At 67.2% G+C, this 56,059-nt stretch carries 58 protein-coding genes (1 of these 58 cut by a window edge); 41 read left to right on the top strand and 17 right to left on the bottom strand.

Annotation, left to right across the window (positions count from 1 at the left end):
- Positions 1-216: 216 nt before the first annotated feature.
- From KGQ91_RS04220 to rdgB, 4 genes are all read right to left on the bottom strand, one after another.
- A complete protein-coding gene (locus KGQ91_RS04220) occupies positions 217-1,068 on the bottom strand; it encodes a 23S rRNA (adenine(2030)-N(6))-methyltransferase RlmJ (RefSeq protein ID WP_163648060.1) in 852 nt (283 codons plus the stop codon).
- Positions 1,069-1,147: 79 nt separating this feature from the next.
- On the bottom strand, positions 1,148-1,819 hold the full coding sequence (locus KGQ91_RS04225) for a YiaD family glycine zipper/OmpA-like lipoprotein (RefSeq protein ID WP_377173429.1): 672 nt from the start codon (positions 1,817-1,819) through the stop codon (positions 1,148-1,150).
- A 55-nt stretch (positions 1,820-1,874) separates the two neighbouring features.
- The gene (gene hemW, locus KGQ91_RS04230) at positions 1,875-3,050 is read right to left on the bottom strand and encodes a radical SAM family heme chaperone HemW (RefSeq protein WP_163648059.1); all 1,176 of its coding nucleotides are present in this window, start codon (positions 3,048-3,050) and stop codon (positions 1,875-1,877) included.
- A complete protein-coding gene (rdgB, locus tag KGQ91_RS04235; protein ID WP_224416146.1) occupies positions 3,047-3,640 on the bottom strand; it encodes an RdgB/HAM1 family non-canonical purine NTP pyrophosphatase in 594 nt (197 codons plus the stop codon). Before rdgB ends, hemW begins: the two co-directional genes overlap by 4 nt.
- Before the next feature lie 433 nt (positions 3,641-4,073).
- On the opposite strand from rdgB, the gene KGQ91_RS04240 reads away from it, so the two are divergent.
- The 9 genes from KGQ91_RS04240 (at position 4,074) to KGQ91_RS04280 (ending at position 11,770) form a co-directional block, all read left to right on the top strand.
- Positions 4,074-4,748: a LuxR C-terminal-related transcriptional regulator gene (locus KGQ91_RS04240; RefSeq protein ID WP_224420339.1), complete on the top strand. Its 675-nt coding sequence runs from the start codon at positions 4,074-4,076 to the stop codon at positions 4,746-4,748.
- 5 nt (positions 4,749-4,753) lie between these two features.
- Positions 4,754-5,245, top strand: coding sequence for a curli production assembly/transport protein CsgE (locus tag KGQ91_RS04245; protein ID WP_224420340.1), 492 nt, complete (start codon positions 4,754-4,756; stop codon positions 5,243-5,245).
- 38 nt (positions 5,246-5,283) lie between these two features.
- On the top strand, positions 5,284-5,691 hold the full coding sequence (locus tag KGQ91_RS04250; protein ID WP_205596213.1) for a curli assembly protein CsgF: 408 nt from the start codon (positions 5,284-5,286) through the stop codon (positions 5,689-5,691).
- 14 nt (positions 5,692-5,705) lie between these two features.
- Positions 5,706-6,542 (top strand): CsgG/HfaB family protein, encoded by an 837-nt coding sequence (locus KGQ91_RS04255; RefSeq protein WP_163648054.1) that lies wholly within the window; start codon positions 5,706-5,708, stop codon positions 6,540-6,542.
- Between the two features lie 423 nt (positions 6,543-6,965).
- Positions 6,966-7,817: a hypothetical protein gene (locus tag KGQ91_RS04260; RefSeq protein ID WP_224420341.1), complete on the top strand. Its 852-nt coding sequence runs from the start codon at positions 6,966-6,968 to the stop codon at positions 7,815-7,817.
- A 19-nt stretch (positions 7,818-7,836) separates the two neighbouring features.
- A protein-coding gene (locus KGQ91_RS04265) for an IS3 family transposase (protein ID WP_231514359.1) occupies positions 7,837-9,353 on the top strand; the annotation gives its coding sequence in 2 pieces (ribosomal slippage) (positions 7,837-8,271 and positions 8,274-9,353; 1,515 coding nt in all).
- A gap of 28 nt (positions 9,354-9,381) precedes the next feature.
- Complete coding sequence (locus KGQ91_RS04270) at positions 9,382-10,104, top strand: hypothetical protein (protein WP_224420342.1); 723 nt, start codon at positions 9,382-9,384, stop codon at positions 10,102-10,104.
- A gap of 238 nt (positions 10,105-10,342) precedes the next feature.
- Entirely contained in the window at positions 10,343-10,813 is a 471-nt protein-coding gene (locus KGQ91_RS04275; protein WP_224416143.1) for a hypothetical protein, read from the top strand.
- A 90-nt stretch (positions 10,814-10,903) separates the two neighbouring features.
- Entirely contained in the window at positions 10,904-11,770 is an 867-nt protein-coding gene (locus KGQ91_RS04280) for a hypothetical protein (RefSeq protein ID WP_224416142.1), read from the top strand.
- A gap of 86 nt (positions 11,771-11,856) precedes the next feature.
- On the opposite strand, the gene KGQ91_RS04285 is transcribed toward KGQ91_RS04280, so the two are convergent.
- From KGQ91_RS04285 to KGQ91_RS04310, 6 genes are all read right to left on the bottom strand, one after another.
- The gene (locus KGQ91_RS04285) at positions 11,857-13,425 is read right to left on the bottom strand and encodes a bifunctional aminoglycoside phosphotransferase/ATP-binding protein (protein ID WP_224420343.1); all 1,569 of its coding nucleotides are present in this window, start codon (positions 13,423-13,425) and stop codon (positions 11,857-11,859) included.
- Positions 13,426-13,449: 24 nt separating this feature from the next.
- Complete coding sequence (hemL, locus tag KGQ91_RS04290) at positions 13,450-14,736, bottom strand: glutamate-1-semialdehyde 2,1-aminomutase (RefSeq protein ID WP_224420344.1); 1,287 nt, start codon at positions 14,734-14,736, stop codon at positions 13,450-13,452.
- A 76-nt stretch (positions 14,737-14,812) separates the two neighbouring features.
- Positions 14,813-15,463: a thiamine phosphate synthase gene (gene thiE / locus KGQ91_RS04295; RefSeq protein WP_224420345.1), complete on the bottom strand. Its 651-nt coding sequence runs from the start codon at positions 15,461-15,463 to the stop codon at positions 14,813-14,815.
- The gene (gene thiD / locus KGQ91_RS04300) at positions 15,450-16,286 is read right to left on the bottom strand and encodes a bifunctional hydroxymethylpyrimidine kinase/phosphomethylpyrimidine kinase (RefSeq protein WP_224420346.1); all 837 of its coding nucleotides are present in this window, start codon (positions 16,284-16,286) and stop codon (positions 15,450-15,452) included. The genes thiE and thiD overlap by 14 nt, the downstream gene beginning before the upstream one ends.
- A complete protein-coding gene (gene hemJ / locus KGQ91_RS04305; RefSeq protein ID WP_224420347.1) occupies positions 16,286-16,717 on the bottom strand; it encodes a protoporphyrinogen oxidase HemJ in 432 nt (143 codons plus the stop codon). Before hemJ ends, thiD begins: the two co-directional genes overlap by 1 nt.
- A gap of 39 nt (positions 16,718-16,756) precedes the next feature.
- Entirely contained in the window at positions 16,757-18,484 is a 1,728-nt protein-coding gene (locus KGQ91_RS04310; RefSeq protein ID WP_224420348.1) for a chloride channel protein, read from the bottom strand.
- A gap of 220 nt (positions 18,485-18,704) precedes the next feature.
- Between KGQ91_RS04310 and erpA the strand changes: the two genes are divergently transcribed.
- From erpA to glmS, 20 genes are all read left to right on the top strand, one after another.
- Positions 18,705-19,058, top strand: coding sequence for an iron-sulfur cluster insertion protein ErpA (erpA, locus tag KGQ91_RS04315; protein WP_163648044.1), 354 nt, complete (start codon positions 18,705-18,707; stop codon positions 19,056-19,058).
- A gap of 169 nt (positions 19,059-19,227) precedes the next feature.
- Positions 19,228-19,995 (top strand): transporter substrate-binding domain-containing protein, encoded by a 768-nt coding sequence (locus tag KGQ91_RS04320; RefSeq protein WP_163648043.1) that lies wholly within the window; start codon positions 19,228-19,230, stop codon positions 19,993-19,995.
- A 113-nt stretch (positions 19,996-20,108) separates the two neighbouring features.
- The gene (locus tag KGQ91_RS04325; protein WP_163648042.1) at positions 20,109-20,780 is read left to right on the top strand and encodes an amino acid ABC transporter permease; all 672 of its coding nucleotides are present in this window, start codon (positions 20,109-20,111) and stop codon (positions 20,778-20,780) included.
- Between the two features lie 10 nt (positions 20,781-20,790).
- Positions 20,791-21,564 (top strand): amino acid ABC transporter ATP-binding protein, encoded by a 774-nt coding sequence (locus tag KGQ91_RS04330; RefSeq protein ID WP_263478941.1) that lies wholly within the window; start codon positions 20,791-20,793, stop codon positions 21,562-21,564.
- 554 nt (positions 21,565-22,118) lie between these two features.
- Complete coding sequence (gene mnmG / locus KGQ91_RS04335; protein WP_224420349.1) at positions 22,119-24,023, top strand: tRNA uridine-5-carboxymethylaminomethyl(34) synthesis enzyme MnmG; 1,905 nt, start codon at positions 22,119-22,121, stop codon at positions 24,021-24,023.
- The gene (gene rsmG / locus KGQ91_RS04340; protein ID WP_224416134.1) at positions 24,020-24,646 is read left to right on the top strand and encodes a 16S rRNA (guanine(527)-N(7))-methyltransferase RsmG; all 627 of its coding nucleotides are present in this window, start codon (positions 24,020-24,022) and stop codon (positions 24,644-24,646) included. Before mnmG ends, rsmG begins: the two co-directional genes overlap by 4 nt.
- Positions 24,647-24,684: 38 nt before the next feature.
- Entirely contained in the window at positions 24,685-25,452 is a 768-nt protein-coding gene (locus tag KGQ91_RS04345) for a ParA family protein (protein WP_224420350.1), read from the top strand.
- 29 nt (positions 25,453-25,481) lie between these two features.
- On the top strand, positions 25,482-26,411 hold the full coding sequence (locus KGQ91_RS04350) for a ParB/RepB/Spo0J family partition protein (RefSeq protein WP_224420351.1): 930 nt from the start codon (positions 25,482-25,484) through the stop codon (positions 26,409-26,411).
- A 182-nt stretch (positions 26,412-26,593) separates the two neighbouring features.
- The gene (locus KGQ91_RS04355) at positions 26,594-27,016 is read left to right on the top strand and encodes an ATP synthase subunit I (protein ID WP_263478942.1); all 423 of its coding nucleotides are present in this window, start codon (positions 26,594-26,596) and stop codon (positions 27,014-27,016) included.
- Between the two features lie 15 nt (positions 27,017-27,031).
- Positions 27,032-27,898, top strand: coding sequence for a F0F1 ATP synthase subunit A (gene atpB / locus KGQ91_RS04360; protein ID WP_224420352.1), 867 nt, complete (start codon positions 27,032-27,034; stop codon positions 27,896-27,898).
- Between the two features lie 51 nt (positions 27,899-27,949).
- Positions 27,950-28,198 (top strand): F0F1 ATP synthase subunit C, encoded by a 249-nt coding sequence (atpE, locus tag KGQ91_RS04365; protein ID WP_011508579.1) that lies wholly within the window; start codon positions 27,950-27,952, stop codon positions 28,196-28,198.
- 65 nt (positions 28,199-28,263) lie between these two features.
- Complete coding sequence (locus KGQ91_RS04370; RefSeq protein WP_163648034.1) at positions 28,264-28,734, top strand: F0F1 ATP synthase subunit B; 471 nt, start codon at positions 28,264-28,266, stop codon at positions 28,732-28,734.
- A gap of 11 nt (positions 28,735-28,745) precedes the next feature.
- Positions 28,746-29,285: a F0F1 ATP synthase subunit delta gene (locus KGQ91_RS04375; RefSeq protein WP_224420353.1), complete on the top strand. Its 540-nt coding sequence runs from the start codon at positions 28,746-28,748 to the stop codon at positions 29,283-29,285.
- A gap of 16 nt (positions 29,286-29,301) precedes the next feature.
- The gene (atpA, locus tag KGQ91_RS04380; protein ID WP_224420354.1) at positions 29,302-30,846 is read left to right on the top strand and encodes a F0F1 ATP synthase subunit alpha; all 1,545 of its coding nucleotides are present in this window, start codon (positions 29,302-29,304) and stop codon (positions 30,844-30,846) included.
- Positions 30,847-30,910: 64 nt separating this feature from the next.
- Complete coding sequence (gene atpG / locus KGQ91_RS04385; protein ID WP_224420355.1) at positions 30,911-31,786, top strand: F0F1 ATP synthase subunit gamma; 876 nt, start codon at positions 30,911-30,913, stop codon at positions 31,784-31,786.
- A 51-nt stretch (positions 31,787-31,837) separates the two neighbouring features.
- Positions 31,838-33,214: a F0F1 ATP synthase subunit beta gene (gene atpD, locus KGQ91_RS04390; protein WP_163648030.1), complete on the top strand. Its 1,377-nt coding sequence runs from the start codon at positions 31,838-31,840 to the stop codon at positions 33,212-33,214.
- A gap of 26 nt (positions 33,215-33,240) precedes the next feature.
- Entirely contained in the window at positions 33,241-33,669 is a 429-nt protein-coding gene (locus KGQ91_RS04395; RefSeq protein WP_224420356.1) for a F0F1 ATP synthase subunit epsilon, read from the top strand.
- 184 nt (positions 33,670-33,853) lie between these two features.
- Positions 33,854-35,215, top strand: coding sequence for a bifunctional UDP-N-acetylglucosamine diphosphorylase/glucosamine-1-phosphate N-acetyltransferase GlmU (gene glmU / locus KGQ91_RS04400; protein ID WP_224420357.1), 1,362 nt, complete (start codon positions 33,854-33,856; stop codon positions 35,213-35,215).
- A gap of 104 nt (positions 35,216-35,319) precedes the next feature.
- Positions 35,320-36,090 (top strand): DeoR/GlpR family DNA-binding transcription regulator, encoded by a 771-nt coding sequence (locus KGQ91_RS04405; RefSeq protein WP_224420358.1) that lies wholly within the window; start codon positions 35,320-35,322, stop codon positions 36,088-36,090.
- Positions 36,091-36,106: 16 nt separating this feature from the next.
- Entirely contained in the window at positions 36,107-37,942 is a 1,836-nt protein-coding gene (glmS, locus tag KGQ91_RS04410) for a glutamine--fructose-6-phosphate transaminase (isomerizing) (protein WP_224420359.1), read from the top strand.
- Positions 37,943-37,951: 9 nt separating this feature from the next.
- On the opposite strand, the gene mltA is transcribed toward glmS, so the two are convergent.
- Positions 37,952-39,079 carry a murein transglycosylase A gene (mltA, locus tag KGQ91_RS04415; RefSeq protein ID WP_163648025.1) on the bottom strand — a complete coding sequence of 376 codons (1,128 nt, stop codon included), beginning with the start codon at positions 39,077-39,079 and terminating at the stop codon, positions 37,952-37,954.
- 176 nt (positions 39,080-39,255) lie between these two features.
- On the opposite strand from mltA, the gene KGQ91_RS04420 reads away from it, so the two are divergent.
- Together KGQ91_RS04420 and KGQ91_RS04425 are read left to right on the top strand one after the other, a co-directional pair.
- On the top strand, positions 39,256-40,131 hold the full coding sequence (locus tag KGQ91_RS04420; RefSeq protein WP_163648024.1) for a DUF72 domain-containing protein: 876 nt from the start codon (positions 39,256-39,258) through the stop codon (positions 40,129-40,131).
- 493 nt (positions 40,132-40,624) lie between these two features.
- On the top strand, positions 40,625-41,986 hold the full coding sequence (locus KGQ91_RS04425) for a sodium-dependent transporter (RefSeq protein ID WP_224420360.1): 1,362 nt from the start codon (positions 40,625-40,627) through the stop codon (positions 41,984-41,986).
- 64 nt (positions 41,987-42,050) lie between these two features.
- Here the strand turns inward: KGQ91_RS04425 and KGQ91_RS04430 are convergent, their stop codons facing one another.
- Complete coding sequence (locus KGQ91_RS04430) at positions 42,051-42,251, bottom strand: PA3496 family putative envelope integrity protein (RefSeq protein WP_163648022.1); 201 nt, start codon at positions 42,249-42,251, stop codon at positions 42,051-42,053.
- A 199-nt stretch (positions 42,252-42,450) separates the two neighbouring features.
- Between KGQ91_RS04430 and hexR the strand changes: the two genes are divergently transcribed.
- The 4 genes from hexR (at position 42,451) to KGQ91_RS04450 (ending at position 47,340) form a co-directional block, all read left to right on the top strand.
- Positions 42,451-43,338 carry a transcriptional regulator HexR gene (gene hexR, locus KGQ91_RS04435; protein ID WP_224416123.1) on the top strand — a complete coding sequence of 296 codons (888 nt, stop codon included), beginning with the start codon at positions 42,451-42,453 and terminating at the stop codon, positions 43,336-43,338.
- 52 nt (positions 43,339-43,390) lie between these two features.
- Positions 43,391-45,640 (top strand): DNA helicase II, encoded by a 2,250-nt coding sequence (uvrD, locus tag KGQ91_RS04440; RefSeq protein WP_224420361.1) that lies wholly within the window; start codon positions 43,391-43,393, stop codon positions 45,638-45,640.
- Positions 45,641-45,661: 21 nt separating this feature from the next.
- Positions 45,662-46,120: a phosphate-starvation-inducible PsiE family protein gene (locus tag KGQ91_RS04445; protein ID WP_224416121.1), complete on the top strand. Its 459-nt coding sequence runs from the start codon at positions 45,662-45,664 to the stop codon at positions 46,118-46,120.
- Between the two features lie 134 nt (positions 46,121-46,254).
- The gene (locus KGQ91_RS04450) at positions 46,255-47,340 is read left to right on the top strand and encodes a TRAP transporter substrate-binding protein (RefSeq protein WP_224420362.1); all 1,086 of its coding nucleotides are present in this window, start codon (positions 46,255-46,257) and stop codon (positions 47,338-47,340) included.
- A gap of 30 nt (positions 47,341-47,370) precedes the next feature.
- On the opposite strand, the gene KGQ91_RS04455 is transcribed toward KGQ91_RS04450, so the two are convergent.
- Positions 47,371-47,787, bottom strand: a complete 417-nt coding sequence (locus KGQ91_RS04455; RefSeq protein ID WP_224416119.1) for an acyl-CoA thioesterase — start codon at positions 47,785-47,787, stop codon at positions 47,371-47,373.
- 330 nt (positions 47,788-48,117) lie between these two features.
- Between KGQ91_RS04455 and phoU the strand changes: the two genes are divergently transcribed.
- Both phoU and cysZ read left to right on the top strand, forming a co-directional pair.
- Positions 48,118-48,846 carry a phosphate signaling complex protein PhoU gene (phoU, locus tag KGQ91_RS04460; protein WP_224416118.1) on the top strand — a complete coding sequence of 243 codons (729 nt, stop codon included), beginning with the start codon at positions 48,118-48,120 and terminating at the stop codon, positions 48,844-48,846.
- Between the two features lie 85 nt (positions 48,847-48,931).
- The gene (gene cysZ / locus KGQ91_RS04465) at positions 48,932-49,675 is read left to right on the top strand and encodes a sulfate transporter CysZ (protein WP_224416117.1); all 744 of its coding nucleotides are present in this window, start codon (positions 48,932-48,934) and stop codon (positions 49,673-49,675) included.
- 79 nt (positions 49,676-49,754) lie between these two features.
- Here cysZ and phoR read toward each other — a convergent pair whose 3' ends face one another.
- The 4 genes from phoR to KGQ91_RS04485 all read right to left on the bottom strand — a co-directional run bounded on the left by phoR (position 49,755) and on the right by KGQ91_RS04485 (position 53,334).
- Positions 49,755-51,104, bottom strand: a complete 1,350-nt coding sequence (phoR, locus tag KGQ91_RS04470; RefSeq protein ID WP_224420363.1) for a phosphate regulon sensor histidine kinase PhoR — start codon at positions 51,102-51,104, stop codon at positions 49,755-49,757.
- Positions 51,105-51,114: 10 nt separating this feature from the next.
- The gene (phoB, locus tag KGQ91_RS04475; RefSeq protein ID WP_163648013.1) at positions 51,115-51,804 is read right to left on the bottom strand and encodes a phosphate regulon transcriptional regulator PhoB; all 690 of its coding nucleotides are present in this window, start codon (positions 51,802-51,804) and stop codon (positions 51,115-51,117) included.
- A 126-nt stretch (positions 51,805-51,930) separates the two neighbouring features.
- Positions 51,931-52,830: a 4-hydroxybenzoate octaprenyltransferase gene (ubiA, locus tag KGQ91_RS04480; RefSeq protein WP_224420364.1), complete on the bottom strand. Its 900-nt coding sequence runs from the start codon at positions 52,828-52,830 to the stop codon at positions 51,931-51,933.
- Positions 52,831-52,860: 30 nt separating this feature from the next.
- Complete coding sequence (locus KGQ91_RS04485; protein WP_163648080.1) at positions 52,861-53,334, bottom strand: chorismate--pyruvate lyase family protein; 474 nt, start codon at positions 53,332-53,334, stop codon at positions 52,861-52,863.
- 165 nt (positions 53,335-53,499) lie between these two features.
- On the opposite strand from KGQ91_RS04485, the gene KGQ91_RS04490 reads away from it, so the two are divergent.
- The 4 genes from KGQ91_RS04490 to yccS all read left to right on the top strand — a co-directional run.
- A complete protein-coding gene (locus KGQ91_RS04490; RefSeq protein WP_224420366.1) occupies positions 53,500-54,672 on the top strand; it encodes an NAD(P)/FAD-dependent oxidoreductase in 1,173 nt (390 codons plus the stop codon).
- A 122-nt stretch (positions 54,673-54,794) separates the two neighbouring features.
- Positions 54,795-55,070, top strand: a complete 276-nt coding sequence (locus tag KGQ91_RS04495; RefSeq protein ID WP_163648010.1) for an HU family DNA-binding protein — start codon at positions 54,795-54,797, stop codon at positions 55,068-55,070.
- Positions 55,071-55,151: 81 nt separating this feature from the next.
- A complete protein-coding gene (locus tag KGQ91_RS04500; RefSeq protein ID WP_163648009.1) occupies positions 55,152-55,508 on the top strand; it encodes a hypothetical protein in 357 nt (118 codons plus the stop codon).
- Positions 55,509-55,615: 107 nt separating this feature from the next.
- A protein-coding gene (gene yccS, locus KGQ91_RS04505; protein ID WP_224420367.1) for a YccS family putative transporter crosses the window boundary here: on the top strand, positions 55,616-56,059 show its beginning. 1,731 nt of this gene lie beyond the right edge of the window; 444 of the gene's 2,175 nt are visible here — the first part of the coding sequence; the start codon lies at positions 55,616-55,618; its stop codon lies off the right edge, out of view.

Raw genomic sequence — 56,059 nt, forward strand, 5'->3', positions numbered from 1 at the left:
GCACTATCTGGGTGAATGGCGATATTCGCTATATTGCCATGCAGTTCAGTAGGTTAGAAGCATTCCTGGGGGCCGGTCTCACGGATTCAGGAGTAGGTTACGTGGTTTCTTGATCATTTTTGATCCCCATTTACTCCCTTAAAACTATAAACTATTGATTTTATGACTTATTTTACATTCTGTATCGGCAAGTGACGCCGGCCGCCACGGGCCGGCTCACTCTGTCGTCCACCATTTCCCGCTGTGCCGCGCCCCTCGGCCCCACAGCGGCGCCAGGCGCTGCATGGCCGCCGACAGCTCGGTATCCAGCCCCCAGGGCGGGTTGCGCACCACCAGGCCGCTGCCGTACATGCCGTGGCGCTCCCCGGCGGCATGGTGAACGAGTTCGCTGCGCCACAGCTTGTCGATGCCCGCCGTGCGCAGCGCCTCCAGCAGGCCGTGATGGTGACCCGCCGGCAGCAGCGGATACCAGATCATCACCACCGCGTGGCGCGCCTTGGCGGCGATCCGCTGCAGCGTCTGTGCCGTCTCGGCGTATTCGGCCTTGCGCTCGTAGCTGGGGTCGATGAGCACGCACAGCCGCGGCGTCGGCACCGGCAGCCGGCGCACCAGCCCCTGCGGGCCATCCTCGTGGAAGCGCCGGGCCTGGGGCGGCAGCGCCTGGCTCTCGAGATGACGATGCTCGCCCGGGTGCAGCTCGAAGAGCGTCAGCCGGTCCTGTTGGCGAATGGCCCGAGACAGCCACCACGGCGAGCCGGGATAGTGGGTCAGCGTGCCACTCCTGGGCTGGGCCTCGGTCAGCGCGGCGAGCCAGTCGGCGAGCAGCGGCGCGTCGTCCCTGACCAGCGCATGCCGGGCCGCCCAGACCGGTTCCACCCCGTCGCGGTATTCCTGGAGCCTGTCGGTCTCCATCGCGGCCAGTGGATACAGGCCGCGACCGGCATGAGTATCAACATACGTAATGGGTGATTCTTTACGTAAAAGATGGCGCGTGACGGCATGCAGCGCCAGATGCTTGTGAACGTCGGCGAAGTTGCCGGCATGATAGGCGTGCTGATAGGCAAGCATGGCGAGATTCCGATGAAGAAAAGGCCCACCGACAGTCGCCGGTGGGCCCGAAGGTCGCGAATCGTGGAACGTCGGGGAGTTACTGCTGCCCGGTCGGCACCACGGTGATCTCGACACGGCGGTTCTGGGCGCGCCCGGCTTCGGTATCATTGCTCGCCACCGGCTGGCTTTCCCCCTGACCGACCATGTTCAGGCGCTGACGCTGCACGCCACCCTGCATGAGGTAGTCGCCCACCGCCTGGGCCCGGCGCTCGGAGAGGCGCTGATTGTAGGCCTTCGAGCCGGTGCTGTCGGTGTAGCCGGCCACGGTGATGCGGGTTTCCGGATACTCGCGCAGCACGGCGGAGACATCGTTGAGCGCCTGCCGCGCCTGGCCGGTGAGTTCGCTGGAGTCGAAGCCGAAGGTGACGCTGTTGGGCATGTTGAGGACGATGTTGTCGCCCTGGCGCTGCACGCCGATGCCGGTACCCTGCAGCCGGTCACGCAGCTGGGCTTCCTGACGGTCCATGTAGTAGCCGATGCCGGCACCGGCGGCGGCGCCCACCGCCGCGCCGATGGCGGCATGATCGCGGCGGCTGGCGGCACTGTCGCCACTGAGCAGGCCGGCCACGGCCCCTGCCGCGGCACCGATGCCCGCACCGGTGGTGGCCTTGGCGGTCTGGGGCTCCCCGGTCTGCGGGTTGGTGGTCGTGCATCCTGTCACGGCCAGTGCGGCCGACAGCGGAATCGCCATCCAGAGCTGCTTGGTGATCATGCGGTTAACGCTCCTCGTTTCCTTGGCTTCCGTGAATAAGGCTTGCCGCCCGTCACGCATCGTCGATCAGGGCCAGCAAGTCGTTCAAGAATAACAGACCCTGCGGGCTCGCCTGCAGCCGGCCGGCATCCTCGACCAGCAGCCCGCGCGCGCGGGCTGCCGCCAGGTGCGGTGTCAGTTCATCCAGCGGCCGGCCGGTATGGGCTTCCCACAGCGACAGCGGCACCCCGTCCACCAGCCGCAGCGCGTTCATGGCGAACTCCAGCGGCAGCGTCTCGAGCGCCACCGGCTCGCGCCCGGCCTCGAAGCCGCGCGGGTCGTCGGCGCGGCGCAAATACGCCTCGGGCTGGCGGGTCTTCCAGCGCCGCTCGACGTGCCAGGTGCCGTCGGGCTCCCGCCGGGTCAGCTTGCCGTGGGCGCCGGCACCGATGCCCAGATAGTCGCCGAAGCGCCAGTAGGTCAGGTTGTGGCGCGAGGCATGGCCGGGCCGGGCATAGGCAGAAATCTCGTAGCGCCCAAGGCCGGCGGCCTCGAGTCGCGCGTGGCCGGCATCCTGGATCGCCCACAGCGTCTCGTCCTCCGGCAGGGGCGGCGGCCGGGAGTGGAATTCGGTATTGGGCTCGATGGTGAGCTGATACCAGGAAAGGTGCGTGGGCGCCAGCGACAGCGCCGTGTCGATATCGGCCAGTGCCAGCTCGGCGTCCTGCCCAGGCAGGCCGTGCATCAGATCGATGTTGAAATTATCGAAGCCGGCCTGCCGGGCGCTGTCGACCGCGCGACGCGCCTCGTCGCCGTCGTGGATGCGTCCGAGCGCCGCCAGCTGGGCCGCCTGAAAGCTCTGTACACCCAGCGACAGGCGATTGATGCCGGCCCGGCGATAGGCCGTGAAGCGCCCCTGCTCCACCGTGCCCGGATTGGCTTCCAGGGTGATCTCGGCATCGGGGGCGAGCACGCCGCGCCGCTCGAGGGTGTCCAGCAGGCGCGCGTAGAAATCCGCCGACATCAGGCTCGGCGTGCCGCCGCCGATGAATACGCTGTGGATCAGTCGCCCGTCGCTGCGCGTGAGCTCCTCGTCCAGATCCATCAGCAGGGCGGCCAGATACGCCGACTCCGGCAGATCGGCGCCGGAACCGGAACCGATGCCATGGGAGTTGAAGTCGCAGTAGGGGCACTTGCGCACGCACCAGGGCACATGCACGTACAGCGCCAGTTCGGGCAACGGCCTCATGAGCCGAGGCTCTCCACCAGGGTGCGCAGGGCGCGGCCGCGATGGCTGAGACGGTTCTTTTCAGCGGGGTCGAGCTCGGCGGCCGTCAGCCCCTGGTCGGCCAGCCAGAACAGCGGATCGTAGCCGAACCCTCCCTCACCACGCGGGTGGGCGAGAATCTCGCCACGCCAGCTGGTCTGCACGATACGCGGCACCGGGTCGTGCTCGTGCTGCAGCCAGACCAGCACGCACCAGTAGCGGGCCGTGCGCTGCCCTTCAGGGACGTCCGCCAGCGCCTCGAGCAGCTTGCGATTGTTGGCCGCATCGCTGCTGGGCTCGCCCGCGTATCGGGCCGAATAGATGCCCGGCGCCCCCTGCAGGGCGTCCACCGCCAGCCCCGAGTCGTCGGCCAGTGCCGGCAGGCCGCTGATGCGACAGGCGTGCCGCGCCTTGAGCAAGGCATTTTCGACGAACGTCAGCCCCGTCTCCTCGACATCGTCGACATCGAACTCGCGCTGGGGATGAACCTGATAATCCAGGGGCGTCAGCAGTGCCTGAAACTCGCGCAGCTTGCCGGGGTTGCCGCTGGCCAGTACCAGTCGTCGTTCCATTTCACGTCACCTTGGTGTTGCAGAGTTTCGCTCATTCTATCGGTTAGCACGGCACATGCGGAACGCCAGACGGACTGACGGCGCCCCGCCCTCCCGGTCTCCGTACCGCTTCCCACCTCCAGGGTTGGCAACCATCAGCCTGCCATCACACAGAAAGGTTACAAAATGTTTTTCTCATGACTGATTTTTCTCCTCTCTCATGACAGGAAACCAGAGGACAAGAAAAAGTTGACAGGTAAGTAAATGATTAGAAATTTGAAAAAATAAAAGTGATTGAAAAAGTTATTTTTAATACCAAAAAACGATAACAAGAAACGAGTAACCAAACTTTACAAACAGGGAGGGACCAACAAAGCTGAATCAGACCGCTGCATGGTACGCAGAGACCACATAACGACTCAAGATCCAACACCATACTTCCGGAGCAGTGACGATGAGCCAAGGGAACTCATTGATTCTTCTGGTCACGGACTGCAATCCCCAGACGCAGCTGTTCATGGACTACATCGCCGAACAGCTGGACTGCCAGATTGCCGCCGTCTCCCCCCATGATTTGCTCGAGGCCTTCACCAGCGATTCGCTGCTGATCCTGCTCGATGCCGATCACGTCGATGAAAGCAGCATGCAGCAGTGGCACAGCCGGGCGGCGGAGACGGCCAACACCACCCTGGCGGCCATCAATCTGCGCGACGAGGACCATGCCGCGGACATGCTCGCCTCGCTGCACCTGCGGGGCGTCTTCTACCGGCGCGACAGCATGGCGCTGATCTGCAAGGGCATCCATGCCCTGCTGGAAGGCGACCTGTGGATGTCGCGCTCGCTGATGACCCGGCTGATCGAGTTCTACCGGCGTCAGCAGCTTAATGCCTATCGCCCGGTATGCGGCCTGACCCACCGCGAGCTGGAGATCATCGGCCTGCTGGGCTCGGGGGCCTCGAACACCGAGATCGCCGACAAGCTGTTCGTCAGCGAGCACACGGTCAAGTCCCACCTCTACAACATCTTCCGCAAGATCAAGGTGCACAACCGCATCCAGGCCATGAACTGGGCGCGCCAGAATCTCGGTGCGCCACCACCCAGCCCGAGCAAGCCCCAGCAGCGGCGGTGACCGTCATGAACACGCCTGCCCTGCGTCTTGCCCTGTGCCTGCTGTGCCTGTCGATCGGGCCGGCGCTCGCCGGTACCGAGCCCGCCACGCCGGCCGCCGGCCCGCAGAGCGATGCCCCCGAGAGCGCGGACGGCCCCGCGACGTCGCGGACGCTCAAGCCCCGCGAGCCGTCACCGCTCAACGGCCTGGTGGTGGATCGCACCATCACCATGATCGGCAAGACATTCTATCAGCAGTTCAGCCAGCGCCGGCTGGACAGCATCGTGCTCAACAACACCAACCTGGTGGTCCACGAACGCCCGTCGGCGCGCTGGGGCAGCATCGTCTGGGTCGCCGAGGGCAATCGCATCCTGTACCAGGCCACCCTGCCGCCCCGCCTGAGTGACGTCGACCAGTATGCGCAGGCCGCCGTCGAGCAGGTCGAGCAGCTGGTACTGCGCCGCAAGGTCATGCAGGCACTGGACCGCAATGGAGACCTGGCCGGCGACGAATGGTGAACCGGCCCCACGACATACGCGAGGGAATCACGATGAGAATGCAGCCGCTCCTGTTGTCACTGGCCCTGGCCACGGGTGCCGCCCAGGCCGGAGAACTGGTCTATCGACCGATCAATCCGTCGTTCGGCGGCGACCCGCTGAACGGCAACTACCTGCTCAACAAGGCCCAGGCCCAGGACGACAACAAGGATCCCAACGCCCCCGACTTCGGCAGCTTCAGCGAGACCGACCTGTTCATCCAGGATCTGCGCAACAGCCTGGTCTCGAACGCCATCGACGACGCCGTGAACGCCACCGACCCCGGCCGCACCAGCACCATCGACAGCGCCGAGCTGAAGATCAAGATCGTCAGCAACGGCAACGGCGGCTTCCAGATGCAGATCACCGACCGTCGCACCGGGGAAGTCACCAACATCAACCTCGGCTCCGCCGCCAACAACTTCTGATGAGGGCGAACACCATGAAAGGATTGACGGCCTGCCTTGTCATCTCCCTGCTGGCTCTGAGCGGCTGCTCGAGCATGGTGACCACCGCGGAAGGCCTCGAGGCGGCCCCCGCCACGCTGATGCCGCGCTCCGGCACCTACGGGGACCTGATCAGCCTGCCCAAGCCGAGTGCCAAGATCTACGCTGCGGTCTATGACTTCCGTGACCAGACGGGGCAGTACAAGCCTCAGCCGGCCAGTACCTTCTCGACCGCCGTCACCCAGGGCGGCGCGGCGATGCTCAGCGGGGCGCTGGCCGACTCCGGCTGGTTCGTGCCCCTCGAGCGGGTCGGGCTACAGAACCTGCTGACCGAGCGCAAGATCATTCGCGCCAACCTGGAGCGCAACGGCCAGACTGATGCCCTGGGCTCGCTGGATGCGGCACGTGTCCTGCTAGAGGGTGGCATCATCGCCTACGACTCCAACCTGCGGACCGGCGGGGCCGGGGCGGAATATTTCGGCATCGGCGCCTCCGGGCAGTACCAGGTGGATCAGGTGACGGTCAACCTGCGGGCCGTGGATATCGCCACCGGGGAAGTGCTGGCCAACGTCACCACCAGCAAGACGATCTTCTCCCACGAGATCCGCGCCGGCGTGTATCGCTTCATCGATTTCAAGCGCTTGCTGGAAGGCGAGATCGGTTACACCAACAACGAACCCGTGCAGATGGCGGTCATGTCGGCCATCGAGTCCTCGGTGATCCACCTGATCGCCCGGGGTATCCAGAATGGCCTGTGGACGCTGGCCAATCCCGCCGAGCGTGACGACCCGATTCTCAGCGCCTACCTGGAGGCGCCCACTCCCATGCTCTGACAGCCCGGCTCGCGCGATAGTGCCTGAGCGCCCTGCGGGGCGCTTTTTTCATGCCTGCAGCCTGACCGCCACCCCGCTGTTTCTCTCGACAGGCCATGCTGAAAGACAAACTTGTGACTTATCTGTGCACTTTAAAAACATCGTCTCTCACATCAGTCCGGCCAGCATGAAAAATGGCATTTACTTCTGATTGCCGTAGTTTTTCGCTTTGTAAAGACTTCGAAAGGCAGCGAAACAAACGATGCCAGCAACAACAGAACGGAATGCCGAGACATCGAGAGGCGTCGCCCAGCAGGATCGCTGATACGCAGCCCATCCCGCCGTCTCGGCATCATGAATCCGCAAGACGGAGTGACGCGTCCGGGCGTGCCGGTGCGCGAATCTCGTCGCTCATCACGAGCAGCCACAGGGTGGGAACAGCACATGAAACTCAAGATCGCGATTCTGTCCGCCTCCATCGCACTGACGTCCCAGGCGATGGCCGCCAGCAACGACATCACGGTCGAACAGGACGGCTATGGCAATCGGCTCAATGCCTACCAGTTCGGCACCGGCGGCACGGCCAGTTACCAGCAGTCGGGCTGGCGCTCCAGCGCCGAGCTGCGCCAGTATGGACAGGGCAACAACGCCTCACTGATGCAGAACGGCTACCGGGGGCAGGCCACTCTGCTGCAGCGCGGCTATCTCAACAGTGCGGCGATTGATCAGGATGGCATGAGGAGCCGTGCCTCGATCACCCAGCGCGGGCAGAACAACGATGCCGCCGTCACCCAGCGCGGCTGGCGCAGCGACGCCACTGTCACGCAGCGGGGCTATGCCAACCAGTCGGCGATCACCCAGTCGGGGTATCGCAACCGCGCGACCACCCTGCAGGCCGGCCAGACCAACGCCTCCACGGTCGCCCAGGAAGGCATGCTCGGCACGGTCGACGTCACCCAGCGCGGCTACGGCAACCAGTCCGACGTCACCCAGGGCGCCGATGGCTACACCAACGCCGTGACCTCGATGCAGCGCGGCACCTACAACGAGTCGACGGTCACTCAGAACGGCTACTTCGGCACGGTCGACGTCACCCAGCGCGGCTACGGCAACCAGTCCGACATCACCCAGGGCGCCGACGGCTACACCAGCAGCGTCACCTCGATGCAGCGCGGCACCTACAACGAGTCGACGGTCACTCAGGACGGCTACTTCGGCACGGTCCCTATGCTTCAACGTAGTTGTCACCTAAACGGATTGAGAGGTGAACAACGTGCGTTACCCCGCAGAACGTAAGGAAGCCATCCTCAAGAAGATGGCACCGCCCATGAGCATGACCATCCCGGAATTGGCCGAGCAGGAAGGCATCACCGCGACAACCCTCTACAATTGGCGGAAACAGGCCAGAGCACGAGGACAGGTTTTGCCATCACGTTCCACCAAGCCCGATCACTGGACCAGCCAGGAGAAATTCCAGATCGTCCTGGAAACGGCCCCGATGAATGAGGCCGAACTCAGCGCCTATTGCCGCGAGCGTGGGCTCTATCCCGAGCAGGTGGAGGCCTGGCGGGATGCCTGCATGAACGCCAACGACGATGCGGCAGCGCAGGCCAAGCAGCTTCGCCAGGCGCGGAAGGCCGAGCAAAAGCGGCTCCGTCAGTTGGAGCGTGAGCTGCGCCGCAAGGACAAGGCCCTGGCCGAGACGGCGGCGCTGCTGGCCCTGTCAAAAAAGGCCGAGGCGATCTGGGGCACGACCAACGACGAGGACGACTGACCAGCCTCCCGGATCGCCAGCGCATCGTGACCCTGGTGCAAGACGCCCAGCGTGACGGTGCTCGGCTGGCCAAGGCCTGTCAGGTGATGGGCATTAACGTGCGGACCTACTATCGCTGGGTCTCCGAAGGCGAGGTGACGGCGGATCGCCGCCCCGACGCCGACCGCCCGGAACCGGCTAATAAGCTATCGCCTGAGGAGCGAGAGGCGGTCTTGGCGCTGTGCAACGCCCCGGAGTACCGGAGCCGCCCTCCGGCCTTCATCGTGGCCGATCAGGCGGACAAGGGCCGCTACCTGGCCTCTGAGTCGACGATGTATCGAGTGCTCCATGAATACGACCAGCAACACCACCGGGGCCGACAGCAGGCCCCGCAGCGCAAGCGCTCTCCGACGACGCACCAAGCCACGGCGCCTAACTACTTGTGGTGTTGGGATATCAGCTGGCTGCCGGGCCCAGCACGCGGTACCTGGTGGTACCTGTACCTGATCATGGACGTCTTCAGCCGCAAGATCGTTGGGCACGAGGTCTACGAGACGGAGACTGGCGAGCTGGCCGCCGAGCTGATCCAGAAGGCCTGCTGGCGAGAGCACCTCACCGATCGTCACAAGCCCCTGATCCTTCACTCAGATAACGGCAGCCCGATGAAGGCAGCAACCTTCTTGGAGAAGCTCTACGACCTGGGCATCACCCCGTCGTACAGCCGTCCACGGGTGAGTAACGACAACGCCTTCGCCGAGTCGGCCTTCAAGACGCTCAAGTACCGGCCGGGCTTCCCCGCCGAGGGGTTCGCTACCCTGACCGAGGCTCAGGACTGGGTTCAGCAATTTACCGAGTGGTACAACCATGAGCACCGGCACAGTGCCCTTCGCTACGTCACGCCGAGTCAGCGCCATAACGGCGAGGCCAAGGGCATCTTGGCGCAGCGCCGGGAAGTCTTCGAGGCGGCTAAGCAGCGCCACCCGGAGCGCTGGTCGGGTGACATCCGGAAACTCAGCCTGCCTGAGATCGTACACCTAAATCCCGAGCGGGACCCGGTGCCACAGGCAGCGGGATTTTAAAGAGCCAGAACCATTTCATGTGCCATCTATGTTGACAGACTCCGCGGTCGACGTCACCCAGCGCGGCTACGGCAACCAGTCCGACATCACCCAGGGCGCCGACGGCTACACCAACAGCGTCACCTCGATGCAGCGCGGCACCTACAACGAGTCGACGGTCACTCAGGACGGCTACTTCGACACGGCCGATATCACCCAGCGTGGCTATGGCAACCAGTCCGACGTTACCCAGGGCGGCTATACCAACAGCGTGACGTCGTTGCAGAAGGGTACCTACAACACCTCCAGTGTCGACCAGAGCGGCTACTTTGGACGTGTCAATGTCAGTCAGTCGGGTTACGAGAATGATGCTTCCGTCACCCAGCAGGGCTACCGCAATCAGGCCGACGTGATGCAGTCGGGTGAGTTCAACACGGCCGAACTCAGCCAGTCCGGCGAATACAATCGCGGCGATATCTCCCAGAGTGGTTACGGCAACGACAGCACCATCACCCAGAGCGGCTGGCGGAACATGGCCACCACCGAACAGGACGGCACCTACAACACGGCGGAAATCACCCAGACCGGCTATCGCGATATCGCGGATATCTACCAGAACGGCTATGGCAACAGCGCGGTGATCTCGCAGGCCGCCGGTGGCTGGGGCTCCTGGGCGACCAACCGGGCCAGCATCGTCCAGTACGGATACGGCAATACCGCCAGCGTGACCCAGAGCGGAGGCGCCAACACCGCCAACGTCTACCAGTACTGATCTTCGTCAGTCTTCATGGATTACCGACCCCGCTTCGGCGGGGTTTTTCCTGCTCTTTTTCGCCCCCCTTTTATCGCTATTTACCTCATCGTTTCCCCACCAGTTACCTGATGAGTTTTTCGTTGCCATCAACCAGATAATTCACCATCAGTTTCATGCGCGCTTCTTATAGCGTGTCTCGCCTTTTGTATAAAAATGTAATCAACCATTAAAGGCGGGATTCACCATGAAATCGTCAGTGATCATCGGGGCCGCAGCCGGCCTTTTCATCACGACCTCCGTGCAGGCACGTGACCTGGCCATCGGCTCGGAACTGGACAGCTACTCCGGGGTTTCTCGTGGCGATCAGGCCGTGACGATCGAGCAGTCAGGCGTCGGCAATCGGGCCGACACTCGCCAATACGGCAGCGGCAACGGCGTCGCCATCGGCCAGTCCGGCCGGGCCAATCATGCCGTGGCGATGCAGGCCGGCAGCGCCAATGAGGCCAGCATTCTTCAGTCGGGCGGTTATCTGAGTGCCGAAATCAACCAGCAGGGGGTCGGACACAGCGCCGACATCGCCCAGTCTGGTTATCACAAGCAGGCCACCATCAATCAGCAGGGGGCCTACGGCAACGCGGAAATCGTCCAGCTGGGCAGGAGCAGTACCCCCGTGAGCATCACGCAGTACGCCCGCGGACGCATGAGCGTTCAGGTCGTGCAGCACTGATGGCGGGGTTCAAGGAGCGGCATCGACAGGACGTCACCGCGTCTCGCATGCCGGACGTTGATTGAAAAACCACACAAGGGAACACGAACCATGAAACTGCAACTCTCCGTACTCGTCGCCGCCATCGCCCTCTCCACCAGCGCCATGGCCTCCGAGGAGGGTAGCCACCATGGTGGCGGTCATCACGGCGGCTTCCACAACGGCAACAATAGCTCGACGATCGATCAGACCGGCTACGGCAACAGCGCCGATACCAACCAGATGGGCTACAGCAACTCAACCACCCAGCTGCAGACGGGCTGGAGAAACGATTCCGAGGTCATGCAGCGCGGCCGGGACAACTCCGCGGATGTGACCCAGAACGGCTGGGCCAACCGCTCCAATGTCTATCAGCGTGGCTATTCCAACTCGACGGACGTGTCCCAGTCCGGCATGCACAACAAGTCGTCGGTGACCCAGAGTGGCCGGGATCATTACGCGCGCGTCAACCAGACCGGCATGGGTCATGCGTCCGACATCACCCAGAGCGGCAGGCACAACGTCGCCCTCGTCGAGCAATCCGGCAGCCTCAATGACTCCGTGATCGTGCAGAAGGACGAGAGCAACTACGCCAAGGTCACCCAGTCGGGCACCAAGCAGTTCTCCGACATCTACCAGAGCGGCAAGGACCAGGTCGCCATCACCACGCAGAGCGGTTACGGCAACGATGCCATCGTGGTCCAGGAAGGCATGGGCGACAACTACTCGTCGATCGGCCAGACCGGCTACAACGATCTCGCCGATGTCTACCAGGGTGGCTACGACAACGTCTCGTCAGTCCGCCAGGGCACGGCCGCCGGCCTGGGCATGATGAATCTGTCCAGCAACACCGCGACCATCGTTCAGCAGGGTTACAGCAACAATTCCAGCGTGACCCAGATGGGCGGTGCCAACACGGCCAACGTCTATCAGTACTGAACGCGTCCCGCGACGTCCCTCCGACGCTCATGACGCATGCATGAAAAAGGCCCCGCTTCGGCGGGGCCTTCCTGTGTCGCCACCGTTCACTGCAGGCGCAGATGCTCCTGGATCAGCCCCACCAGGGTCAGGTTGGCGTTGTCCCGGGTGGTATCGAGATGCACCAGGTGCAGGCGCTCCTCGTCGGTGAACGGCTCGAAGAGGCGCTGCTGACGCTCGAGCACCGCCAGGCCGGCCTCGGAGGGATCGCCGCCCCGCCGGGCGCGTTTCTCGATGCGCGCACGCAGGGTCGCGTCATCGGCCTCGAAACTGACCAGCAGCACCGGCAACCCCCGGGCCTCCGCCTGATGGCGCAGCCGGTCGCGCTGTGCCTGGCGCAGGCAGGTGGCATCGATGCATACCGGCAACCCGCCGTCGAGCACCATGCCGGTCAGCGCGGCGAGGTGGCGATAGGTGCGCTCGGTGGCCTCGGGAGTGTAGATATCCACACCCGCCTGCTCGGTGCGGGCCTGGGGATCGAAGCCGTGCAGGCGCTTGCGCTCCACATCGGAACGCAGCCGGACCCCGCCCAGCCGCCGGATCATCTCGCCGGTGAAACGGCTCTTGCCGCTGCCGGAGACCCCCACGCCGATCACCAGATAGGGAAAATGGAACTCCGCGTAGTGCTCGGCGAGCGCGAGATAGCGACGGAAGTCGGCCATGATCGCCTGGCGGTCGGTAGGATGCAGATCCGGCTGGTGATAGCGCAGCATGGCCACCTTGGCACGCACCAGCGCCCGATAGAGCTTGTAGAAGGGCAGCAGACGCACCAGCTCGTGATCTCCCGAGCACTCCAGGTAGCGATTGAGGGCGTGCCGGGCCAGGGCCTCCTCGTTCCGTGCCTCGAGATCCATCAGCAGGAAGGCCAGATCGCTGCCGACATCGTTCCAGCGCAGCGTCTCGTTGAACTCGATGCCGTCGAACAGCACTACCCGACCGTCGAGGCGCACCGCATTGCCCAGGTGCACGTCGCCGTGGGTCTCGCGCACGAAGCCCTCGCGATGACGGCGATCGAATACCTCTCCGAGCCGGGCCAGGGTCTCGTTCGCCCAGGTCTCGAGGTGTTCCAGTCGCCTACGGTCATGCTCGCCGGTCAGGCGCGCGTCGATCAGCCGGAATTCCCGTTCGACGACCGCCGCGATGGTCTCGCGTGACCCCAGGGCATCGGTGGCCGGCAGCCGCTCGGCCTCGGCATGAAAGCGCACCAGCTGGTCCACCAGGTCATCGATCAGCGGCTGCGACAGCTCGCCGCTGGCCTGCAGATGGCTGAGCAGCTCGCGGTTGCTGAACTGGCGCATCTTGATGGCGTGCTCGATGGGCGTACCCGAAGCGGCGACCCGGGGCGCCTCCGGCGTGCCGACGATCGGCACCACGCCGAGGTAGAGATCCGGCGCCAGGCGGCGGTTGAGCCGCACCTCCTCCTCGCAGCAGCGCCGCCGCCGCTCAAGCGTCGAGAAGTCCAGGAAATTCCCCAGCTCCAGCGGCTTCTTGATCTTGTAGGCATACTCCCCGGTCAGCACGATCCAGGAAATATGCGTCTCGAAGATCTCGATCGCCCCGACCGCGTGGTCGAAGCAGCTAGGGTCCCGGAGGGCGTCGATCATGGCCTGGCTCACGGCAAGCTCCCGTCAGGTGAAGGTTCAGCGCGCCATGGCGGCAAAGACCCGCTCGGCGGCATCCAGGGTGGCGTGAATATCCGCATCGCCGTGGGCGCTCGACATGAAGCCGGCCTCGAACGGCGACGGCGCCAGGTAAACCCCGTGGTCGAGCATCGCGGTGAAGAAGCGACGGAAGCGCTCGACGTCGCAGGCACCGGCCTGGGCGAAGTCATCGACGCGACGCTGCCCGGTGAAGAAGACCCCGAACATGCCGCCGGCGCGCTGCGTGATCAGATCGACCCCGGCCTCCGCGGCGCGCGACTCGAGTCCATCGCACAGCATCTCGACGCGCCGCGCCAGATCGGCGTGGAAGCCGGGCTGGCGGATCTTGTCGAGCAGCGCGATGCCGGCGGCCATGGCCAGCGGGTTGCCCGCCAGGGTACCGGCCTGATAGACCGGCCCCAGCGGCGAGATGTATTCCATGATCTCGCGCTTGCCGCCGAAGGCGCCCACCGGCATGCCGCCACCGACGATCTTGCCCAGGCAGGTCAGGTCCGGGGTGATGGCGTAGTGTGCCTGGGCGCCACCCAGGGCGACCCGGAAGCCGGTCATCACCTCGTCGAAGATCAGCACGCTGGCGTGGGCGTCACAGACCTCGCGCAGCGTCTCGAGAAAGCCCGGACGTGGCGGAATGCAGTTCATGTTGCCGGCCACCGGTTCGACGATGATCCCGGCGATGGCGTCGCCCAGCTCGTCGAAGCAGGCCCTGACCGCCTCGGCGTCGTTGTAGGGCAGGGTGATGGTATGCTCGGCCAGCGAGGCCGGCACCCCCGGCGAACTCGGTTCACCGTGGGTCAGGGCCCCGGAGCCGGCCTTGACCAGCAACGAGTCGGAGTGGCCGTGATAGTTGCCCTCGAACTTGACGATCTTGTCGCGCCCGGTATAGCCGCGTGCCAGGCGGATCGCCGACATGGTGGCCTCGGTGCCGGAGTTGACCATGCGTACCATCTCGATCGACGGCATGATCTCGCAGATCCGGTCGGCCATGGTGGTCTCGATCGCCGTCGGCGTACCAAAGGACAATCCGGCGTCGAGCCGCTCGCGTACCGCGCCGAGCACCTCGGGGTCGGCGTGCCCGGTGATCATTGGCCCCCAGGAACCCACATAATCGATGTAGCGCTTGCCCTCGACGTCGAACAGGTACGCCCCCTGGGCCCGCTCCATGAACAGCGGGGGACGATCCATTCCCTTGAAGGCCCGGACCGGCGAGTTGACGCCACCGGGAATGTGCCGGCAGGCCTGTTCGAAAAGTTCCGCGGAAGTGGGCATGTCGTCCTCTCGTCAGAAGCTGTGGATAACTCTTTGGACAGTTGGAATAACTCGTCGTTGACGGCTTGTGGATAAGCTAGCCGTCTTCCAGCTGTCGTCGCAGATACTGCACGTTGCTTGCCGGTTCGCCCCGGCCGAACACGGCCTGTACGGTCGCCAGCAGTTCGGCCCCGGCGCGGCGTGCCTGCCGGACATTGTCGGCATCGATGCCGCCGATGGCCACCCGGGGCAGGCCGAATCGTGCCGCTTCGGCCAGCAACTCGAGCCGTGCGGGCGGGGCGTCGGGCTTGGTGCGCGAGGTGAAGAAACGCCCGAACGCCAGGTAGCTGGCTCCCGCCTCGCATGCCTGCGCGGCCAGGTCCAGACGCGCGTGGCAGGTGGCGCCGATGATCGCCGCCTCGCCCAGCGCACGCCGGGCTTCGCGCAGCGAACCGTCCTGCTGGCCGAGATGTACGCCGACGCCGCCATGGCCCTCGCGGCGCAGCCGCTCGGCGAGCGCCAGGTCGTCGTTGATGATCAGCGGCACCCCGTGTCGGGCACAGCGGCTCGCCAGGGCAGCGGCCTGGCGGTGGCGCCGCTCGGCATCCCGCGACTTGTCGCGATACTGCAGCAGGGCCAGCCCGCCCGCGAGCGCCGACTCGCAGGCGGCGATCAGGGTGGCGTCATCGGGCAGCAGCCCGGCATCGGTGATGGCATAGACGCCCCGGCGCCAGTCATGAACGGTCATCGAGGGCCTCCGGGTCGAAGGCGGCGGGCAGTTGCCAGAGTCGGCGCGGCAGGTGCTGGCCCGCCGCCGGCCGCCAGCCGTGGCGCAGGCTTTCCCAGGTGAAGCGCTGGGCCTGCTCGCAGGCCGCCACCAGGCGCTCGCCGGCGGCCAGGCGCGCCGCCGCCGCCGCCGCCAGGGTACACCCCGAGCCATGATAGGCCCCGGGCAGCCGCGGCCACTGCCACTGGCGAGTCAGCTCGGGGGTGTGCAGGGTATGCGTCACGCAGGTCGGATCGCTCCCCGCCGCCGGCTGGTCGGTGCCGGTGATCAGTACCGCCTGACAGCCCCGCGAGAGCAGTTCGGTGGCCCGTGCCGTGTCATCGTCGGCCTGCGGTGCCAGCCGCTCCAGCTCCTGTCGGTTGGGCGTCAGCAGATCGACCCCCGGCAGCAGCCGCTCGCGCAGGGCCTCGGGCAATGCCGTGGCGGCCAGCTCGCTGCCGCCGCCGGCGCGCAGCACCGGGTCGCAGACCACCGGCACCCCGGGCAGACGGCGCAGTACCTCCAGGATCACCTCGAGGGTGGCGATATCGGCGATCAGCCCCAGCTTGATCGCCGCGATCTCGAAGTCCTCGACGAGCGCCTGCACGGTCTCGCGCATCATGTCCGGCGACGCGGGCGTCACCCGGCGCACGTCGCGGGTGGTCTGCACCGTGAGGCTGGTGGGCACGGTCAGCGGCCAGCCGCCGCAGGCGGCGATCGCCTCGGCATCCGCCACCAGCCCCGCGCCGCCCGTGGCATCGTGGCCCGCCAGCACCAGCGCGGCAGGAAGATCTCGTGTGGCCATCAGAAGGGCTTGATCACCGCCAGCAGCACGATCAGCACCAGACCGATCACCGGCAGTTCATTGAAGACGCGGAAGTAACGGTGCGACTTGTCGCAGGTGCCCGCCGCCAGCCGCTTCATGTGCGCCAGGCAGACATGGTGATAGCCGATCAGCAGCACCACCAGCAGCAGCTTGGCATGCATCCAGCCCTGGCCGAGGAAGCCGGGCACCAGGTAGAGCATCGCCCCACCGAAGACCAGCACGGCGATCATCGAGGGTGTCATGATGCCGCGGTACAGCTTGCGCTCCATGGTCTCGAAGTAGGCGATCGCCGTCTCGTCGCCGCGATCCCGGGCCATGGCGTGATAGACGAACAGCCGCGGCAGGTAGAACAGGGCCGCGAACCAGGTCACCATGGCCATCAGGTGCAGGGCTTTCATCCACAGGAACATCGGTTCTCCTCGTCGCCGTCGGGGGAAGGATCGCTCGGATCAGCGCTTGTAACGGTAGTAGTTCTCGATGGCATCACGGGTGATGATACCGGAAATCTTCTGGATCATCGGCGCCGTGGTGTGCTGGACGTAGAGCGCGTCCAAGCCGTAGTCGTTGAGGCGGTCGAAGGCCTCGCTGAGCGTCGCCTGCAGGTGGATGGGCGCCAGCTCGAGGCGCTGCCCGGGAATCTCCAGCAGGTCGAGCGTCGCCGTCTCGTCCGTCGCCTCCTCGTCCAGCAGGGCGCGCGCCAGGTCGGCGGCCTTGAGCGCCAGCGGCGTCTTCTCCTCGCTGGAGCGGGTGATCACCAGCCAGGTGGGCTTGTCCTCGAGTAGCCGGCGGGCCTGCTCGCGGGTGATCATCCGCTGGGTGCGCGCCACGCTGCGCTCCATGACGGCGGGTACCGCGACCCGCGACAGGGCCTGCATCAGCGGCTGCTGCAGCGGGTGCAGGCCGTGGTGGGTGCCGGTGACATACAGGCCGTGGCAGCGGCAGATCTGGCGGGCGGTGAGGCCGGCGATCACCACCGCCAGCATGCCCGGCAGGATGATGTTGGGGTTGTGGGTCAGCTCGAGCAGCGCCATCAGCGCCGCCAGCGGTGCCTGCAGCACCGCGCCCATCATCGCCGCCATGCCCAGCATGGCGTAGAAGCCGGGGTCGGAGGCCACCGACGGCCACAGCCAGTCTCCGCTCATCCCGCACAGGGCGCCGGCGGAGGCCCCCACCACCAGCACCGGGCCGATGATGCCGACGGGAATCCCGCAGGCGAAGGTGAAGGCGGTGAGCAGCAGCTTGCCGAGCATCAGCGCCACCAGCACGTCGAGCGCCAGACGCCCGTCGAGCGCCGCGGCCAGGCTGTCGTAGCCGATGCCCTGGACCTGGGGATACCACCAGGCCACCACCGCCACGGCCACGCCCGGCAGCATCAACCGGGCGACGAGCGGCCAGCCGGCGAACAGCGTGCCGCGCTGGGCGATGCGGATGAACAGCCCGGCCAGCAGGCCGATCAGCAGGGCGCTGGTGGCGATCCACGGCAGGTTGAGCAGCGAGCCCAGCTTGACGATCGGGACCTGGAAGGCCGGCTCGGTGCCGTAGGCCAGCTGGGCGACCACCGCGCTCATGGTCGAGGCCAGGATCACCGGCATGAAGCCGGCGATGGTGTACTCCATGATCACCACTTCCATGGCGAAGATGACCCCGGCGATGGGCGTGTTGAACGATGCCGAGATCGCCGCCGCGGTACCGCAGCCGACCAGCACGCGCAGGCTGTTGTGGGGCAGGCGCAGGCGCTGGCCCAGCCCGCTGGCGGCGGCCGCGCCAAGATGGATCGCCGGCCCCTCGCGGCCGGCGGAGAGCCCGCCGAGCACGGAGATCACGCCCACCCACCACTGGTTGAGCCAGTTGCGCAGCGGCAGCCGCCCCTGATGATAGGTCAGGCGCTCGATCACGTGGCCCACCCCCAGCCGACGCGCCTGACTCGACTGCGGCGCGAAGCACAGCGCGATCAATGCCACGGCAATCAGCGGCAGCAGCGCACGCCAGTGCGGCGCCAGCGCCTCGAAGGCTTCCGAATCATTGTGCGGCATGAACAGCCATGCCCCCAGCGACAGCAGGAACCGGAACACCACCATCAGGCCGCCGGTGAGCAATCCCGAAACCAGCCCCAGCACGCACAGCTGCGGCAGGGCATCGACGCTGGCCAGCTGGCGCCGAAATCGTTCAAGGTTCATGTCTGGGAAAGGGCGCACGCCGCCAGGCACCTCGTCGCTGTCACGGGAATGGGAGGACGACACGCAGGCGCGCCGCCCGGCAAGACTCCGCCTATCATACCCGCACAGGCACTGGTCGACTCAAGACAGACGCCCGACGCCGTCACGCTAAAGTTGACCCTTTTGCTGGGGATTGGGGATAATCCTCCCTGACTATTCACCGATTCCACGGAGAGCGCTGATGAGCGGTGCCGCTACCTTCGCCCCCACGCCCTTGCTGCTCACCGAAGCGGCCGCGCGCCGTATTCAGGCCCTGGCCGCCGACGAGGGCAACCCTCAACTCAAGCTGCGCGTCTATGTCACCGGCGGCGGATGCTCCGGCTTCCAGTACGGTTTCGACGTCGCCCAGGAGGCCGCCGAGGACGATACCCTGATCGAGGTCGACGGCGTCGGCATGCTGGTGGACCCCCTGTCGTATCAGTACCTGGTCGGCTCCACGGTCGACTTCGAGGAAGGTCTGGCCGGCGCGCGGTTCGTGATCCGCAACCCCAACGCCACCTCCACCTGCGGCTGTGGCGCCTCGTTCATGGTGTAAGTGGGTGCAAGCACCCACTGCTCACGTCCTTCCCCGCATCTTCCATTGTGTTCCATCGTGGCCGCTCCCGGTACGGGCCGCGACACCGCGCAGCGGCGCTTGACGCCCTACCCGGAACTCGCCAAGGTAACAAGGTGTTCCGTAAATAATATTCCAACCGGGGAACTCCATGAACCAATCGCTCCTGAAATCGTTGTCGCTGGCCTCCGCGCTCACGCTGGGTCTCGGGCTGTCCGCGGTCAGCCAGGCCGAAACCGTCAATGCCGTCACCGACCCGAGCTTCGTGCCGTTCGAGATGATGGACAAGGACAGCGGCGAGATGATCGGCTTCGACATGGACATCCTGCGCGAAGTCGCCGACCGCGCCGGGTTCGACATCAACCTGCGCACCATGGACTTCAACGGCATCATCCCTGCCGTGCAGACCGGCAACGCCGACCTGGCCATCGCCGGCATCACCATCACCGACGAGCGCGAGAAGATCGTCGACTTCAGCGATCCCTACTACGACAGCGGCCTGCGCATCCTGGTCTCCGCCGGCGACGACAGCGTCAAGGAGCTGAGCGATCTGGAAGGCAAGCGCATCGGCACCAAGATCGGCTCGACCAGCTACGACTACCTGCAGAAGCACCTCGGCGACAAGGCCGAGATCAAGCCCTATCCGGGCAGCGCCGACATGTACCTGGCGCTGATGGGCGGCAGCGTCGACGCCGTGTTCTACGACGCGCCCAACGTCGGCTACTTCGCCAAGACCAAGGGCGAGGGCCGCGCCCAGGTGGTCGGGCCGCTCTACGAGGGTCAGCAGTACGGCATCGCCTTCACCTCCGGCAGCAAGTGGGTCGAGCCCGCCAACAAGGCGCTCGCCGCGATGAAGAAGGACGGCACCTACGCCGACATCTACAAGAAATGGTTCGGCGAGATGCCCGACAGCCAGTAAGCATCACGACCGCAATCTTCGGGGCCGGGTGGCCGCAACGCCCGGCCCCGTCGCGTTCCTAACCCTGATTCGCGACCCGCCGACGGCGGACGGGTCGCGCCGGAGAACCCGACGTGGACGTCAACTTCCAGTTCGACTGGCAGGCGGCCATCGCCTCCATTCCCTACCTGCTCGACGGCATCCCCTGGACCCTGATCATCTCGTTCGGCGGGCTCGCCATCGGCTTCGTCATCGGCATCGTCTTCGGTCTGCTGCGCATCAGCCCGCTGTGGCTGCTGCGCTGGCCGGCCGTGGCCTACATCGAGATCTTCCGCGGCACGCCGGTGCTCGTCCAGGTCCTGTTCATCTTCTACGGCCTGCCGCAGATCATCGGCGGGCCCATCGACGCGGTCACCGCGGGTATCGCCGCCATTGCCCTGAACGCCGGTGCCTACATCTCCGAGATCGTGCGCGGCGGCGTGCAGTCGATCGAGAAGGGCCAGCGCGAGGCCGCGCTGTCGCTGGGACTGTCCCGCGCCCAGGCCTTCCGCTACGTCATCTGGCCCCAGGCGCTGCGCCGCATGATCCCGGCGCTGGGCAACCAGGGCATCGTCAGCATCAAGGACACCTCGCTGTTCTCGGTGATCGGTGTCGGCGAGCTGGTTCGCCAGGGCCAGATCTACATCGCCACGACCTTCACCGCCCTCGAGGTGTACTTCATGGTCGCCATGCTCTATCTGGCGATCACCCTGAGTCTTTCCTTCGCCCTGCGCCTGCTCGAGCGCCGTGGCCTGGTCGGTCAGTGAGGACAACGCCATGAACGACAAGCCCCACAGCGAGACCGTCCAGCCCATCGTGCGCCTGGACAAGGTCAACAAGTACTTCGGCAGCCTGCACGTGATGCAGGACATCGACCTCGAGGTCGCCCCCGGCGAGGTGGTGGTGATCATCGGCGCCAGCGGCTCGGGCAAGTCGACGCTGATCCGCTGCGTCAACGGCCTCGAGGAGTTCCAGAGCGGCCACATCACGGTGGACGGCAACGAGCTGTTGCCCTACGGCAAGAGCGGGCGCTCCCTGCAGACCATCCGCACCGAGGTGGGCATGGTCTTCCAGCAGTTCAACCTGTTTCCGCACCTCTCGGTGCGTGACAACGTCACCCTCGCGCCGATCAAGGTCCGCGGCCTGAGCCGCGACCAGGCCGTGCAGATCGCCGACCGGCTGCTCGACCGGGTCGGCATCGCCGACCAAGCCGACAAGTACCCGGGCCAGCTTTCCGGTGGCCAGCAGCAGCGCGTCGCCCTGGCCCGGGCGCTGGCCATGGAGCCGCGACTGATGCTCTTCGACGAGCCGACCTCGGCGCTCGACCCGGAGATGATCGGCGAGGTGCTCGACGCCATGCGCGAGCTCGCCAACGACGGCATGACCATGATGATCGTCACCCACGAGATGGGCTTCGCCCGCGAGGTCGCCGACCGGGTGATCTTCGTCCACAAGGGGCGCATCGTCGAGGAGGGCCCGCCCGAGACGGTCTTCGACAGCCCCGAGCACGAGCGCACCCAGTCCTTCCTCGCCCGCGTGCTCAAGCACTGACCCACCGCCCCTCGCCGACCGCGAGGGGCGTCTTTCTTCCGCTCGCCCCCACTCCAGATTCCTTCCCCAGCCCCGATTTCCGCCTGTGGACAAGTTTTTCGCCGTGTCCACGCTGTCTTGCCTGCAGCCCGCGCCAGGCGTGTCCTGACGGGTGACAAGCCACACTGTTGATCGCTACACGCACAGCCCCGGTACAAGCCGGTGGACAAGCCGGGGACGGGGACGGCTGTGGATGACCGTCCTTTTCATCCACAGCTCCCGAACCGGGTCTCCGCAGGCCGTCTACCTTTTTTGCAATGCATCGTCAACATTTCAGGGGACTGACAACGAACGAAAAGTCCGTCTTATCCACAGAAAATGTCCACACCAGTAGTTACTACCACAACAGAACTTCTTTTCTCTTCTTATATTGTTTCTTTAAGACTCGAAGGGGGAGAGCATGACCGGAACCTGATGTGGAAAACCCCTGACGGTTACCCACAGGGGCGTTATACTGGGCGGCTTGTTGATACTTGCCCTGAAGTCGCGCGCCCGGCGCGCAAGTCGAGGTATCCGTGGATTATCCCAACCGCTTTGACGTCATCGTCATCGGCGGTGGCCATGCGGGAACAGAAGCCGCACTGGCCGCTGCCCGCATGGGCTGTCAGACCCTGCTGCTGACTCACAACATCGAGACACTGGGACAGATGTCCTGCAATCCGGCGATCGGTGGCATCGGCAAGAGCCACCTGGTCAAGGAGATCGACGCCCTGGGCGGGGCCATGGGGCTGGCAACCGACCATGCCGGCATCCAGTTCCGTGTGCTCAACGCCCGCAAGGGTCCGGCCGTGCGCGCCACCCGTGCCCAGGCCGACCGCGTGCGCTACAAGGCGGCGATTCGCGGCATGCTGGAGAACCAGCCCAACCTGACGCTGTTCCAGCAGGGTGTGGATGACCTGATCGTCGACGGCGACACGGTCAGGGGCGCGGTCACCCAGACCGGTATCCGCTTTCATGCCGACACCGTGGTGCTGTGCACCGGCACCTTCCTCGGCGGGGTTATCCACATCGGGCTGGACAGCCACACCGGCGGCCGGGCCGGCGATCCTCCCGCCAACGCCCTCGCGCAACGGCTCCGCGCCCTGCCGTTCCGCGTCGATCGCCTCAAGACCGGCACGCCGCCGCGGCTCGATGCCAAGAGCCTCGACTTCAGCCAGCTCGAGGAACAGCCCGGCGACACCCCGACCCCGGTGATGTCCTACCTGGGATCACGGGACCTGCACCCGCGGCAGGTGAGCTGTCGCATCGCGCATACCAACGAGCGCACCCACGAGATCATCTTCGCCAACCTCGACCGCTCGCCGATGTACTCGGGGACGATCGAGGGCGTCGGCCCGCGCTACTGCCCGTCGATCGAGGACAAGGTTCATCGCTTCGCCGACAAGGCCAGTCATCAGATCTTCATCGAGCCGGAGGGTCTGGAGACTCACGAGCTCTACCCCAATGGCATCTCCACCTCGCTGCCCTTCGACGTGCAGCTGCAGGTGGTGCGCTCGATCAAGGGGCTCGAGAACGCCCATATCACCCGGCCGGGCTATGCCATCGAGTACGACTTCTTCGATCCGCGGGATCTGAAGCACTCGCTGGAGACCCGGTTTATCCACAACCTGTTCTTCGCCGGGCAGATCAACGGCACCACCGGCTACGAGGAAGCCGGCGCCCAGGGCCTGCTGGCCGGGCTCAACGCCGCCCTGCGCGTGCGTGGCGAGGACGCCTGGTGCCCGCGGCGCGACGAGGCCTACCTCGGCGTGCTGGTCGACGACTTGATCACCCTGGGCACCCAGGAGCCCTACCGGATGTTCACCTCGCGGGCCGAATACCGGCTGCTGCTGCGCGAGGACAACGCCGACCTGCGCCTGACCGAGACCGGGCGGCGCCTGGGTCTGGTGGACGACGCGCGCTGGGCCGCGTTCAGCACCAAGCGCGAGGCGATCGAGGCCGAGCAGGCGCGGCTCGCCGCCACCTGGGTGCAGCCCCGCTCGGCAGCGGCCGAGCAGCTCAATGCGCGGCTGCCCAAGCCGCTCAACCGCGAGTACAGCCTGCTCGAGCTGCTCAAGCGCCCGGAGCTCGGCTATGGCGATCTGGTCGGTCTCGACGGCATCGAGGGGACGGGCGTCGATGACGAGACGGTCGCCGAGCAGGTGCAGATCCAGGCCAAGTACCAGGGCTACATCGACCGCCAGCAGGCCGAGATCGACAAGCTCAAGCGTCACGAGGCCACGCCGCTGCCCGCGGATCTCGACTATTCGCGGGTCGAGGGGTTGTCCAACGAGATCCGTGACAAGCTCGCCGCGGCGCGTCCCGAGACCCTGGCCCAGGCCGGACGCATTTCCGGCGTGACCCCGGCGGCGGTGTCGATCCTGCTGATCCATCTCAAGAAGCGCCGCCTGGTCGACGATGCCCGGGCGGTGAACGCATGACGCCCGACTGCGAGCGTCGCCTCGACGCGGGACTCGCGGCCCTGGGCATCACCGCCGATGGCCGGGCCCGGGAACGGTTGCTGGCGCTGCTGGGGCTGTTGCACAAGTGGAACCGGGCTTATAACCTCACCGCGGTACGCGCGCCCGAGGCCATGGTGACCCGCCATCTGCTCGACAGCGCCTCGATCCTGCCGGCGATGACCGGCCCCCGGGTGCTGGATATCGGTTCGGGCCCGGGCTTTCCCGGCCTGGTGCTGGCGATCCTCGACCCGCGGCTGACGGTCACGCTGCTCGACAGCAACGGCAAGAAGGTTCGCTTCCAGCGCCAGGCGGTGATGGAGCTCGGGCTGACCAATGTCGAGCCGGTGCAGGCCCGCGTCGAGCGCTTCGAGGCGCCACCGTTCGACCAGGTGGTGTCTCGGGCCTTCGCCAGCCTGGGGGATTTCATCGGCCTGAGCGAGCCGCTGCTGGCGCCCCGCGGCGAGTGGCTGGCGATGAAGGGCCAGGCCTGCGAGGAGGAGCTGGCCGAGGTGCCGGCGGGTGTGCAGCTCGTCGAGCGGCGTCTCCTGTCTGTCCCGGGGGATGACGCTACCCGCTATCTGCTGCGGCTGGCCCGAGCCTGAACGCCGGCCGGCACACCACGTCGACAAGGGAGCCTTTCGTGACCAAGATCATCGCCTTGACCAACCAGAAGGGCGGCGTCGGCAAGACCACGACCGCGGTCAACCTGGCGGCCTGCCTCGCGGCACTGGAGCGGCGCGTGCTGCTCGTCGACCTCGATCCCCAGGGGCATGCCACCATGGGCAGCGGCATCGACAAGCACGAGCTGGACGGCAGCGTGCTCGACGTGCTGCTCGGTGAAAAGCCCGCCGAGGCGGTGATCCTCGACTGCCCCGAGGCCGGCTACGCCCTGCTGCCCGGCAACGGCGACCTGACCGCCGCCGAGGTCGACCTGCTCGATCGCGACGGTCGCGAACGCTGCCTGCACGAGGCGATCAAGGGCGTCGCCGGCGACTACGACGTGGTGCTCATCGACTGCCCGCCGTCGCTCAACATGCTCACCGTCAACGGCCTGACCGCCGCCGACGGCATCCTGATTCCCCTGCAGTGCGAGTTCTATGCCCTCGAGGGGCTGTCCGCCCTGCTCGACACCGTCGAGCAGATCCAGGCCAGCGTGAACCCCTCGCTGCAGCTCTTCGGCATCGTGCGCACCATGTTCGACAACCGCAACAGCCTGACCCGCGACGTCACCAAGCAGCTGCGCGACTACTTCGGCGATACCCTGCTCAAGGCGGCCATCCCGCGCAACGTGCGGGTCGCCGAGGCCCCCAGCCACGGCCTGCCGGTCACCAAGTACGCCCGCTTCTCGCGGGGTAGCCAGGCCCATCGGGTGCTGGCCAAGGAACTGATCCGTCGTTTGTCGCTATGACCCCCGGGAAACGCCACAAGGATTGCCCCATGACCCGTAAACGTGCCCTGGGCCGCGGCCTGGATGCCCTGATCGGCGCCAATGCCCGCCGCCGCGATCTGCTCGATGCCGATATCCAGCTCGACGAGCCCGAGGTCGAGGCCGCCGAGGCGCCCGCGCCGGAAGCGCCCGCCGATGACGAGGCGCGCCTGGCCCGCCTGCCGCTCGGCCAGCTGAGCCGCGGCCGCTACCAGCCCCGGCGCGACATCCAGCCCGAGGCGCTGGAGGAGCTTGCCGACTCGATCCGCAGCCAGGGGGTCATGCAGCCGATCGTGGTGCGGCCGATCGGCGAGGATCGCTACGAGATCATCGCCGGCGAGCGGCGCTGGCGGGCGGCCCAGCTCGCCGAGCTCGACGTGATCCCGGCCGTGGTGCGCAACGTCAGCGATCAGGGCGCCCTGGCGCTGGCACTGATCGAGAACATCCAGCGCGAGAATCTCAACCCCGTCGAGGAGGCCCTGGCCCTGAAGCGCCTGCTCGAGGAGTTCGAGCTGACCCAGCAGCAGGTGGCCGACGCGGTGGGCAAGTCACGGGCCCAGGTGGCCAACCTGCTGCGCCTGCTGGCGCTCGACCCGGAAGTGCAGACCCTGCTCGAGCGGGGTGACCTGGATGTGGGTCATGCCCGGGCGCTGCTGGTGCTGCCTGCGACAAAACAGCGCAAGGCGGCCCACGAGGTGGTCGATCGTGACCTCACCGTGCGCCAGACCGAGGCACTGGCGAAGGCGCTTCAGGCCGGCAAGCCTGCCGCGGCCCGGCCGGCGGACACGCCGTCCGCCGACGTGTCACGCCTGGAGACCCAGCTCGGCGAGGTGCTCGGTGCCGCGGTGAAGATCCGTCATGGCCAGAGCGGCAAGGGGAAAGTGACCATTCACTACGGCAGTCTCGAAGAGCTGGACGGGATTCTCGAGCACATCCGCTGAGCGTCCGGGTCGATAGTTAGCCAGTTAAAATATTTTCCCGACGTTCGTCGCGCTTTGGTCGTAGTCCGATTCCACTTCGTGGAAATTCGCCGCAGGTTCGGTTGAAGGGCACCCCCGGCTTCCCTATAATCCGCCGAGGTCCGGCGCTGGGGGCGCTCAGTCAACGACAATTCCTGTGGACATTGCCGACGATCACCCGAGAATTTATGCCTGCTCCGAGTCCGGCCCAGATCAAACGACCCGAATTCACGCGCCTGCTGGCGGCGCAGGCCGCCATGGTGCTGCTGGCCGTGGCGGTCGGCGCGGGCACCGGCGGACACGCCGCTGCCGTCTCGGCGCTGCTCGGCGGCTTGGTCGCCGCGGTGCCGGGCGTCTACTTTGCCTGGCGAGCCTTCCGCTATCAGGGAGCGCGCTACGCCAGGGACATCGTTAAGAGTTTCTACCGAGCCGAAGCCGGCAAGTTCGGTTTGACGGCGGCATTGTTCACCCTGGTGTTCATTGCAGTGCCCCCGTCAAACCCCGCTTTCTTCTTTGGCGCTTACGTGGCGACGTTGGCGACGCAGTGGCTGGGGCCCTGGCTGCTGAAGCGCCCGTCGTACACCTGACATCGAGGCAGTGCAATGGCAGCAGGCAACACTCTGACGCCGACGGCGTACATCCAGCACCATCTGCAGAACCTGACCTTCGGGTACCATCCCGACCACGGCTGGGCGATGGCTCACTCCGCCGAGGAGGCCGCCGAGATGGGCTTCTGGGCGATCCACCTGGACACCATGGCCTGGTCGATCGGCCTGGGCGTGCTGTTCCTGTGGCTCTTCCGCAAGGCCGCCCGGGCCGCGACCACCGGCGTCCCCCACGGGTTGCAGAACTTCGTCGAGATGATGGTCGAGTTCGTCGACAACTCGGTGAAGGAAACCTTCCACGGCAAGAGCCGGCTGATCGCGCCGCTGTCGCTGACGATCTTCTGCTGGATCTTCCTGATGAACCTCATGGATCTGGTACCCGTCGACCTGCTGCCGATGCTGGCGCAGAAGATCGGCGTCATGTTCGGTGCCGATCCCGCGCACGTCTACTTCAAGGTCGTGCCCACCACCGACGTCAATGCCACGCTCGGCATGTCACTGTCGGTCTTTGCCCTGATCATCATCTACTCCATTCGTCACAAGGGGCTTTCCGGCTTCATTGGGGAATTGACGCTGCATCCGTTCAGCTCCTCCAACAAGCTGTTCCAGGTCATCCTGATTCCGATCAACTTCATCCTCGAGGTGGTGACCCTGCTGGCCAAGCCGGTGTCGCTCGCCCTTCGTCTGTTCGGCAACATGTATGCCGGCGAGTTGATCTTCATCCTGATCGCGATGATCGGGCTGTGGCAGTTGCCGCTGCATTTCTCCTGGGCGGTCTTCCACATCCTGATCGTTACGCTGCAGGCGTTCATCTTCATGATGCTGACGATCGTCTACCTGAGCATGGCGACCGAAGAGCATTGAACCGTCAACCCTTAACCCGCTAAACCACTTGACTGAAAACTGGAGTACATCATGGAAGCACAAGTTCTGGGCATGACCGCTATCGCCGTTTCCCTGCTGATCGGCCTGGGCGCCCTGGGTACCGCCATCGGCTTCGGCATCCTGGGTGGCAAGTTCCTCGAAGGCGCCGCGCGTCAGCCGGAGATGATCCCGCAGCTGCAGGTGAAGATGTTCATCGTCGCCGGCCTGCTGGACGCCGTGACCATGATCGGTGTGGGTATCGCGCTGTTCTTCACCTTCGCCAACCCGTTTGTGGGTTGAATCACGGTGGGTCGCAAGACCAACCGGGACTCTGACCACAAACCTGTGAAGCGAGAGGTGCTGGCGTGAATCTGAACCTTACCCTGATCGGTCAGGCCATAGCCTTCGCGGTCTTCGTCTGGTTCTGCATGAAGTATGTATGGCCCCCGGTCATGCAGGCGCTGCAGGAACGTCAGAAGAAGATTGCCGATGGCCTGGACGCTGCCAGCCGTGCCACCCGTGACCTCGAACTGGCCCAGGAGCAGGCTGACGAGACGTTGCGCGAGAGCAAGGAAAAGGCGGCCGAGATCCTAGAGCAGGCCCACAAGCGGTCGAACCAGATGATCGAGGAAGCGCGCGAGAATGCCCGCCTCGAGGGCGAGCGGATGATTGCCGCGGCCCGTTCCGAGATCGAGCAGGAAGTCAATCGCGCGAAGGAAGAGCTGCGTTCGCAGGTGTCGCGACTCGCTGTCGAAGGGGCGGAGCGTATCCTGGAATCCTCCATCGACGAGGCCAAACATCGCGAGCTCGTCGACAAGCTCGCCGCCGAGCTTTGAGGAGGTGACCCATGGCTGAAACGTCTACCGTCGCTCGACCTTACGCCAAGGCGGCGTTCGAGTTCGCGCACACCCAGGGGGCGCTCGAGGCCTGGTCCGAAATGCTGACACTGGCGGCCGGCGTGATTGCCGATGACGCCATGCGCTCGCGGGTGCTGGACAACCCCCGGTTGTCCGGCGCCGAGAAGGCCGACATCGTGCTCGATGTCGGCGGCGAGGCGTTCAGCGAGGAAGTCCGTAACTTCCTGCGGACCCTGGGCCAGAGCCACCGCCTGGCGGCGCTGCCGGACATTGCCGAGCAGTTCGAGCAGCTGAAGGCCGAGCAGGAGAAGCGCCTGGAGGTGACCATCGTCTCCGCGTTCCCGCTCGACGCCGCTCAGCAAGACACGCTCGCGAGTGCCCTGGCCAAGCGCCTGAACCGCGAAATCTCCATTACCACTCAGGTGGACCGTGCCCTGATGGGCGGCGTCATCCTGCGTGCCGGCGACACCGTCATCGACGGTTCGGTGCGCAACCGACTGGCCCGTCTGCGCGACACACTCTCCGTCTGAGCTTGAGGGACATGGCATGCAGCAACTGAATCCTTCCGAGATCAGCGACATCATCAAGCAGCGCATCGAAAAGCTGGATGTCGCCTCCGAAGCCCGTAATCAGGGCACCATCGTCAGCGTGTCCGACGGCATCGTGAAAATTCACGGGCTGGCGGACGCGATGTTCGGCGAGATGATCGAATTCCCGGGCCACGTCTTCGGCATGGTCCTCAACCTCGAGCGTGACAGCGTCGGCGCCGTGGTGCTGGGCGACTACCAGCAGCTCGAGGAAGGCATGACCGCCCAGTGCACCGGCCGCATCCTCGAGGTGCCGGTGGGCCCCGAGCTGGTCGGCCGCGTGGTCGACGCCCTGGGCAACCCCATCGACGGCAAGGGCGAACTGGGCACCGAGCTGACCGACGCGGTCGAGAAGGTCGCGCCGGGCGTCATCACCCGTCAGGGCGTCGACCAGCCGATCCAGACCGGCCTCAAGTCCATCGACGCTATGGTGCCGATCGGCCGCGGTCAGCGTGAGCTGATCATCGGCGACCGCCAGATCGGCAAGTCCGCCATCGCGGTGGACACCATCATCAACCAGAAGGGCAAGGGCGTTACCTGCATCTACGTCGCGGTGGGTCAGAAGCAGTCGACCATCGCCAGCGTGGTGCGCAAGCTCGAGGAACACGGCGCGATGGAGCACACCATCGTCGTCGCCGCCGGCGCCGCCGATCCGGCCGCCATGCAGTTCCTGGCCCCCTATGCCGGCTGCTCGATGGGCGAGTACTTCCGCGACCGTGGCGAGGATGCGCTGATCGTCTACGACGACCTCACCAAGCAGGCCTGGGCGTATCGCCAGATCTCCCTGCTGCTGCGTCGTCCGCCGGGCCGCGAAGCCTACCCGGGTGACGTCTTCTACCTGCACTCGCGCCTGCTCGAGCGTGCCGCACGCGTCAATGCCGACTACGTCGAGAAGTTCACCGACGGCAAGGTGAAGGGCCAGACCGGCTCGCTGACCGCGCTGCCGATCATCGAGACCCAGGGCGGCGACGTCTCGGCGTTCGTGCCGACCAACGTGATCTCGATCACCGACGGCCAGATCTTCCTCGAGACCGGCCTGTTCAACTCCGGCATCCGCCCGGCGATCAACGCCGGTCTGTCGGTGTCGCGCGTGGGGGGCTCGGCCCAGACCAAGATCATCAAGAAGCTGGGTGGCGGCGTGCGTCTCGCCCTGGCCCAGTACCGCGAGCTGGCGGCGTTCTCGCAGTTCGCCTCCGATCTCGACGAGGCGACCCGCAAGCAGCTCGAGCACGGCCAGCGGGTCACCGAGCTGATGAAGCAGACCCAGTACACGCCGATGTCCGTGGCCGAGATGGCCCTGACGCTGTTCGCGGCCAACGAGGGTTTCCTCGACGACGTCGAGGTCAGCAAGGTGCTGGACTTCGAAAGCGCGCTGCAAGACTACATGAAGGCCGAACACGGCGAGCTGCTCGACAAGATCAACCAGACCGGCGACTACAGCGACGAGATCAAGCAGGGTCTCAAGTCTGGCGTCGAGCAATTCAAGGCCACTCAAACCTGGTAATCCCCCGGGCCCGGCCTGGCCGGGCCTGCGATTCCCCGAGGGGCCACGAATAAGGTAGATCGCTATGGCAGCCGCAAAAGAGATCAAGACTCAGATCGGCAGTATCAAGAATACGCAGAAGATCACCAGCGCCATGGAAATGGTCGCTGCGTCGAAGATGCGTAAGGCGCAGGAGCGGATGCAGGCCAGCCAGCCGTATGCCAAGCAGATCCGCAAGGTCGTGGGCCATGTCGCCAAGGCCAATCCCGAGTACCGCCATCCGTACACCCTCGACCGCGAGGTCGAGCGGGTCGGCTACATCGTCGTCTCCAGCGACCGCGGCCTGGCCGGCGGCCTGAACGTCAACCTGTTCAAGGCCGTGGTCAAGGACGCCAAGGCGTGGCGCGACAAGGGCGTCGAGACCGACTTCGTCGCCATCGGGAGCAAGGCCGGCACGTTCTTCCGCAAGTACGGCGGCAACCTGCTTGCGGCCAAGAGCGGGCTCGGCGAGGCCCCCGAGGCCAAGGATCTGATCGGCAGCGTCAAGGTCATGCTCGATGCCTTCGACGACGGCACGCTGGATCGGCTCTACGTGGTGTCCAACGAATTCGTCAACACCATGACCCAGAAGCCGACCGTGCGCCAGCTGGTGCCGCTGGTCACGTCCGACGAGGACGCCGACGACGAACAACCCCGTCCCGACAGCTGGGACTACCTGTATGAGCCGGACGCCCAGGCCCTGCTCGACAAGCTGCTCAAGCGCTATGTCGAGTCGCAGGTCTATCAGGCGGTGGTCGAGAATGCAGCCTGCGAACAGGCGGCGCGCATGATCGCGATGAAGAACGCGACCGACAACGCCGGCAACCTGATCGACGAATTGCAACTGGTGTACAACAAGGCCCGCCAGGCGGCCATTACCCAGGAAATTTCCGAGATCGTGAGTGGCGCCGCCGCGGTGTGACGCGCCGGTGAAACGCAGCAGGTTTCATTTGCAGGTTTAAGAGGATCCAAGATGAGCGGACGTATCGTACAAATCATCGGCGCGGTGATTGACGTAGAGTTTCCGCGGGACGACGTCCCCAAGGTCTACGACGCGCTGACGGTCTCCGAGCCGGGGACCATTCTCGAGGTCCAGCAGCAGCTGGGCGACGGCGTGGTACGTGCCATCGCCATGGGCTCCACCGAGGGCCTCAAGCGCGGCATGGCCGTGGAAAACAGCAAGGCGCCCATCTCCGTGCCGGTCGGCAAGGAGACCCTGGGTCGCATCATGAACGTGCTCGGCGAGCCGATCGACGAGGCCGGCGAGATCGGCGAGGCCGAGCGCATGCCGATCCACCGCAAGGCACCGAGCTATGCCGACCAGGCGGCGTCCAGCGAGCTGCTGGAGACCGGCATCAAGGTCATCGACCTGGTCTGCCCGTTTGCCAAGGGCGGCAAGGTCGGCCTGTTTGGCGGCGCCGGCGTGGGCAAGACCGTCAACATGATGGAGCTGATCCGCAACATCGCCACCGAGCACAGCGGCTACTCGGTGTTCGCCGGGGTCGGCGAGCGCACCCGCGAGGGCAACGACTTCTACTACGAGATGCAGGAGTCCAACGTCCTCGACAAGGTCTCGCTCGTCTACGGCCAGATGAACGAGCCGCCGGGCAACCGCCTGCGCGTGGCGCTGACCGGCCTGACCGTCGCCGAGAAGTTCCGCGATGAAGGCCGCGACGTGCTGCTGTTCGTCGACAACATCTACCGCTATACCCTGGCCGGCACCGAGGTGTCCGCCCTGCTGGGCCGCATGCCCTCCGCGGTGGGCTACCAGCCGACCCTGGCCGAGGAGATGGGCGTCCTGCAGGAGCGCATCACCTCCACCAAGACCGGCTCGATCACCTCCGTGCAGGCCGTCTACGTGCCCGCGGACGACCTGACCGATCCGTCGCCGGCGACCACCTTCGCCCACCTGGACGCCACCGTGGTCCTGGCACGTTCCATCGCCGAACTGGGCATCTACCCGGCGATCGATCCGCTGGATTCCACCTCGCGCCAGCTCGACCCGCTGGTGGTCGGCGAGGAGCACTACAACGTCGCCCGCGGCGTGCAGGGCGTGCTGCAGCGCTACAAGGAACTCAAGGACATCATCGCCATCCTGGGCATGGACGAGCTGTCCGACGAGGACAAGCTGTCCGTCAACCGGGCGCGCAAGATCCAGCGCTTCCTGTCGCAGCCGTTCTTCGTCGCCGAGGTCTTCACCGGGGCGCCCGGCAAGTACGTGTCGCTCAAGGAAACCATCCGCGGCTTCCAGGGCATTCTCGACGGCGACTACGACGAGCTGCCGGAGCAGGCTTTCTACATGGTCGGCACCATCGACGAGGCCGTCGAGAAAGCCAACAAGATGAAGTAAGCCGTCCACGCAAGAGGACCTAAGGTATGGCGAAAAGCTTCCATTGCGAGATCGTCAGCGCCGAGCAGTCGATCTTCTCCGGCGAGGTCGACCAGCTGGTCGCCGCTGGCATGATGGGCGATCTGGGCATCATGGCCGGCCACACGCCGCTGCTGACCGAGCTCAAGCCGGGTCCGCTGCGCGTGCTGGGCGAGAGCGGCGACGAGCAGGTCTACTACGTCAACGGCGGCTTCCTCGAGGTGCAGCCCGACCTGGTGTCGGTGCTCGCCGACAGCGCGGTGCGGGCCCGTGATCTCGACGAGGCCGAGGCCGAGGCGGCGCGCCAGGAGGCCCAGCGCGAGCTCAACGAGCAGAAGTCGGAGCTGGACTACTCCCGGGCCGCGGCCGAGCTCGCCGAGGCGGTGGCCAAGCTGCGCACCCTCGACCAGCTGCGCCGGGCCAGCGGCAAGCGCTGATTCCGACGGCGTCGACCCCACGCCCCATGGAGCCCGGCTCCATGGGGCGTTTTCGTGAGCGGGCGACGCAAGCAGGTCCCCTCGCCGGTTCGATCGTGTGCAAACACGGCGACCGTCATGGAGTCGCGGCCGGGGGGCTCGTAAACTGGCCACCGGTCAGGCGACAAGCGAACAAGGAGTGAAGATGTCTCTCGACGTGGTGATCCTGGCGGCCGGCCAGGGAACGCGGATGCGCTCGGCGCGCCCCAAGGTGCTGCATGCCCTGGCGGGCCGGCCGATGGTGCGCCATGTGCTGGATACCGCCGACAGCCTGGGCCCCGAGCGGCTGCACGTGGTGATCGGCCACGGCGGCGAGGCGGTGCGCGAGACGCTCGCCGACACCCGGGCGAGCTTCGTCGTCCAGGCCGAGCAGAAGGGCACCGGCCATGCCGTGGCGCAGGCGCTGGAGGCGCTCGGCGACGGCAAGGTGCTGATCCTCTACGGCGACGTGCCGCTGATTCGCCGCGAGACCCTCGAGGCGCTGCTCGCCGAGGTGGCGGACGATCGCCTGGGGCTGTTGACCGTGACCCTGGACGACCCCGCCGGTTACGGCCGCATCAAGCGCGATGCCGAGGGCCGGGCGGTGGCGATCGTCGAGCACAAGGATGCCTCCGAGGCCGAGCGCGAAATCCGCGAGTGCAACACCGGCATCATGGCGATGACCGCCGACCAGCTGCGGCGCTGGCTGCCGCGGCTCTCCGCCGACAATGCCCAGGGCGAGTACTACCTGACCGACGTCATCGCCATGGCCGCCGAGGAGCGCCTGACCATCGCCACGGCCCAGCCCGCGACTCCGGTGGAGGTCGAGGGGGTCAACAACCGGGCCCAGCTGGCCCGTCTCGAGCGCGCCTACCAGCTGGGCCAGGCCGAGGCGCTGATGACCGCCGGCGTGGCGCTGGCCGATCCGGCGCGGCTCGACGTCCGCGGCCGGCTGACCTGCGGGCGCGACGTGTTCATTGACGTGGGCTGCGTGTTCGAGGGCGAGGTCGAGCTGGCCGACGGGGTGACGGTCGGCCCCTACTGCGTGATCCGCGACTCGCGCATCGGCGCGGACTCGCGCATCGCGGCGCACAGCGTGCTGGAGGGGGCCGTGCTGGCGGGGGCCGGCCAGGTCGGGCCCTTCGCGCGGCTGCGCCCCGGCACGCACCTGGCCTCGGGGGCGAAGGTGGGCAACTTCGTCGAGACCAAGAACGCCCGGGTCGGCGAGGGCAGCAAGATCAACCACCTGAGCTACGTGGGCGATGCCGAGCTGGGCCGCGACGTCAACGTCGGCGCCGGCACCATCACCTGCAACTACGATGGCGCCCGCAAGCACCGCACCGAGATCGGCGATGCGGCCTTCATCGGCTCCAACACCGCCCTGGTGGCCCCGGTCACGGTGGGGGCGGGAGCCACCATCGGCGCCGGCTCGACGATCAGCCGCGATGTCGACGCCGGGGCGCTGGCGGTGGCCCGCAGCCGCCAGACCCAGCGCGACGACTGGCAGCGGCCGACCAGGGACGATTGAGCCCGTCGTGATGCTCTCGATGGCTTGACGCGGGCCGGGGATTGGCGTTTGATGGGCGCATTATCTTTCGAGTTGAAAGAAACGGCTTTCGTTTCGACAGAAAAATGCCCAAGCGCGATACCCTGCAGCGGCGCCATGCGATCCTCGCCTACGTCAATGACCACGGCGAGACCAGCGTCGACACCCTGGCCCGCCACTTCGCCACCTCCGAGGTCACGGTGCGCAAGGACCTGGCCACCCTCGAGAAGAGCGGCCTGCTGCTGCGCCGCTTCGGCGGTGCCGCGCCGCTGCCCCAGGAGATGCTCGCCGAGCCCGCGGCGGCGCCGTCCGCCGCCAAGCGGGCCATCGCCCGAGCCGCCGGCGAGCGCATCCGCGCCCACAACCGCCTGATCATCGACAGCGGCACCACCACCTCGGCGATGATCCCCGAACTCGGCGGCCACGAGGGGCTGGTGGTGATGACCAACGCCCTGTCGGTGGCCAACGCGCTGCGCGAACTGGAGCCCGAGCCGGTGATCCTGATGACCGGCGGGACCTGGGACCCGCACTCCGAATCCTTCCAGGGACGGGTCGCCGAGCAGGTACTGCGCTGCTACGACTTCGACCAGCTGTTCATCGGCGCCGACGGCATCGACCTCGAGCGCGGCACCACCACCTACAATGAGCTGATCGGCCTCTCGCGGGTGATGGCCGAGGTCGCCCGCGAGGTGGTGGTGCTGGTGGAGTCCGACAAGATCGGGCGACGCATTCCCAACCTGGAGCTGCCCTGGGCGCGCATCCATACCCTGATTACCGACGACGGCATGGACGACGCCACCCGCGAGCGTCTCGAGGCTCACGATGTCGCCGTCATCCGTGTCGCCGTGAGCGAGTGAAGACAAGGAGGCCAGCATGTGTGGAATCGTCGGTGCCGTGGCCCGGCGCCCCGTTCAGGAGATCCTGCTCGAGGGGCTGCGGCGGCTTGAATATCGAGGCTACGACTCGGCGGGCATGGCGGTGCTCTCCGAGGATGCCCGCCTGAACCGCCAGCGGGCGATGGGCAAGGTGGCGGCGCTGGAAGCCTGCCTCGCCGAGGCGCCGCTGAACGGGCAGGTGGGCATCGCCCACACCCGCTGGGCGACCCACGGCCGGCCCAGCGAGTACAACGCCCACCCGCACCAGTCCGGCGAGAGCCTGGCGGTGGTGCACAACGGCATCATCGAGAATCACGAGGCGCTCAAGGCCGAGCTGGAAGGTCAGGGCTACGTGTTCACCTCCGAGACCGACACCGAGGTGGTCGCCCACCTGCTGGCCCGCGAGTTCAATCGCAGCCAGGACCTGCTGACCGCCGTTCAGCAGGCGGTGGCACTGCTCGAGGGCGCCTATGCGCTGGCCGTGCTGCATCGTGGCGAGCCCGAGACCCTGATCGGCGCCCGCAAGGGCAGCCCGCTGGTGGTCGGCGTGGGCATCGAGGAAACCTTCCTGGCCTCCGATCCGCTGGCGCTGCTGCCGGTCACCGACCGCTTCATCTACCTGCAGGAAGGCGACGTGGTGCGCCTGTCCCGGGGCGAGCCCCCCGAGGTCTTCGATCGTGCCGGCGAGCGTCAGGAACGCGGCGTGCAGACCTACGAGCACGGCGACGGCGCCGCCTCCAAGGACGGCTATCGCCACTTCATGCTCAAGGAAATCTACGAGCAGCCGCAGGTCATCGCCGCCACCCTCGAGGGACGGCTGAGCGAGCGACGGGTGCTGGCGGAAAGCTTCGGCCCCCAGGCCGAGGCGCTGCTGTCACGGGCCCGCCAGGTGCACATCGTGGCCTGCGGCACCAGCTATCACGCCGGACTGGTGGCGCGCTACTGGCTGGAGAAGTACGCCGGGCTGCCCACCCAGGTGGAGGTCGCCTCCGAGTATCGCTACCGCCGGGTGGTGGTGCCCGAGGACACCCTGTTCGTCACCCTGTCGCAGTCGGGCGAGACCGCCGACACCTTGGCGGCGCTGCGCTTTGCCCGCGAACGCGGCTACCTGGGCAGCCTGGCGATCTGCAACGTGCCGGGCAGTTCGCTGGTGCGCGAGTCGGACCTGGCGCTGATGACCCAGGCCGGGCCGGAGATCGGCGTGGCCTCGACCAAGGCCTTCACCACCCAGCTGGTGGCGCTGATGCTGCTCACCCTGTCGCTGGGGCGTCGCCACGGCCTGGATGCCGCCGAGGAGGCGCGCATCGTCCAGGCCCTGCACGCGCTGCCGGGGGTCGTGCGCCAGGTGCTCGGCCTGGATGCCGCCATCGAGGCGCTGTCGACGGCCTTCGCCGAGAAGCAGCACGCCCTGTTCCTGGGCCGGGGGGCGCACTACCCGATCGCCCTGGAGGGCGCGCTCAAGCTCAAGGAGATCTCCTACATCCACGCCGAGGCCTACCCGGCGGGCGAGCTCAAGCACGGCCCGCTGGCGCTGGTCGACAGCGAGATGCCGGTGATCTCGGTGGCGCCCAACGACGAGCTGCTGGAGAAGCTCAAGTCCAACCTGCAGGAGGTCCGCGCCCGCGGCGGCGAACTGTTCGTGTTCGCCGACGAGAGCGTGCGCCTGGAAGACACCGAGGGCGTGCACGTGCTGCGCCTGCCCCGGATCGACGAGGCCCTGGCGCCGCTGCTCTACACCCTGCCGTTGCAGCTGCTGTCCTACCACGTCGCGGTGCTCAAGGGCACCGACGTCGACCAGCCCCGCAACCTGGCCAAGTCGGTGACCGTCGAGTAGGCGCCTGACTCAGCGCCGCCGACGCGGCATCAGCACCCACAGCTGGCCGGGCTGCTTCATGCGCCCGGCCAGTTCCCCCGCCTGGTCGCCGTGCCCCCAGAAGAAGTCGGCGCGCACCGCGCCGGTGATCGCGCTGCCGGTGTCCTGGGCGACCATCAGTTGCTGCAGCGGCTCGTTGGACAGCGGCCGCGTGGTGGCCAGGAACACCGGCGCGCCCAGCGGGATGCGCGAGGGGTCGACGGCCAGGCTGCGTCGCGAGGTGAGCGGCACGCCGAGGGCGCCGAGCGGGCCGTCCGCGCCGGCGCGCGGGTCGGACTCGCGAGGCTCGAAGAACACCACCCGCGGATTGACGTCGAGTGCGGCGTCCACCTGCTGCGGATGACGCCGGGCCCAGGCGCGGATGCCGTCGAGGGTGGCCTCGCCGGGGGTGATGGCGCCGCGGTCGATCAGCGCCCGGGCGAAGGAGCGAAAGGGCTGGTTGTTGGTGCCGGCATAGCCCACGTGCAGGGTGCCGCCCTCGGCCAGTTCGATGCGCCCGGAGCCCTGGATCTGCAGGTAGGCGGCCTCGACGGGATCGTCGACCCAGACCAGCTCCTGCCCCTGGAGCCGGCCGCTCTTGCGCAGTGCCGCGCGGCTCGGGCGCCGGGCGTCGGGATCGTCCCGCCAGGCCTCGGGCAGGCGGTACAGCGGCGTCTGGTAGGGGCCGTGTCGCCGGCGCGAGCCGTGCAGCAGCGGTTCGTAGTAGCCGGTGATCAGCCCGGTGGTCGAGCCGTCGGCGTTGGCCATCAGGTAGGGGGCGAAGCGGTGTTCGAAGAAGTCGCGGATGGCCTCGCTGTCGAGCGGATCGAGGGCCTCGGCGTCGCGGCACACCGCCGCCCAGCCGTCGCGCCGGGCAAGGCGCCGACAGCTCTGCCGGAAGGCGCCCAGGGCGGCCACGGCGTTTTCCTGACGCCAGCCGGGCAGGTCCTGCCAGGTCATGGGCTGCATCTGCCGGGTGAGCTGCTGCTCCACCGGCGAGGGCGGCTCGGTCGGCTGCGGGGCCCGGCTGCTGCAGGCGGCCAGCAGGGCGAGCAGCAGCACGAGAATCAGGGAACGCACACCGCGGGCGGCGGGAGGCCAGGGGAGCTCGACGATCACGCGGGTTACCTCGCATCCGTGAAGAGGAAAAGTGCCTGCCAACCCGGCAGGGCACGCGGCCGGCTGGCTCGATTATAGGGGATGAGTCGCGACACGGCAGCCGATGCCGGGATGGCGCTGTCGGCAAGTCGGTGATGACGTATCCTGCGCGCTGGATCCTGATTCGCGAGCGTGTCATGAGCGACCGACACAGCGGGCCGCGGCTGCATCTGGGACTGCCGATGTGGGCCAATGCCGACTGGCGCGGCAGCCTCTACCCGCGGCAGGCGGCGTCCGGGGACTTCCTGGCCGACTATGCCCGGGTGTTCTCCAGCGTCGAGGGCAACACCACCTTCTACAGCGGCACCCCGCGCGCCGAGACGGTGGCGGCCTGGGCCCGGCGGGCACCGCCGACGTTCCGCTTCTGCTTCAAGCTACCGGCGACGCTGACCCATGAGCGACGCCTGACCGGGATCGACGCCGAACTGGAGGCCTTTCTCGACGGCCTGGCGCCGCTGGGGCCGCGCCTGGGGCCGGTGATGATCCAGCTGCCCCGCGACTTCGGCGTCGCGGAACTGCCGGCGCTGGAACGGGTGCTCGCGCGCTGGCCGGCGGGCGTGCCCTGCAGCGTCGAGGTCCGCGCTCGTGAATTCTTCCACAAGGGCAGCGCCGAGCAGCGTCTCAACCGCTTGTTGATAACTCACAACGTGGACCGGGTGATGCTCGACGTGCGGCCGTTGTTCGCCACGCCCGCCGGCGACGATCCGCGGCTGCGCGCTGCGCAGGCCGAAAAGCCCCGGCTCCCGTTACACGTGCTTTCCACGGGAGAGCGCCCCATCGTGCGCTTCATCGGCCATCTTGACACGGCGCTCAATCGGCGGTATTTCGCGCCCTGGGTCGAGCGCCTTCCCCTGTGGATAAAACAGGGGAAAACCCCTTTCCTGTTTGTGCATACCCCGGACAACCGCCAGGCCCCGGCCCTGGCGCGAACGCTCCACGAGGCGCTGGGCCAGGCACTGGACCTGCCGCCGCTGGCGGCGTTTCCCGGCGAACGCCAGGCCACGCTGTTCTGAATGGGCGCCGAGTGGCAGACGGGGCTGGTCAAGCGGTCCGTCATCGGCTAGTTTTGTCGCCCTTGCGCCCCATGGCGCGATGGCCCGATGACGGGCGAGGGTATGCCTGACCGGCATGCCCTCGCCCGTCACGGCTTGTTGACGGCAGCCGGCACGCTGCGTCGCTACACCCGGCGGCGCGGTGTGCCGGCTGTCTCGCGGCAGTGATCCTGCTGGCGGTTGAGGCAACCCGCCACACTCGGCTCCGCGCGACGACAGGCAAGTGCTCCGAGTCGTGCCCTTCGATCCCCGGTGTCAGATAGTCCGCTATTCACCCGCACGATCGTGTCGATTCGTTGCCGTGCCCGGCGTCCCGCGCCCGAACGGGTTGCGAGGATCCTGTCATGCCCTGGCAGGCAGCGTGCGATCCACGCTGCGCGGGACGTGGCACAACAAGGACAAGGCGTCATCGCATCCGATCGATCGATGATGACACGTACACTCAGGGTGCATTATGTCGAAGCAATCTCATGCCCAATGGTCATCCCGGCTGGCCTTCATTCTCGCCGCGGTAGGGTCGTCCGTCGGCCTTGGCAATATCTGGAAGTTCCCCTACATGACCGGCGAGAGCGGAGGCGGTGCCTTCGTGCTCATCTACCTGGTCTGCATCGCGCTGGTGGGCGTGCCCATCCTGATGTCGGAATGGCTGATCGGCCGTCTCGGCCAGCGCAACCCGATCGCCTCGATGTCGCTGCTGACCCGGCGCTTCAAGCGCAGCCGTGCCTGGGTGCTGGTGGGGGTGTTCGGCATCCTCGGCGCCTACCTGATCCTGTCGTTCTACAGCGTGATCGGCGGCTGGGGGCTGGCCTACATCGAACTCGGCGCGAGCAATGCCTTCGCCGGCCTGGACAGCGCGGCGGTGGGCGACATGTTCAGCGGCCTGCTGGCCGATCCGACGCGACTGCTGCTCTGGCACAGCCTGTTCATGCTGCTGACCATCGGCGTGGTGCTGGGCGGCGTGACCGGCGGCCTGGAGCGCGCCACCAAGCTGCTGATGCCGGCGCTGGTGGTACTGCTGGTGGTGCTGGTCGGCTATGCCGCGACCTCCGGGGCCTTCGCCGAGGGCGTGGCCTACCTGTTCACGCCGGACTTCTCCAGGCTGTCCAAGGACGGGGTGCTGGCCGCGCTGGGCCATGCCTTCTTCACGCTGAGCCTGGGCATGGGGATCATGATCGCCTACGGTTCCTACCTGCCGCAGGAGGTCAACATCGGGCGCAGCGCCCTCATCGTCGTGGTGATGGACACCGTGATCGCGCTGATGGCGGGGCTGGCCATCTTCCCGGTGGTCTTCGCCAACGAGCTGAGCCCGGCCGCCGGCCCGGGGCTGATCTTCCAGACCCTGCCGCTGGCGTTCGGCCACATGACCGGCGGCTGGCTGTTCGGCGTGCTGTTCTTCGTGCTGCTGGTGTTCGCCGCCTGGACCTCGGCGATCTCGCTGCTCGAGCCGATCGTCGAATGGCTCGAGGAGCGCACCCCGCTGTCCCGCGTCGGCGCCACCCTGGTGGCCGGCGCCGCCACCTGGGCGCTGGGCATCGTCACCGTGCTGTCGTTCAACGTCTGGTCCGGCGTGGCGCCGCTGGGGGTGTTCGCCAAGTTCGACGGCATGACCATGTTCGACCTGCTGGACTACTTCACCAGCAAGCTGATCCTGCCGCTGACCGGTCTGGCCGCAGTGCTGTTCGTGGGCTGGTGCATCGGCCGCGAGGAACTCCACGCGAACCTCAAGATGGGCGACGGCGCCTTCGCGCTGTGGCGTTTCGCGGCGCGCTACGTGGCCCCGCTGGGGGTGATCGTGGTCTTCCTCGGCAGCCTGTAGGCGCCACCGAGGTCATGCCGGCATCCCGCGCCCCGACCGTCAGGTCGGGGCGTTTTCGATGGAGCTACTGCAGGGCGTCGTCCTCGAAATCGGCGATGTCGCGCTCGAGCCGCCGAATCTCGTTGTGCATCTCGATGCCCCGGCGTGCGCGCAGGTAGCGGACGGCGGCGCTCTTCTTGCGGGTCTCGTGCTCGGCGACCTCCATGGTCATGAAGATGTCGAGAAGCTCGCTTCTGACGGCGCCCAGCTGTTCTCCATTATGCATGTCGACTCTCCTTGCAGCGGCAAAGGTGTCAATGACACGTCATTTCTTACTATACCCCAGTTGACAAAATCGTGACATTGAGGGCCGGGCTGCCGTTTTCCCCGCGGATTGGGCATACTGGGGGCGGCGATGACCCGCAGGGCCATCCCGCCGGCGCGCCGGTCGCCACGACCGGCCGATACAGCAAGAGGAGCGAACCGTGAGTCGTGCCCTATTCGATGAAATGCGACGTCGCATGGAGCACTTTCGTCGCTCCGAGCAGAAGGTGGCGCGCTTCGTGCTGCGTCATCCCGACGAGGTCATCCACATGCGCATCGTCGACCTGGCCACCGAGGCCAAGGTCAGCGAGCCGACCGTGGTGCGCTTCTGCCGGGCGCTGGGCTGCAGCGGCTTCCAGGACTTCAAGCTGCAGCTGGCGCAGATGCTGGCCGCCGGCAGCCAGTTCGCCCAGTTCTCGATGAACGACAGCGACAGCGTCGCCGAGTTTTCCCACAGCCTGTTCGACTCCACCATCGGCACGCTGCTCTCGGTGCGCGACCGGCTCGACAACGACGCCCTGGGGCGCGCGGTCAACGCCCTGGCGATGGCCAATCGGGTCGAGTTCTACGGCTTCGGCGCCTCCGGCGCGGTGGCCTTCGACGCCCAGCACAAGTTCTTCCGCCTGCAGATTTCCACCTCGGCCTACACCGACCCGCACATGCAGAACATGTCGGCGGCGACCCTCCAGGAGGGCGACGTGGTGGTGGCGATCTCGCAGACCGGGCGCACCCGGGCGCTGGTCGACAGCGTGCGCCTGGCCCGCGAGAAGGGCGCCACGGTGATCGGGCTGTGCCCGAGCCGCTCGCCGCTGGCCGATGAGGTCAGCCTGCCGCTGTACATCGACGTCCACGAGGACACCGAGATCTACACGCCGATGAGCTCGCGCATCGCCCACCTGGTGATCATCGACGTGCTCGCCGTGGGCGTGGCCAAGACCCGCGGGCCCAAGCTCGCCGAGCAGTTGAAGGCGGTCAAGCGCAGCCTCACGCCGCTGCGCTTCCCCGAGCCGGGCGAGGGCACCGGCAGCGAGTCCCCGGCGACGTCCTGAGGCGCCGATGTGCTAAGCTGGGCGCCCATTTCGCAGCTCGACAGCGGTATCCATGGACGACGTTCTTTCGGGCGCAGGCTCGCCGGGCGCAGACTCGCCGGGCGACGTCTCGACGCTTCTCGACGACCTCAATCCGGCCCAGCGCGAGGCCGTCAGCGCGCCACTGGGCAACATGCTGGTGCTGGCCGGCGCCGGCTCCGGCAAGACGCGGGTGCTGGTGCACCGCATCGCCTGGCTGCTGCAGGTCGAACGGCTCTCGCCCTACGCGATCCTCGCCGTGACCTTCACCAACAAGGCGGCCCGTGAGATGCGTACCCGCCTCGAGGCGCTGCTGGGACTCTCGCTGCGCAACATCTGGGTGGGCACCTTCCACTCCATCGCCCACCGCCTGCTGCGTACCCACTGGCAGGACGCGCGCCTGCCGCAGCACTTCCAGATCCTCGATGCCGACGACCAGCTGCGCCTGATCAAGCGCCTGCTCAAGGACTACAACATCGACGACGAGCGCTTCCCGCCGCGCCAGGTGCAGTACTTCATCTCCGGCTGCAAGGAGGAGGGCCTGCGTCCGCAGCAGGTGCAGACTCACGGTGACGCCTACCTGGGGCAGATGGTCGAGCTCTACGAGCGTTACCAGCTGACCTGCGAGCGCGGCGGGCTGGTCGACTTCGGCGAGCTGCTGCTGCGCAGCCTCGAGCTGCTGCGCGACAATCCCCGGCTGCTGGCCCACTACCGCGAGCGCTTCGCCCACCTGCTGGTCGACGAGTTCCAGGACACCAACACCCTGCAGTACGCCTGGCTCAAGCTGCTCGCCGGCGAGCACAACGGCCTGACCGTGGTCGGCGACGACGACCAGTCGATCTACGGCTGGCGCGGCGCGCGGGTCGAGAACATCCGCCGCTTCGAGCAGGAATTCCCGGGGACGCGTACCGTGCGCCTCGAGCAGAACTACCGCTCGACCAGCGCCATCCTCGATGCCGCCAACGCCCTGATCGGCCACAACACCGGGCGCATGGGCAAGGAGCTGTGGACCGCCGGGGCCAAGGGCGAGCCGATCTCCGTGTATGCCGGCTTCAACGATCTGGACGAGTCGCGCTTCATCGTCGACACCATCAAGGAAAAGGTCGACGCGGGCTTCAATCGCCGCGAGATCGCCATCCTCTACCGCTCCAACGCCCAGTCGCGGGTGATCGAGGAGACCCTGATCCGCCAGGGCGTGCCCTACCGCATCTATGGCGGCCAGCGCTTCTACGAGCGCCTGGAGATCAAGAACGCCCTGGCCTACCTGCGCCTGCTGCTCAACCGCGAGGACGACGCCTCGCTGGAACGGGTGATCAACGTGCCGGCCCGCGGCATCGGCACCCGCACCGTGGAGATCCTGCGTGTGCGCGCCCGCGAGACCGGCACCTCGCTGTGGCAGGCCCTGCACGACAGCGTCAGCGACGCCACCCTCAAGGGCCGGGCGGCCAACGCCGTGACCGCCTTCGCCAACCTGATCGAGCGGCTCGACAACGACACCGCCGGCATGGCGCTCCACGAGATCATCGAGCACGTCAACACGGTGACCGGGCTGGTCGAGCATCACCGCAACGAGAAGGGCGAGAAGGGCCAGGCCCGGGTCGAGAACCTCGAGGAGCTGGTCACCGCCGCCCGCGCCTTCACCCAGGGCGAGCCGCTGTCCCTGCAGGAGGTCGGCGAGGGCAGCGCGGCCCTCGAGCCGTTCCTCGCCGAGGCCGCGCTCAACGCCGGCGATCATGAAGCCGACGAGTTCGAGGACGGCGTGCAGCTGATGACCCTGCACTCCGCCAAGGGCCTGGAGTTCCCGGTGGTGTTCATCGCCGGGGTCGAGGAGGGGCTGTTCCCGCACAAGATGTCGCTGGAGGAGCCCGGGCGCCTCGAGGAGGAGCGCCGGCTGTGCTACGTCGGCGTGACCCGCGCCATGCACAAGCTCTACCTGACCCATGCCGAGCTGCGTCGGCTGCACGGCAAGGAGACCTTCCAGCGGCCGTCGCGGTTCCTGCGCGAGCTCCCCGAGAACCTGCTCGAGGAAGTCCGACTGCGCGGCCAGGTCTCGCGGCCGATGACCGCCTCGCGCCCGGCGCGCGGTCCCGCCCAGGACTCGGTCGACGGCGGCGGCGACCTGCCGGTGCTGTCGCTGGGCCAGCGGGTGCATCATCCGCTGTTCGGCGAGGGCGTGGTGCTCAATGCCGAGGGGCAGGGCGAGCGCGCCCGGGTCCAGGTGAGCTTCGAGGGCGAGGGCGACAAGTGGCTGGTGCTGGGGTTCGCCAGGCTGACTCCGCTGTAACCTCCGGACGGGACGTGTCACATGAAGAAGAAATGGTTTCCCGAGCTGTTCGACAACTGGGCGCGGCTGTCCGGCTACCAGCGCTTCGAGCGGCTGGTCTCGCTGGTGCTGACCGTGGCGATCGGCGCCACGGTGCTGACCGCGCTCTACTATCTGGTGATGCACGTCGTCGAGCTGCTGTTCGTGCAGACCCGCGACCCCTTCGACTACCGGGTCTTCCAGGCGGTCTTCGACATGATCCTCACCGTGCTGATCGCCATGGAGTTCAACAACTCCATCGTCCGCACCATGGAGGGCGGCGGCGGGTTCATCCATGTCGAGATCGTGGTGCTGATCGCGATCATGGCGCTGGTGCGCAAGTTCATGGTGCTCGACTTCGAGGCCGTCGAGCCGTTCAAGATCCTCGCCCTGGCCGCCGCCGTGCTGGGGCTGGGCGTGTGCTACTGGCTGGTTCGCCACGGCAACCGCAACGGCGACTGAGCGCCATCCTCCTGCCTTGCCGGTCAAATAAGCCCTGACGCATACTGTGGCCTTTCGGGCGCTGGCCGCGCCCGAGGACCGGACACACCCTCTAACCGGGGTGACAAGAACGCCAAAAAAGGAGTCACGCCTGCATGCAACGACGCAAGTTTCTGACGACACTGGGGGCCGGCGCCGCCGGCGTCGCGGCCGCGCCCTTCGTTTCCACCGCCCGTGCGCAGGACACCATCCGCTGGAAGATGGTCACCTCCTGGCCCAAGAACTTCCCCGCGCTGGGGACCGGCGCCAACGACTTCGCCAGGCGCATCGGCGAGCTGTCCGGGGGCCGGATGCAGGTCGACGTCTATGGCGCCGGCGAGCTGGTGCCGGCCCTCGAGGTCTTCGACGCGGTCTCCGAGGGCACCGCCCAGATGGGCCACTCCGCCTCCTACTACTGGCGCGGCAAGGTGCCGGCGGCGCAGTTCTTCACCGCCGTGCCGTTCGGCATGAACACCACCGAAACCAATGCCTGGCTGTACCAGGGCGGCGGCATGGCGCTGTGGGACGAGCTCTACGCGGGGCACAATCTCAAGCCCTTCGCGGTGGGCAACACCGGCACCCAGATGGCCGGCTGGTTCAAGAAGGAGATCCATTCGCTGGAGGACATGCAGGGGCTGAAGATCCGCCTGCCCGGACTCGCCGGCGAGGTGATGAACCGCATCGGCGCCACCGCCCTGACCATTCCCGGCTCGGAGATCTTCACCTCCATGCAGACCGGGGTGCTCGACGCCGCCGACTGGGTGGGCCCCTACAACGACCTGGCCTTCGGGCTCTACCAGGTCGCCGACTACTACTACACCTCGGCCTGGAACGAGCCCAGCGCGATCCTCGAGGGCACGGTCAATCTCGAGGCCTGGCAGGCGCTGCCCGACGACCTCAAGGTGGTGGTGCAGGAAGCCGCGCGCAGCGCCAACCTGGCGATGATCGACGAGTTCACCTTCCGCAACGCCGAGGCGCTCAGGACGCTGGTCGAGGAACACGACGTGCAGCTGCGCTCGTTGCCCGACGACGTGCTCAAGGCGCTCGCCGAGGCCTCGCAGAAGGTCCTGCAGGAGCAGGCCGGCAGCGATCCGGCGTCGAAGAAGATCTTCGACTCCTACCGCGACTTCCAGCAGCAGGTGCGCCGCTACACCGACATCGGCGAGTTCGCCTATCTCAAGAATCGCGCCATGGTCGGCTGAGGACCCGGGCCGACGCTGTCGGCCGGGACATCAGAGGTCTTCCCGGCTGCTGTCGGGCACCGGTCGAATGCGGCCGTTGTCATCCAGCGCCACCATCACGAAGCGCGCCTCGGTGACCTTGTGCATCTCGGGGTCGCGCTCGTGGGGCGAACGGATCCACACCTCGACATCGATGGTGATCGAGCTGCGGCCGATCTCGCGCACCGCGGTGAAGATGCCGACCACCGAGCCGATGCGCACCGGGCAGAGGAAGTCCATCGCCTCGATCGCCACCGTGGCGGTCCGCCCGTGGGCCTGGCGGCCGGCGCACAGCTCGGCGGCCTGGTCCATCTGATTGACCAGCCAGCCGCCGCTGATGTCGCCGTAGAGGTTGGTGTCCTGGCGACTGGCCAGCACCTTGAGGGTCAGGTCGCCGCGGGGCGCGGGCGCGTCATCGAGGTCGGTCATGGTCGATTCCCTTCCGGCACGTATTGTTGTCACCTTGCAGGCCGCCATCTTAAACGGCCGTGACGCCGAGCGACCAGCCTTGCCGTGCACGTCGTGGCGTGTCCCGGCTTCCTGCGCGCGCTCGACTGTGACTACAATCGGAGACAAGCGGACCGGCGACTGTCGTGAATGCCGGTCCGCCGGATGTCGGTGTCGTGGATTCATCGGAATGCAATCTTGTTCCGGCATCATCGCCGTCAGCGGTTTCATGCCCGGAACACCATCCGCGTCTGGCGCTCAGCGAATTTTACCCCATCGGCCGCCGGTTCCTGCGCGGCCCCGGAGAACGTCGTGGACATCACCAGCGAGACTCACAGTCAGCATATTTCCAAGCAGTTCAACCAGGAACTCGAGGAACTCAAGACCCACCTGATGGCGATGGGCGGGCTGGTCGAGAAACAGGTGCAGGAGGCCGTCACCGCGCTGCTCGACTCCGATACCCGGCTGGCCGAGCGCGTGCGCGACAACGACAAGGCCGTCAACGAGATGCAGCTGAAGATCGACGACGAGTGTACCCGGGTGCTGGCGCGCCGGCAGCCGGCGGCCTCCGACCTGCGGCTGGTGCTGGCGGTGACCCGCGCTACCTCGGACCTCGAGCGCATCGGCGACGAGGCCTGCAAGATCGCGCGCAATGCCATCGCGCTGGCCGAGGCCGGACGCCAGGTGCACGGCTTCGTCGAGGTTCGCCACATCAGCGAGCACGTGCGCAACATGATCCGCGATGCCCTGACGGCGTTCACCCGCTTCGATACCGAGCTGGCCCTGAAGGTGGCCCAGGAGGACGATGCCGTGGACAGTGAATACACCAGCGCCATGCGCTCGCTGATGACCTTCATGATGGAGGATCCGCGCTCGATCAGCTCGATTCTCAGCGTGATGTGGATCCTGCGGGCGCTGGAGCGCATCGGCGACCACGCCGACAACCTGGCCGAGTACGTCATCTACCTGGTCAAGGGGCTGGATGTCCGCCACCGCAACATCCACTCGCTTGACGATTCCTCGCTGACCGGTAAAGGTTGACCCCGGCGGCCCGCGGGGCCGTCGTCGACCCCGGCCGTCGCCCGTGCGACGGCCGTATCGTTGCTCTTGCGGGAACCCTCCGATCATGCTCAATGCCTTCAGCGCCCTGGCCCGGGGCACGCGCCTGGTGCTTTCGCCGGGACTGCGCCGTTACGTCTTTCTGCCGATTCTGGCCAACCTGCTGCTCTACGTCGGCACCCTCGTCTACCTGTTCGACAACTTCGGCGGCTGGATCGACTACGGAATGCGCCAGGTGCCGGGCTGGCTCGCCTGGCTCGAGTGGCTGATCTGGCCGCTGCTGGTGGCGAGCCTCGCGGTGGCGGTGTTCTTCACCTTCACGCTGGTCGCCAACCTGATCGCCGCGCCCTTCTACGGCTTTCTCGCCGAGAAGGTCGAGCGTCAGGTCACCGGCCGCGCGCCCCTGGACGATCGCGGCTTCGCCCGTGCCGCGGTCGACGCCCTGGGCCGCGAGCTGGTCAAGCTGGGCTACATCCTGCCGCGCATGGCGCTGCTCTTCCTGCTCGGCCTGGTACCCGGGCTGAACCTGGTGATGCCGTTTCTGTGGGCGGCCTTCTCGGCCTGGATGATGGCGGTCACCTACCTCGACTACCCGATGGACAACAACCTGGTCAGCTTCGTCGAGATGCGCCGCCGCCTGCGCGCGCGCTGGTGGCCGACGCTGACCTTCGGCGGCTGGGTGATGGCGGCCAGCTGGGTGCCGGTGCTCAACCTGCTGCTGCTGCCCGGTGCGGTGGCCGGGGCGGTGCTGATGTGGCAGCAGCACTACCGGGACCTGCCGGTAGCGGCCGAGCGGGCGAAGCGTCCCTGATGGGGTAAAGGGCAGCATCCCGGGTGGCGGGTTGCCCGGCCGGAGCCGTGCGGCGTGCGTGACGACCCGCCGTCACCCGCTATTGCCCGCTGTCGGCGGTGCGGTACGTGACCTCGGTGTCGGAGCCGGTCTCGCCGAGGGGGCGGCGGATCAGGCGGGCGGCGGGAAACACGCAACGGAACAGCGCGCCCTCGCCGGGGCGTGACTCGATCTCCAGGCGCGCATCGTGGCGCAGCAGCACATGCTTGACGATCGCCAGCCCCAGACCGGTGCCGCCGGTGGCCGCGCTGCGCCCCTTGTCGACCCGGTAGAAGCGCTCGGTCAGGCGCGGGAGGTGCACCGGGTCGATGCCGTCGCCGTCATCCTCGACCTCGAGGGCGGCGCCGTCCTGCCAGGGGCGCCAGCGCAGGGTGATGGTGCTGTCCTCGGGGGTGTAGCGCACGGCGTTGAAGGCCAGGTTGGAGACCGCGCTGCGCAGCTCAGCCTCGACCCCCAGCAGGTCACGCGACTCGGCGGTCTCGATGCGCACCCGGCATCCGCCGCCCGCCAGGGCGGCGGCGTCGTCGCGCACGCTGCCCAGCAGCGGCGGCACGGCCACCGGCACGCTGCGCTCGGTCTGGTGATCGGTTTCCAGCCGCGACAGCAGCAGCAGGTCCTCGACCAGGTTCTGCATGCGCCGGGTCTGGTCCTGCATCTGGCCGAGGCCGCGCTGCCAGCGCGGCGGCAGTTGGTCGGCATGCTCGGTGTAGGTCTCGAGATAGCCGGTGAGCACGGTCAGCGGCGTGCGCAGCTCGTGGGAGACGTTGGCGACGAAGTCGCGGCGCATCTGCTCGAGACGGTGCAGGCGGGTGATGTCGCGCACCATCACCAGGCGCTCGTTGTCGCCGTAGAGGGTGATCTGGAACTGCAGCATCAGGTCGTCGCGCAGCGGCGAGGGCAGCACCACCGGCTCGCGGTAGTCGCGGGCGTTGAAGTAGTCGATGAAGCGCGGGTCGCGCAGCAGGTTGGTGACGGGCTGGCCGCGGTCGTGACGGGCCTGCAGGCCGAGCATGCGTTCGGCGGCGCTGTTCCACCAGTCCATGTTGCCCTGGTTGTCGAGCATCACCACGCTGTCGCGCATCGCCTCGGCGGATTCCTGGATGCGGTGGATCACGTCGCGCAGACGCTGCTGGGTCAGCCGCTGGACCTTCTGGTAACGGTAGAGGCGATCGAACAGGTCGCCCCACACGCCGCTGCCCGCCGGCGGCTCCTGGCTCGGATCACTGTTCAGCCACTGGTAGAGCTCGCGCAGGTGGCGCAGGTGGATGAGCACGAACAGGGCGAGACCGGCGGCCACGCCCCAGCCGAGACTGCCGAATACCCAGCCCAGCAGGCCCAGCCCGACGACCAGGTAGGCCAGCCGCCAGAGCTCGTTGTTCCAGTAGTACATGCCGGTGATCTCATCCCCGCGCCGAGAAGCGATAGCCGGTACCGCGCACGGTCTGGATCAGGTGCTGATGCGCCTCGCCCAGTGCCTTGCGCAGGCGGCGGATATGCACGTCGACCGTGCGTTCCTCGACGTAGACGTTGCCACCCCACACCTGATCGAGCAACTGGCCGCGGGTATAGGCGCGCTCCGGGTGGGTCATGAAGAACTGCAGCAGCCGGTACTCGGTGGGGCCGACCTCCAGCGCCTGGCCGTGGGACGATACCCGGTGGCTGGCCGGGTCGAGCATCAGGCCGTCGACCTCCACCACCTCCTCGACGCCCCGCGGCGTGGTGCGGCGCAGCACCGCCTTGAGCCGGGCGACCAGCTCGCGCGGCGAGAACGGCTTGGTGATGTAGTCGTCGGCGCCGGCCTCGAGCCCGAGGATCTTGTTGTCCTCCTCGCTCTTGGCGGTGAGCATGATGATCGGCAACTCGGCGGTGGTCTCCTCGCGCTTCAGGCGCCGCGCCAGCTCGATGCCGCTGGTGCCGGGCATCATCCAGTCGAGCAGCAGCAGGTCGGGCTGGCTGTCGACGATCAGGGCGTGGGCGTCCTGGGCATTGTCGGCCTCCAGGACCCGGTAATCGGCCATCTCCAGCGCCACGGCGATCATCTCGCGGATGGAGGGCTCGTCATCGACGATCAGAACGGTCTTGGATGTCATTTCCCTGGCCTCGTGGGGTGACGGACACCGCCCGCGGCAGGCATCCGTCGGTGACAGGACGATGACGATTACAACGCGCGGACATGACAAGCTTGTGACAGGTGCCGGACGGCCGCCAGCCCCGCATCAGCCCTCGGGCCACAGCGCCATCACGAGGCCGGCGTGCAGCACCAGCCCCGCCCAGTGGTTGTTGAGAAACGCCCGGAAGCAGCGTTCCCGGGAGCGGTCGCGGATCAGCCACTGCTGGTAGACGAAGATCAGCCCCATCGCCGTCAGGCCGACCCAGAAGTAGCCGCTCAGCGCCTGGCGCACGCCCACCACCGCCAGCAGGGTCAGGGTAGCCAGCTGCAGCAGACCGATGATCAGCTTGTCGTGGCGGCCGAACAGCACGGCGGTGGACTTGATGCCGATCGTCAGGTCGTCGTCGCGGTCGACCATGGCGTATTCGGTGTCGTAGGCCACCGTCCACAGCACGTTGGCGAGGAACAGCAGCCAGGCATCCGCCGGCAGCTGCTGCTGGACGGCGCCGAAGGCCATGGGAATCGCCCACGAGAAGGCCGCGCCGAGCACCACCTGCGGCCAGTGGGTATAGCGCTTCATGAACGGATAGACGAAGGCCAGTGCCACCCCGCCGAACGACAGCATCACCGTGAAGGCGTTGGTGAAGCAGACCAGCACGAAGGACGCGGCGACCAGCCCCGCGAACAGCACCCGGGCCTCGCCCGCACCGATCCGCCCGGTGGCCAGCGGCCGGTCGCGGGTGCGCTTGACGTGGCCGTCGAAGTGGCGGTCGGCGTAGTCGTTGATCACGCAGCCGGCGGCGCGCATCAGGTAGACGCCGGCGACGAAGATCAGCAGCGTCGCACGCTCGGGCAGGCCGTCGGCGGCGATCCACAGGGCCCACAGGGTCGGCCACATCAACAGCCAGGTGCCGATCGGCCGGTCGAGCCGGGTCAGGTGCAGGAAGGCGGGCAGGCGCGCGGGATGCAGGCGAGCCAGACCGACGGGACGCGGGGTGGGTTGCATGACAGCCTCCGAGAACGATCGGGCCACAGTCTAGCGAGTCGCCAGCCCCAGTTCATCCGCCATGGCGGTCAGGAAGAACTCCTGGACCAGCACCTCGAAGCGGCCGTGGCGAAAGCGCGAGCGCCGTCCCCAGGGCGCCTCGGCCGTCGGAAAGGGCGGCGCGCCACGGGTGATCGCGATCGGTCCGCGCTCGAGATCCGGCTGGCGGAACAGCCAGTGGCCCAGCGAGCGCTCGCCGAGCTGGCCCAGCCGCTGGCCGGTCAGGCTGGTCAGCGGCGCCACCGAGCGGGCGAGCACCCAGGGCGTGTCGCCGCTGCACAGCGCCACCTCGCGACACCAGACATAGTGCGAGGCGGGCACGCCGAGGGCACGGGCCTCGTCGCGGCGCGGGCGGGCCAGGCGCTGGGCGAGCAGGCGCACGGCGAAGGGCTGCGGCATCGCCGCGCCCAGCCGCCGGGTCAGCGAATCGCGCGAGGCCAGCCACTGCCACCAGGCCGGGCTCATCGCCGGCCGCCAGGCGGCGGCGGGGCGCCAGTGGGGGATCGCCACGGGGCGTGTCGAAGCGGGCAAACCGGCCTCCGGGTCGGCAAACGGGCGCGATAGTGTACCATGACGACCTGGCCGGCCCGGTCCCGGCCCGTCATCCACGACCCGCTGGCACCACGACCCATGACTCGATCCCTGACCCTGATCGGCAGCGGCATGGCCGGTTTCGGCCTGGCGCGTGCCCTGCGCCGCCTGCAGCCCGAGCGGCCGATCACCCTGATCACCGCCGACAGCGGCGACGACTATTCCAAGCCCCTGCTCTCCACCGGCTTCGCCAAGGGCCTGGCGCCGGAGGCGCTGGCCGCCGACTCGGCGCTGGATGCCGCCGAGCGCCTGAATCTGGTGATGCGCCCCCGGACCCGGGTCGACGCCCTCGATCCCGTGGCCCGCGAGCTGCACATCGGCGCCGAGCGCCTGCCCTTCGATGACCTAGTGCTGGCCACCGGGGCCGCGCCGCAGCCGCCCTTCGCCATCGACGCAACACTCGCCGGGCGGGTCTTCACCATCAACGACCTCGACGACTACCGGGCCTTCCATGCCGCCCTGACGGCGCTGGGGCGGCCGGCGCGCGTCGCCGTCATCGGCGCCGGGCTGGTGGGCTGCGAGTACGCCAACGACCTGGTCGCCGGCGGTCATGCCGTGGCCATGATCGCCCCCGAGCGGGCGCCGCTGGCCCGCCTGCTGCCCGAGCCGCTGGGCCGGGTGCTGGGCCGGGTGCTGGGCGCTGCGCTGGCCGGGGCGGGGGTCGAGCTGCATCTGGGGCGCGGCGTGGGCGAGCTGGGTCTCGACGGCGGGGATCTGAGCGTGGCGCTGGATGACGGCCATGTCCTCGACGCCGACCTGGTGCTGGTCGCCACCGGCCTGGTGCCGCGCACCGAGCTGGCCGCCGCGGCAGGGCTCGCGGTCAGCGAGGCCGGCATCCAGGTCGATCGCTGCCTGCGCACCGCGGTCGAGGGCATCCACGCCCTGGGCGACGTGGCCTGCGTCGACGGCGTCAACGCCATGTATGTCCAGCCGCTGCAGGCCGGCGCCCGGGCCCTGGCGGCGACGCTGGCCGGCACCCCCACCGCCGTGCGCTACGGCCCCTGGCCGGTGCTGGTCAAGACGCCCTGCTGCCCGGTGGTGGCCCTGCCGCCGCGGGTCACGCCCGCCCGCTGGCGCATCGAGGGCGAGGGCGACGATCTCGCCGCCCTGGCCGAGGACGACCGGGGGCGGCTGCTGGGCTTTGCGTTGACCGGGCGCTGTGTACGGCGGAAAGTCGAACTGGCGCGAGCCGCGCCGCCGTTGCTAATCTAGGTGCGTCGTGGCCCGCGGCCCCGGCGGCTGCCGGAGCGCCGGCCGGCGCTCGGGAGACGCCCGAAACAACAACAAGCGGCAGTCGAGGCTGCCGTCTTACACTGCCCCAGACAGGAGGTTCCATGCGCAAGCCAGAACTCGCGGCGGCCATCGCCGAGCGTGCCGATCTTTCCAAGGACAAGGCCAGCCAGGTGCTCAACGTGATCCTCGACGAGATCACCGGCAGCGTCGCCAAGGGCCAGGATGTCTCGCTCATCGGCTTCGGCTCGTTCACCGTGCGCGAGCGTGCCGCCCGTACCGGCAAGAATCCGCAGACCGGCGAGGCGCTGACCATCCCCGCCAGCAGGACCGTGGCCTTCAAGGCGGGCAAGGCGCTCAAGGACGCCGTCGCCAAGTAACGCCTCGCGGCTGGAGCGTGTCGCGACCGGCGTGCGCTCCGCCGACGCTCTTCCTTCCCACGTGCGAGTCATGGACGGCCCATGAAACTGCGACTGATGCTCTGGCTGCTCGGCCTGCTGCTCAAGCGCGCGCGGCGTCGCCACGCGGGCTTTCGCGAGCGGCTGCGCGACCGCCCGCTGGCCTGGGGAATCGCCACCGAGGATTTGCGCATCGCCCGCCACTACCGGCTGACGGCCGAGCGCGTGCAGTCGGCATCGGGCCTGCCGGTGGACCTCGACCTGGAACTGCGCTTCCGTGACCCCGACACGGCGCTGGCCGTGCTTCGCCACCCCTCCCCGCGCGCCTTTCGCGACGGCCTGATCGACGGCCGGCTGCGCCTGGTGGGCGACACCCGCGACCTCGAGCGCCTGCAGGGCCTGCTCGCCTTCCTGCGTTGACTTCCGGCGCTGATCGCTGCGGCATGACGACGTTATACTAACGTCGAATCAGCGGATCCCCCCCGTATCCGTCCGCCCGCTGCCGAGGAGGCCCGACCGCCATCGCCATGCTGCCACGCTCCCTCGACCATTCCCTGCGCCGCCTGTGGACGCTCGACACCTTCGCCTACAGCGTGCGCGTGTTCATCGCGCTGGCCGGGGCGATGGCCTGGAGCTGGCACCTGGGCGGCATCGCCCAGCTGATTCCGCTGTTCCTGGGGGTGATCGCCAGCGCCCTGGCCGAGACCGACGACCACTGGCAGGGACGCCTGACGGCCCTGGCGGTGACGCTGGCCTGCTTCGCCGTCGCCGCGCTGTCGGTGGAGTGGCTCTTCGATCGCCCGCCGGCCTTCGCCGCGGGGCTGGCGCTGTCGGCCTTCGGCCTGACCATGCTGGGGGCGGTGGGGCCGCGTTACGGCACCATCGCCCATGCCACCCTGATCCTGTCGATCTACACCATGATCGCCATCGAGCGTCAGGGCGGCGTGGCGCCGGGCGAGCTGTGGCGCGAG

Origin of the sequence: Modicisalibacter tunisiensis (genome assembly GCF_020148005.1) — a bacterium.
Lineage (GTDB): Bacteria > Pseudomonadota > Gammaproteobacteria > Pseudomonadales > Halomonadaceae > Modicisalibacter > Modicisalibacter tunisiensis.

Excerpts from the sequence above, each read along its gene's own strand:
- phoB (WP_163648013.1), bottom strand. The coding sequence starts at position 51,804 with ATGACATCCAAGACCGTTCTGATCGTCGATGACGAGCCCTCCATCCGC.
- hemW (WP_163648059.1), bottom strand. The coding sequence starts at position 3,050 with ATGAGGCCGTTGCCCGAACTGGCGCTGTACGTGCATGTGCCCTGGTGC.
- atpA (WP_224420354.1), top strand. The coding sequence starts at position 29,302 with ATGCAGCAACTGAATCCTTCCGAGATCAGCGACATCATCAAGCAGCGC.
- glmS (WP_224420359.1), top strand. The coding sequence starts at position 36,107 with ATGTGTGGAATCGTCGGTGCCGTGGCCCGGCGCCCCGTTCAGGAGATC.
- glmU (WP_224420357.1), top strand. The coding sequence starts at position 33,854 with ATGTCTCTCGACGTGGTGATCCTGGCGGCCGGCCAGGGAACGCGGATG.
- KGQ91_RS04495 (WP_163648010.1), top strand. The coding sequence starts at position 54,795 with ATGCGCAAGCCAGAACTCGCGGCGGCCATCGCCGAGCGTGCCGATCTT.
- rsmG (WP_224416134.1), top strand. The coding sequence starts at position 24,020 with ATGACGCCCGACTGCGAGCGTCGCCTCGACGCGGGACTCGCGGCCCTG.
- KGQ91_RS04330 (WP_263478941.1), top strand. The coding sequence starts at position 20,791 with ATGAACGACAAGCCCCACAGCGAGACCGTCCAGCCCATCGTGCGCCTG.
- KGQ91_RS04320 (WP_163648043.1), top strand. The coding sequence starts at position 19,228 with ATGAACCAATCGCTCCTGAAATCGTTGTCGCTGGCCTCCGCGCTCACG.
- KGQ91_RS04250 (WP_205596213.1), top strand. The coding sequence starts at position 5,284 with ATGCAGCCGCTCCTGTTGTCACTGGCCCTGGCCACGGGTGCCGCCCAG.
- KGQ91_RS04420 (WP_163648024.1), top strand. The coding sequence starts at position 39,256 with ATGAGCGACCGACACAGCGGGCCGCGGCTGCATCTGGGACTGCCGATG.
- KGQ91_RS04240 (WP_224420339.1), top strand. The coding sequence starts at position 4,074 with ATGAGCCAAGGGAACTCATTGATTCTTCTGGTCACGGACTGCAATCCC.
- atpG (WP_224420355.1), top strand. The coding sequence starts at position 30,911 with ATGGCAGCCGCAAAAGAGATCAAGACTCAGATCGGCAGTATCAAGAAT.
- atpD (WP_163648030.1), top strand. The coding sequence starts at position 31,838 with ATGAGCGGACGTATCGTACAAATCATCGGCGCGGTGATTGACGTAGAG.
- KGQ91_RS04445 (WP_224416121.1), top strand. The coding sequence starts at position 45,662 with ATGAAGAAGAAATGGTTTCCCGAGCTGTTCGACAACTGGGCGCGGCTG.
- KGQ91_RS04500 (WP_163648009.1), top strand. The coding sequence starts at position 55,152 with ATGAAACTGCGACTGATGCTCTGGCTGCTCGGCCTGCTGCTCAAGCGC.
- KGQ91_RS04245 (WP_224420340.1), top strand. The coding sequence starts at position 4,754 with ATGAACACGCCTGCCCTGCGTCTTGCCCTGTGCCTGCTGTGCCTGTCG.
- KGQ91_RS04395 (WP_224420356.1), top strand. The coding sequence starts at position 33,241 with ATGGCGAAAAGCTTCCATTGCGAGATCGTCAGCGCCGAGCAGTCGATC.
- phoR (WP_224420363.1), bottom strand. The coding sequence starts at position 51,104 with ATGTACTACTGGAACAACGAGCTCTGGCGGCTGGCCTACCTGGTCGTC.
- KGQ91_RS04425 (WP_224420360.1), top strand. The coding sequence starts at position 40,625 with ATGTCGAAGCAATCTCATGCCCAATGGTCATCCCGGCTGGCCTTCATT.
- atpB (WP_224420352.1), top strand. The coding sequence starts at position 27,032 with ATGGCAGCAGGCAACACTCTGACGCCGACGGCGTACATCCAGCACCAT.
- thiD (WP_224420346.1), bottom strand. The coding sequence starts at position 16,286 with ATGGCCACACGAGATCTTCCTGCCGCGCTGGTGCTGGCGGGCCACGAT.
- KGQ91_RS04260 (WP_224420341.1), top strand. The coding sequence starts at position 6,966 with ATGAAACTCAAGATCGCGATTCTGTCCGCCTCCATCGCACTGACGTCC.
- KGQ91_RS04270 (WP_224420342.1), top strand. The coding sequence starts at position 9,382 with ATGTTGACAGACTCCGCGGTCGACGTCACCCAGCGCGGCTACGGCAAC.
- cysZ (WP_224416117.1), top strand. The coding sequence starts at position 48,932 with ATGCTCAATGCCTTCAGCGCCCTGGCCCGGGGCACGCGCCTGGTGCTT.
- KGQ91_RS04430 (WP_163648022.1), bottom strand. The coding sequence starts at position 42,251 with ATGCATAATGGAGAACAGCTGGGCGCCGTCAGAAGCGAGCTTCTCGAC.
- KGQ91_RS04255 (WP_163648054.1), top strand. The coding sequence starts at position 5,706 with ATGAAAGGATTGACGGCCTGCCTTGTCATCTCCCTGCTGGCTCTGAGC.
- KGQ91_RS04310 (WP_224420348.1), bottom strand. The coding sequence starts at position 18,484 with ATGAACCTTGAACGATTTCGGCGCCAGCTGGCCAGCGTCGATGCCCTG.
- atpE (WP_011508579.1), top strand. The coding sequence starts at position 27,950 with ATGGAAGCACAAGTTCTGGGCATGACCGCTATCGCCGTTTCCCTGCTG.
- thiE (WP_224420345.1), bottom strand. The coding sequence starts at position 15,463 with ATGACCGTTCATGACTGGCGCCGGGGCGTCTATGCCATCACCGATGCC.
- KGQ91_RS04455 (WP_224416119.1), bottom strand. The coding sequence starts at position 47,787 with ATGACCGACCTCGATGACGCGCCCGCGCCCCGCGGCGACCTGACCCTC.
- rdgB (WP_224416146.1), bottom strand. The coding sequence starts at position 3,640 with ATGGAACGACGACTGGTACTGGCCAGCGGCAACCCCGGCAAGCTGCGC.
- ubiA (WP_224420364.1), bottom strand. The coding sequence starts at position 52,830 with ATGCAACCCACCCCGCGTCCCGTCGGTCTGGCTCGCCTGCATCCCGCG.
- KGQ91_RS04375 (WP_224420353.1), top strand. The coding sequence starts at position 28,746 with ATGGCTGAAACGTCTACCGTCGCTCGACCTTACGCCAAGGCGGCGTTC.
- KGQ91_RS04220 (WP_163648060.1), bottom strand. The coding sequence starts at position 1,068 with ATGCTTGCCTATCAGCACGCCTATCATGCCGGCAACTTCGCCGACGTT.
- KGQ91_RS04405 (WP_224420358.1), top strand. The coding sequence starts at position 35,320 with ATGCCCAAGCGCGATACCCTGCAGCGGCGCCATGCGATCCTCGCCTAC.
- KGQ91_RS04490 (WP_224420366.1), top strand. The coding sequence starts at position 53,500 with ATGACTCGATCCCTGACCCTGATCGGCAGCGGCATGGCCGGTTTCGGC.
- KGQ91_RS04450 (WP_224420362.1), top strand. The coding sequence starts at position 46,255 with ATGCAACGACGCAAGTTTCTGACGACACTGGGGGCCGGCGCCGCCGGC.
- KGQ91_RS04350 (WP_224420351.1), top strand. The coding sequence starts at position 25,482 with ATGACCCGTAAACGTGCCCTGGGCCGCGGCCTGGATGCCCTGATCGGC.
- KGQ91_RS04280 (WP_224416142.1), top strand. The coding sequence starts at position 10,904 with ATGAAACTGCAACTCTCCGTACTCGTCGCCGCCATCGCCCTCTCCACC.
- hemL (WP_224420344.1), bottom strand. The coding sequence starts at position 14,736 with ATGCCCACTTCCGCGGAACTTTTCGAACAGGCCTGCCGGCACATTCCC.
- KGQ91_RS04485 (WP_163648080.1), bottom strand. The coding sequence starts at position 53,334 with ATGAGCCCGGCCTGGTGGCAGTGGCTGGCCTCGCGCGATTCGCTGACC.
- uvrD (WP_224420361.1), top strand. The coding sequence starts at position 43,391 with ATGGACGACGTTCTTTCGGGCGCAGGCTCGCCGGGCGCAGACTCGCCG.
- hemJ (WP_224420347.1), bottom strand. The coding sequence starts at position 16,717 with ATGTTCCTGTGGATGAAAGCCCTGCACCTGATGGCCATGGTGACCTGG.
- erpA (WP_163648044.1), top strand. The coding sequence starts at position 18,705 with ATGAGCGGTGCCGCTACCTTCGCCCCCACGCCCTTGCTGCTCACCGAA.